The organism is Dactylosporangium sp. NPDC000555 (genome assembly GCF_040300025.1).
Lineage (GTDB): Bacteria > Actinomycetota > Actinomycetes > Mycobacteriales > Micromonosporaceae > Dactylosporangium.
Genome location: NZ_JBEPDB010000041.1, coordinates 1 through 56912, shown reverse-complemented (window position 1 = coordinate 56912; position 56912 = coordinate 1). Strand labels below are relative to the sequence as shown.

Genomic DNA, 56912 nt, shown 5'->3' with positions numbered 1-56912 from the left:
GACCGCTTCGCCGGCTCCGGTTACCGCTACGGCCCGGCCTTCCAAGGCGTCCGTGCCGCGTGGCGTCGCGACGGCGAGATCTTCACCGAGGTACGGCTGCCGGACCGCGAGGACCGTGCCGCCGCGTCGTTCGGCGTGCATCCCGCCCTGCTGGACGCCGCGCTGCACGGCCTGTGGCTCGTCCCGGAGAGCGACGACGAGGCCGGCGGCGCCCCCGGCACCGCGCGGCTGCCGTTCTCGTGGAGTCGCGTGACGTTGCACGCGACCGGTGCGAGCCACCTGCGGGTACGGCTGGCCTTCGGGGCCGGCGGCAGTGTGACGATCGACGCGGCCGACTCCCACGGGCGGCCGGTGGTCTCGGTCGGTGCCCTGGCGGTTCGGCCGGTCGAGGTGGACAGCCTGAGCAAGCCGGCCGCGGGCGCCCAGGACGCGCTGTTGCGGGTGGACTGGGTGCCGCTGCCCGAGTCTGACGCGAGCCTGCCGCCGGCCGGGCGGTGGGCGGCCATCGGGCCGGCCGGTCTGCTGCCCGACACGTATCCCGATCTCGCCGGCCTTACCGCCGCGATCGACCGGGGCGCACCGGTTCCGGACGTGGTACTCGCCGTGTGCCGGGCCCGCGAGGACGGCCCGGCGGGCGCCCGCCCGGCGACGGCCGAGGTCCTGGCGATGGTCCAGGGCTGGCTGGCCGACGACCGGTACGCGGACGCCCGGCTGGTGCTGGTGACGACCGGGGCCGTCGAGACCCGTCCGGGCGAAGGGGTGACCGATCTGGCGGGCGCGGCCGCGCGTGGCCTCGTCCGCTCGGCGCAGTCCGAGCACCCGGACCGGTTCGTGCTGCTCGACACGGCGGACCCGGCGGAGCTGCTCGCGCTGCTGCCCGCCGGCCTGGCCGCCGGTGAGCCCCAGCTCGCCGTCCGCGAGGGCGTGTTGTCGGCTCCCCGGCTGGCTCGGGTCCAGACGGCCGGCACGTCGGTGGAGGTGCGGTTCGACCCGGAGGGCACCGTGCTGATCACCGGCGCCGGCGGCGTGCTCGCCGGTCTGGTCGCGCGGCACCTGGCCGCGGAGCACGGGGTGCGCCGGTTGGTGCTGCTCAGCCGGCGGGGAGCGGACGCGCCGCAGGCCGCCGGGCTCCTCGCGGAGCTGGCCGGGCTGGGCGCCGAGGCGCGGTTCGCCGCCTGCGACGTCGCTGACCGGGACGCGCTCGCGGCGATCCTGGCTGAGGTGCCCGACGAGCACCCGTTGACGGCGGTCGTGCACACGGCCGGGGTGCTGGACGACGGCGTCGTGGAGTCCCTGACCGCCGAACGGCTCGACGCCGTGCTCCGGCCCAAGATCGACGGGGCGCTGAACCTGCATGAGCTGACCCGCGGGCTGCCGCTGTCGGCCTTCGTCCTGTTCTCCTCGGCCGCCGGCGTCATCGGCAACGCGGGGCAGTCCAACTACGCGGCCGGCAACGCGTTCCTCGACGCGCTGGCCGCCCACCGGCGTGCCCGGGGGTTGGCCGGGCAGTCGCTCGCCTGGGGGCTGTGGGAGCGGCGTAGCGACCTGACCGGAACCCTCGACGAGCGGCAGCGGCAGCGGATGACCCGTGGTGGGGTGATGCCGCTCACCGACGCCGAGGGCCTCGCGCTGTTCGACGCGGCGCTGCGGTCCGACGAGGCGCTGCTGGTGCCCGTACGCCTGACCCTGGGCCGGCAGCGGCCGGCGAGCATCGCCGACGTGCCCGCCCTCATGCGCGGCCTGGTGCGTGGCGTGACGCGGCGCACGGCGGGCTCCGCGGCCGTGGACGCGACCGAGGCGACCTCGCTGCGTCGGCGCCTGGCCGGGGCCGGCGCGGACGAGCGCAGGGAGCTGCTCGAGAGCCTGGTCCGCGGCAAGGTCGCGGAGGTGCTGCGGCACCGAGGAGCCGAGACGGTCGAGGTGGAGCTGGCCTTCAAGGACCTCGGGTTCGACTCGTTGACCTCCGTCGAGCTGCGCAACCAGCTCAACGCGGTCACCGGGCTGCGGCTGCCCGCCACGCTCGTCTTCGACCATCCGACGCCCGAGGCGGTCGCGGCGTACATCGCCGAGCGTCTGGTGCCGGTCGCGGCGCCGCCCGGGCCGGACACGGTCGTCGACGACGAGACGGTACGCCGCCTGCTGGCGACGATCTCGCCGCAGCGGCTGCGGACGGCGGGCCTCCTCGACGCGTTGCTGCGGCTGCGGGAGACCGGTGCTGCCGAACAACCTCTCGTGCCGGACGAGTCCGGGGCGGACGAGTCGGAACCGATCAAGGAGATGGATGTGGACGGTCTGGTGCGGATGGCGCTCGGTGGCGGCCGTGCCTGACCGGCCGGAGAAGGAGAGGACTGCCATGGCCGCAGACCAGGTTGTCGAGGCGCTTCGCGCGTCCCTGATGGACAACCAGCAATTGCGGCAGGAGAACCGCCGGCTCGTCGCCGTGACGCGGGAGCCCGTCGCCATCGTCGGCATGGCCTGCCGGTTCCCCGGCGGCGTGCGGACGCCCGAGGAACTCTGGGAACTGCTGATCGCCGAGCGTGACGGCGTTGTCCCCGTCCCGGCCGAGCGCGGCTGGGACACGCCGCCGCCGGACCCGGCGGACTCCGCCGCTCCCGGCACCGTGCCCGTCATCAAGGGCGGGTTCCTGCACGACGCGTTCGAGTTCGACGCGGGCTTCTTCGGTATCTCGCCGCGCGAGGCGCTGGCCATGGACCCGCAGCAACGGCTGCTGCTCGAGGTCTGCTGGGAGACCTTGGAACGTGCCGGAATCGATCCGCTGACCCTCCGCGGCGGCAACACCGCCGTCTACGCGGGCGTGATCAACAGCGAGTACGGCGCCCGGCTCGGCCACCCGCCCGAGGACCTGGCCGGTTTCCTCGGCACCGGCACCATCTCGAGCGTCGTATCGGGCCGCGTCTCGTACACCTTCGGGCTGGAGGGGCCCGCGGTCAGCCTGGACACCGCCTGCTCCTCCTCCCTGGTGGCGATCCACCTTGCCAGTCAGGCGCTGCGGGCCGGTGACGCCGCGCTGGCCCTGGCCGGCGGTGTGACCGTCATGTCCGCGCCGGGGGTGCTCAGCAATGCCCACCGCCAGGGCGGGCTCGCCGCCGACGGCCGCTGCAAGTCGTTCTCCGACAGCGCCGACGGCGCCGCCTTCGGTGAGGGCGTCGGGATGCTGCTGCTGGAGCGGCTCGGCGACGCGCGGCGCAACGGGCACCCGGTGCTGGCCGTCATCCGCGGCTCGGCCGTCAACCAGGACGGCGCGAGCAACGGGCTGACCGCGCCGAACGGCCCGGCGCAGCAGCGGGTCATCCGCAAGGCCCTGCAGAACGCGGGGCTGTCCCCGCACGACGTCGACGCCCTGGAGGCGCACGGCACCGGCACGGTGCTCGGCGACCCGATCGAGGCGCAGGCGGTCCTCGCCGTGTACGGCCAGGACCGTCCCGAGGGACAGCCGCTGCTGATGGGCTCGCTGAAGTCCAACCTCACCCACACGCAGGCGGCGGCCGGGGTCGGCGGCGTCATCAAGACGGTGCTGGCCATGCGGCACGGCGTGCTGCCCCGCTCCCTGCACATCGACCGGCCGAGCGCGCAGGTCGACTGGAGCCAGGGCGGCGTGTCGCTGCTGAGCGCCGCGACGCCCTGGCCGGCCACCGGCAAGTCCCGCCTTGCCGCGGTGTCGTCCTTCGGTGCCAGCGGTACCAACGCCCACCTCATTCTGCAGGCCGCGCCGGCCGAGGCCACGGACGAGGCGACGCGGCGCACGGCAGGCCCGGTCGCCTGGGTCCTGTCCGCCCGGACGCCCGCGGCCCTGCGCGACCAGGCAGCCCGGCTGCACGCGCACGTCACCGCCGACCCGGGCCTGCACCCGGCGGACGTCGGGCTGTCGCTCGCACGCGGCCGATCCCGGTTCGCCGAGCGGGCGGTCGTGGTCGGCGAGGGTCGCGACGAACTGCTCGACGCGCTCGGCTCGCTCGCCCGCGAGCAGAGCGCCCCGTCCGTCACGCTCGGCACCGCCCCCGCGAAGCCCGGCAAGGCCGTGTTCGTCTTCCCCGGCCTCGGCGCGGAGTGGCCGGGCATGGCGCGGGAGCTGTTGGACGGCTCACCGGTGTTCGCCGCGCGGATGGCGGACTGCGAGCGGGCGCTCGCCGCGAACCTCGACTGGTCACCCGCCGCGGTGCTGCGACAGGAGCCCGGTGCGCCCTCGATCGACGACGTGCGGGTACTGCAGCCGGTGCTGTTCTGCGTGCTCGTGTCGCTCGCGGCGGTCTGGCAGGCACACGGCGTCGAGCCCGCCGCGGTGGTCGGGCACAGCCAGGGCGAGGTCGCCGCGGCCTGCGTCGCCGGCCTGCTCAGCCTGGAGGACGCCGCCGCGATCGCGGTGCTGCGCAGCCGTGCGCTGGCGAGCGTGACCGGCGGCGGGGCGATGGCCACCGTACTGCTCTCCGCCGAGGACGCGGAGAAGCTGATCGACGGGTACGGGGGCCGGCTGTCGGTCGCCGCCGTCAACGGGCCGCGCGTGTCGGTCCTCGCCGGCGAGGCGCGGGCGATGGACACCCTCCTGGCCGAGGCGGACGGCGTGCTGGCCTTCCGAACCCCGATCGACTACGCCCCCCACTCCGCCGACGTCGACACCGTGCGCGAGACGCTCATCGCCACACTCGCCGGCATCGATCCCGCTCCGGGCTCCGTCCCGATGCTGTCCACTGTGGACGCCGCATGGGTCCGGCCGTCCGGGCTCGGGCCGGAGTACTGGTTCCGCAACCTTCGCCAGACCGTCCGTTTCCACGATGCGGTCAGGATCCTGTTCGAAGCCGGTCACCGCACCTTCGTCGAGGTCAGTCCCCATCCCACCCTGATCTTCAACATCCAGGACTGCGCGGCCGACGCCGGCCTCGACGGCCTCACCATCGTTGAGACGCTGCGCCGCGAGGACGGCGGAGCGCGGCGGCTGCTGACCTCGCTCGGCCAGGCGCATGTGGCCGGCCTGCCGGTCGACTGGAGCCCGGTGTTCGAGCCGTCCGGCGCTCACCCGGTCGACGTGCCCACATATGCCTTCCAGCGGCAGCGGTACCGGCTCGAGGCGACCAAGGCGGGCGGTGACCCCTCGTCCGTCGGGCAGGGCGACCCGGGGCATCCGCTGCTCGGCGCGGCGGTCGAACTGCCCGGCGCGGGCGGCACCGTCTTCACCGGCCGGCTGTCGGTGGCGACCCAGCCGTGGCTGGCCGACCACGCCGTCCGCGGCACCGTGCTGCTGCCCGGCGCGGCCTACCTCGAGATGGCGGCACACGTGGGCCGGCGGTTCGGCTGCGACCTGATCGAGGAGCTCACGCTCGCCGCGCCGATGGTGCTGCCCAGCGGTCCCGACGCCGACCTGGGCGTGCAACTGCGGCTGACCGTCGGGGCCGCGGACCAGGCCGGGCGCCGCGCCGTCGAGATGCATTCCCGGCCCGAGGACGCCGGCCCCGAGGCGGCGTGGACCGCGCACGGCAGCGGCGTGCTGACCGCCGATCCCGCCGCGCCGACGCCGGCACCGCAGGCGCAGTGGCCGCCCGCCGGCGCGCGGGAGATGACGATCGGAAGCCTCTACCGCGTCCTGGAGGGGCGCGGTGTGGAGTACGGCCCGGCCTTCCGGGGCCTGCGTGCCGCCTGGGCCCACGGTGCGGAGATCCTCGCCGAGGCCGCGCTGCCGGAGCTCGTGACCGAGCACTTCACGTTGCACCCCGCGCTGCTCGACGCCCTCCTGCACACCGTCACGCTGCGTAACGCCGACGCCGGCCAGAACCCGGACGAGCAGCCGGACGCGGACGGCGTGCCGCTGCCCTTCTCCTGGCACCGGGTACGCATCCTCGCGGGCGCCCCCGCCGGCCGGGTGCTGCGCGCCGCCCTGCGGCCGGACGGCCCGGACGCCGTGTCGCTGCAGGTGACGGACGCGGACGGGCACCCGATCGTCAGCATCGGCAGGCTGGTCATGCGGACGGCGTCCTTCGACTCGCTGCGCGCCCCCACCGACCTGCTGTTCCGGGTCGAGTGGGCCAACCTCGACGTCCCGGCCAGGACCGTCCCGGCGGCCGGCCGGTGGGCGCTGCTCGGCGACGGGAACGACCGGCTGCTGCCGGCCGGTGCCGTGCCCGCCGCCGGCGACGACGTGACCGGCCTCGACGCGGTGCTGCTGCCGTGTCCGTCCGCCGAGGGCGACACCGCGGACGCGGTGCACGCCGTCACCACGACGGTGCTGGCCCGGCTGCACACCTGGCTGGCCCGGCCGGCTTCGGGCTGCCCGCCGCTGGTCGTGGTGACCCGCGGCGCCACCGATCCCGGCGAGGGGCCCGTCGATGTCGCCGCAGCGGCCGTCTGGGGCCTGGTCCGCTCGGCCCAGCAGGAGAACCCCGACCGGTTCGTGCTGCTCGACACGGACGACGCCCGGGCCACGATCGATCTGCTGGGCGCCGTTCTCGACAGCGGTGAGCCGCAGGCCGCGCTGCGGGGCGGGGGCATCCACGTGCCCCGGCTGACGCGGGTCCGCGCGGGCGGGGCCCCGGACGGGGCGGAATGCTTCGGTGGTGACGGCACCGTGCTGGTGACCGGTGGGGGTGGCACGCTCGCCGGCATCCTGGCGCGGCACCTGGTCGCGCGGCACGGCGTACGCCACCTCCTGCTGCTCGGCCGCCGTGGGGCGGCCGCGGCGGGGGTCACCGAGCTGGTCGCCGACCTGACCGCGGCGGGAGCCCAGGTCACGGTCGAGTCCTGCGACGTCACGGACCGTGCGGCGCTCGACGCGGCGCTGTCGCGCATCCCGGTGCAGCGTCCGCTCACCGCGGTCGTGCATACGGCCGGCGTGCTCGACGACGGCGTGCTGACCGACGTCACCGCGCAGCGGCTGAGCGCGGTGCTGCGCCCGAAGGTCGACGGCACCTGGAATCTGCACGAGGCGACGCTCGGCACCCGGCTGCGCGCGTTCGTGGTGTACTCGTCGGTCGCCGGAATCTTCGGCGGTCCCGGACAGTCAGCCTATGCGGCCGCCAACCTCGCCGCGGACGCCCTGATGACCGCGCGGCATCGAGCCGGTCTGCCGGCCAAGTCGCTCGCCTGGGGCCTGTGGGAGACGCGCAGCGGCCTGACCGCGGACCTGTCCGGCGCCGACGTGAGCCGCATGGCCCGCAGCGGTGTCCGGGGGCTCTCCGCCGACACCGGTACGGCCCTGTTCGACGCCGCCCTCACCGTCCCCGACCCGGTGCTCGTCCCGGTGGCCATCGACGTCTCCGCGTTCCGCGACGGCCCGGTGCCTCACCTGCTGAGGTCGCTGGTACGGGCTCCCGTCCAGGTCAGGACCGCGACCGACGACCGGCTCCGGGAGCGGTTGGCCGCGGCGGACCCCGACGAGCGGCTCCGCCTGCTCGAGGAGACGGTACGGCTGCATGCCGCCCAGGTCCTCGGCCACGCCGACGCATCCCCGATCGGTGCCGACGACGCCTTCCTCTCGGTCGGCTTCGACTCGCTGACCGCGTTGGAACTGCGCAACCGCCTGGCCACGGCCCTCGGGCTGAACCTGCTGCCGACCGTCGTGTTCACCACCGGTACCTCCGCCAAGCTCGCCGAGGCGTTGCGTACGGAGTGGGCGGCCGCCGCGGCCCGTCCGCAGGCGGAGCCGGACGGTGCGCAGCGGCCGGCCCCTGAGCCACGGTCGGCCGAGTCCGATCCGGTCGCCACGCTGTTCCGCCGGCTGGTCCGGCGGGGGCAGCCCGACGAGGCCATCGGCCTGCTCAAGAACGCCTCCGCGCTGCGGCCGCTGTTCCGGACCGCGGCGGAGCTGCGCGCCGGTGGCGAACCGCCTGAGCTGCTGCGGCTGAGCGTCCATGACGAAGCCCCGGAGCTGGTGTGCTTCGGATCGATGGTCGCGCTCGGCGGGGGTCACCAGTACGCCCGGCTCGCCGCCCAGCTGCGGGGCACGTACGGCGCCAGCACGATCTCCGCACCCGGCTTCCTGCCCGGCCAACGGCTTCCGTCGACGCTGGCGACGATGTACGAGTACCAGGCCGAGGAGGTCCTCAACCGGATCGGTCGTGACCGGCGACTGGTGCTGCTCGGTTCCTCCTCGGGGGGCATCATCGCCCACGGCGTGGCGGCGGAGCTGGAGCGGCGCGGCGTCCACCCGGCCGCCGTGGTGCTGCTGGACACCTACCTAGCCAGCGACAAGGCGATGACGCAGTTCAACGACGTGCTGCTGCGGGGCATGTTCGACCGCGAGGACAAGGCCGTGCCGATGGACGGCACCCGGCTCACCGCGATGGGCCGCTACTTCCAGCTGCTCGATGACTACGAGCCGCCGGTGGTGCGGGCCCCGGTCCTGCTGGTGCGGGCGTCCGACCCGTTGGGCAAGGCGGCGCCGGGCTTCGGCGACTGGCGATCGAGCTGGCCGTCCGCGCAGGCGGTCGTCGACGTCCCCGGGGACCACTTCTCCATGTTGGAGCAGCACACGGCCACGACGAGCCGGGCGGTTTCCGACTGGCTCGAATCGGTCCTTTCCTAACTTCCAAGGAGCGATGTGCACTTGAAGACAGAAGCCCAGCCCGGCACGCCGGGCGGTCAACGCATCGCCGTGGTGGGTGCGGGCGTCATGGGCGTCGGGATCGCCACCCTGGCCCTCGTCCGCGGGCTGCCGGTCCTGCTGGTCGACGTCGACGAGGCCCGGCTGGACGACGCCCGCGCGCGGATCGCCGCGGAGCTGCGGATGGCCCAGCTGATGGGCCGGCATTCGGCCGACGCGGCGACCGGCGTGCTCGAGACCGCCACCACGGCCGGTGGTGTCGCCGAGCGCACCGTCGTCATCGAGGCGACCACGGAGGATCCGCGGATCAAGGCGAAGGTGATCGCGGAGCTGTCGGCCGCGGTGCGACCCGGCACGCCGCTGGTCTCCAACACCTCCTCGATCCCGATCGACGAGCTCGCCTCCTTCGCCGAGCGGCCGGAGGAGGTGGTGGGTACCCACTTCATGAACCCGCCGTACCTGATCCCGACGGTCGAGGTCATTCGCGGAGTCCGCACCGGCGAGGACACCATGGCGGCCCTGGGGCGTTCCCTGGCCGCGCTGGGGCAGCAGCCGATCGTCGTCAAGGACGCGCCGGGCTTCGTCACCAGCCGGGTCCTGCACCCGATGATCAACGACGCGGCGCGCATCGTGCAGGAGGGCACGGCGAGCGTCGAGGCCGTCGACACGCTCATGGAGAACTGCCTCGGCCACCGCACCGGCCCGCTGCGCACCGCCGACCTGATCGGCATCGACAACCTTGTCGATTCGCTGCGGGTTCTCTTCGAACGCACCGGTGACGAGGGTTGTCGCCCGTGCGAACTGCTGCTCGAGAAGGTGCGGCTGGGGCAGCACGGTCGCAAGTCCGGCCGGGGTTTCTACGAGTACACGAACTGATCAGGGAGATGGATGCGATGACCCAGCTGGGCGTTCACGACGCGACGGCGGACAGCGGCGAGGTGGAGAAGGACATTCTCCGTTTCCTGGAGGCACAGACCAAGCGGTCCTGGGATCCGCGGGTGGATCTCTTCGCGGCCGGCGGGCTCTCGTCGCTGTTCGCGATGCAGCTGGTGGTGCACCTGGAGCAGACCCACGGGATCTCCATCCGCGGTGCCGACCTGCGCCTCGACAACTTCCGTACCGTCGCCAGCATGGTGGCGCTGGTGTACCGCCTGCGCGGTGCCGCGGGGGCGAGCGGTGCCTGACGGTCTCGCCGCGGCTCGCGTGCTGCTCACAGATCTCGTCGGTGACCGGGCGGAGAGCTGGGACCGTACCGGCCTGCTTCCCCGGGAGCTGCTGGTGAGGCTCGGCGCGGCCGGGTACCTGTGCCCCCAGGTAGCCACCGCCCACGGCGGGCTCGGCTGGGACAGCGCGGAGGACGGTGAGTTCACCGCCCACGTCGGCAGCCTCTGCTCCTCCCTGCGCAGCATCATGACGTCGCAGGGTATGGCCGCCTGGACCATCGATCGGCTGGGCACCGAACAGCAGCGCTCCGGCCTGCTGACCCGCCTCACCGGCGGGGAGCTCGCCGCGGTCGCCTTCAGCGAGCCGCAGGCCGGCAGCGACCTGTCGGCGATCACGACCCGGATCGTCCGCGACGGCGACTCGGTCGTGGTCGACGGCATCAAGACCTGGTCGACCGCGGCCGCGTACGCCGACATCGTGGTGGTGGTCGGCATTCTCGGCGACGGTGGCGCCGGTGCCGTGGTGGTGCCCACCCGCGAGCCGGGCGTCCAGGTCGAGCGCATCGCCGATCCGCTGGGCTGCCGGGCGGCCGGCCATGCCGACATCCGGCTGACGCGGGTGCGGCTGCCGGCGACGAGCCTGCTCGGCGGTGGTGGCCAGTTCCTGCCGCTGCTGGTGACCACGGCACTCGCTTACGGCCGGATGTCGGTCGCCTGGGGCTGTGTCGGCATCCTCCGCGCCTGCCTGGCGGCGGCGGGCGCCCACGCCAGATCACGGGAGCAGTTCGGACGGCCGCTGGGCAGCCACCAGCTCGTCGCCCGGCACCTCGCAGACCTGCTGATGGCGGAGCAGGCCGCGACCCGCGCCTGCGAGCACGCCAGCCGGTGCTGGGACGAGGGCTCCGCGGACCAGGTGCTCGCCACCGTGCTCGCCAAGCACGTGAGCGCGACCCAGGCTGCGCGGGGCTCGGCCATCGCCGTCCAGGTCCTGGCCTCCGCCGCTACCCGGGACGGGCACATGGTGGCCCGCGCCTACCGGGACGCCAAATGTATGGAAATCATCGAGGGCAGCAACGAGATGTGCCAGCTGCTGCTGGCCGACCACGTGCTGGCCACCAAGTGACAGAGGGGTTGACCATGACGGCGAACCCGTCGTCCACGCCGCCGACCACTGTGAAGTGTCTCGTCTGGGACCTGGACAACACGTTGTGGCAGGGCACCCTGCTGGAGGACGGTGAGGTGGTGCTCGCCGACTCGATCCGGGACGCCGTCGTGGGTCTCGACGCGCGGGGCATCCTGCAGTCGGTGTCCAGCCGCAACGAGCACGACATGGCCTGGTCACGGCTGGAGGCGCTCGGCATCGCGGAGTACTTCGTGTTGCCCGAGATCGGCTGGGGACGCAAGTCGGACGCGGTCCGTCGCATCGCCGAGCAGCTGAACTTCGCGCCGAAGACCATGGCGTTCATCGACGACCAGCCGGCCGAGCGCGCCGAGGTCGCTCACCACCTTCCGGAGGTCCGCTGTTATCCGGCCGAGGTGGCCGACTCGCTCCTCGACCTGCCGGAGTTTAGCCCGGCGGCCGACACCGTGGACTCGCGCCGCCGCCGGCAGATGTACCAGGCCGGGTTTCGGCGTGACGCTGAGCGCGCCGAGTTCAACGGCCCGGACGACGAATTCCTGCGCTCGCTCGACCTCGTGCTGCGCATCGGGCGGGCGAGCGAGGAGGAGCTGTCCCGGGTCGAGGAGCTCACGCTGCGCACCAGCCAGATGAACGCCACCGGGGTGCACTACTCGGACGAGACCCTGCGCGGGTTGCTGCGGGACCCCCACCACGAGGTGCTGGTGGCAGCCCTCACCGATCGGTTCGGGCCGCACGGTGCCGTCGGCGTCGTCCTGATCGAGAGGCACCCGGCCGTCTGGCATCTTCGGCTGCTGGCCACCTCCTGCCGTGTCGTCTCCTTCGGGGCGGGATCGGCGATCCTGGGGTGGCTGGGAGACCAGGCGGCGCGGGCGTCGGTGCACCTCGTCGCCGATTTCCGGCCCACGGACCGCAACCGGATGATGGAGGTCGCCTACCGGTTCTCCGGGTTCGACGACGTGTCGTGCGGCTGCCGGGACACCCTGTGCGCGCCGGAGGCGGAGGGGGTGCAGCGACTCCATTTGCTTCCCGCCGAATGGAAGGGTTTGACGACGATGCGGCTCGACGCCGCGGATCTCGCCGGCGTATCGGCGGCCGGCCCGGGCGCCGCTCGCTGACGCCGCACGGGAGCCCTTGGCTCGATCGGCGGGTTTGCCAGCACATCGTCCGTTCCGCGACCCAGGGCTTCTTGCTTTTTTTGAGTATATGGATATTTACCTCGGTGACTTGCCCACCGCTCCCGCTCCGGTCATGCTTGTCGGCGTCACTGGTCCGCTTATTTCCGTCTACTTCCGATTACTGCCCCGTCCCGGATGGTTCAAGTTCACGGTTACGGTCTGAATAAATTTCGTTGTCGGAGTTCAGGCGTGCTCGGGGAACTGTGCATTTCGTGAGGAACAGGTCGTGGAATTTCTCGTTCTCGGTCCGTTGATGGTGCGATCGGGAGACACGGAGGTGGCCATTTCCGCCCCGCGGCAGCGTGTAGTGCTGGCCACATTGCTCCTCAATCCCAACAAGGTTGTCACCGTGGATCGGATCGCACGGTTCGTCTGGGACGACGCGCCTCCCCCGAGCGCGGCGGCAACGATCCGGACCTACGTCATGCGACTGCGTCAGGTGCTCAACAAGGCCGGTGCCGAGCGGATCGTGACGCAACCGCCCGGCTACCTGATCCGGGTTCGGGAGGAGGACACCGACCTGGGCCGGTTCCTGGCACACCGAAGGGTGGCGAAGGAGCTCGCCCAGGCCGACGACCTGCCGGGCGCGGTGGCGGAGATCGACCGAGGGCTCAGCCTGTGGCGACACGACCCGTTCCTGGACGTGCCATCCAGGCTGTTGCACGCGTCCGAGGGCGTCCACCTGGAGGAGCTGCGGCTGGAGGCGCTGGGATGCCGGTTGGACATGCAGCTGGCCCTGCGCCGGCATGCCGAGGTGCTGCCGGAGCTGCGGAGGATCGTCTGGGAGCAGCCGCTGAACGAGGCTTTCGTGGGCCGCCTCATGCTCGCCCTGTTCCGGTCGGGTCAGCAACTGGAGGCGCTCGAGCTCTTCCAGCACACCCGCGCCGAGCTGGGCAGTCAGTTCGGCATGGAGCCCGGCGCGGAGCTGCGGGAAATCCAGCGTCGCATCCTGCGCGGCGAGGACGAGACCGTGGTCGTCAATGTCCCTGCGCAGCGCGGTGAGCCGCAGCCCGGCGCGGAGGGCGAGAAGCCCGAGACGACCGTCCAGCTTCCGTCCGAGACACCCGCCCAACTCCTGCCCGAGACCTATGGTTTCACCGGGCGTGCCGCAGAGACCCGGAAGCTGCGCGACCTGCTCACTTCGCCCGGGCCGGCGGGGCAGGCGGTGATGGCGGCCGCGATCACCGGCGCCGCCGGGATCGGCAAGACCAGCCTGCTGCTACGGGTCGCCCACGCGGCCCGCGGCGATTTCCCCGACGGTCAGCTCTACGCCAGTTTCGCGGGCTCGCAACGCTCGAGCGCTGATCCCGACTACGTGGTCCAGCGATTCCTGATCAGTCTCGGGCTGCCGCCCGGGGCCATCCCGTCCGAGGCCACCGACCGGTTCTCGCTCTACCGGTCGATGATCGCGCAGCGCCGGGTCCTGATCGTGCTGGACGAGGTCTGCGACGCTTCCCAGGTGCGCCCGCTGCTCCCCGGCTCCGGCGACAGCCGGGTGCTGATCGGCAGCCGCAACGCCCTCGCCGACCTCAGCGGCTCCTGTGCCGTCCTGCTGGACCCGCTGGACGAGGACGACTCGATCGAGCTGCTCGCCGGCGTCATCGGCGGACCCCGGGTCGCCGCCGAGCCCGAAGCCGCCCGAGCCATCGTCCGGGCCTGCGAGGGCCTGCCCCTGGCGCTTCGCATCGCCGGCGTCCGTCTGCAGCGCCGGCCAGGCCGCAGCCTCGTCGACTTCGCCTGCCGGCTCTCGGACCCGCAGCGGATCCTGGACGAGCTGAAGGTGAACGACATGGCCGTACGAACGGCGCTGAGCCATGTGTACGACGCCCTTCCGCGCTGCTCCCGGGACGGGACGGACCTGCGTCCGGTGTTCCGGCGGCTCAGCATGATCACGGAGCAGCCCATCCGCCCCCGCGTGGTGGCCGTGCTGCTCGAATGCTCGCTGGGCCGGGCGGAGGAGCTGCTGGATGAGCTGGCCGATCTGCACCTGCTGCGCACGCATGGCGTCGGCCAGTACACGATGGACCGCCTGAGCTGGGTGTTCGCTCGCGAGCGGATGTATCGGGAAGAGCTGTCCGGATACTACGTCGAGGCGATGGGGCGGCTGAGCAGGTTCGGCGTGCGAAAGCAGTCGGCTTCGAGGGGAGTCGCACCCTGGCCCGAGCCGCCGCATGACTGGTCAAGCGAGCCGGCGGCGGGCGAGGGTGATGCCGTCCGCAACGGCCAGCATGCTCAGCTCCACCCGGTCGTCGTCGCGGAGGACGGCGTTGAGCTCGCGGACGCCTACGGTGTCCGGGTCCTGCAGGTCCGGATCCACCACCCGTCCGAAGAACAACGTGTTGTCCACGACGATCAGACCGCCGGGCCGGACGAGCGCGATGGAAAGCTCGTAGTAGCGCCGGTAGTTGGCCTTGTCGGCGTCAACGAACACGAGGTCGAAGACGCCCCGGCCGTCCTCGGCCAGAATCTTCTCCAGGGTCTCGGCAGCATCCGCGACCCTCAGGTCGATGCGATCCGCCACTCCTGCCCGGCGCCAGTACGGCGCGCCGATCGCCGGCCAGCGATCGGTGACGTCGCACGTGACCACACGCCCTTGCGGCGGGAGGGCGCGTGCCAGGCATAGCGTGCTGTAGCCCGTGAATGTTCCGATCTCCAGTACGGCACGGGCATTGACGAGGCCGGCGAGAAGCGCGAGCAGCTGACCCTCCTCGGCGAGCACCTGCATGGCCCGCCCGCCCGGCAGGCCGGAGGTCTCCTCGCGGAGCTCGCGCAGGAGGTCATCCTCCCGCAGGGACATCTCCCGCACGTATTCGGCGAGCCGCGGCGTGACGGCAATCTGATCAGCCACAACGATCCTTCGGGGAGTTGAGGGGGTCTACACCGCAAGATGGTCGCAGGTCCACATATCGTTCCCGTAGCGCGCTGTTGTCTTGTGGCGAGGCATCTGCGATATGCCGGCGACAGCACCGGGGACGGGCCTCGGAAATACAATCTTCGGAAACCGTTCCGACCGGCATTCCGTTACGAGGGAAACAGCGCCGCATGTCTGTGATCGAAACCTGTTCAGCGATTGACCGGGGTCGGGTCGTGCTGTCCCGGCTCGCCGCTGGAATTCGCGAATGACGGTGGGTGGCAAACTGTTCGCGATCAGCGATCTGCACGTCGGGTATGCGGAGAACCGCGAGATCGTGGCTCGGATGCGCCCGGAGTCGCCCGACGACTGGCTCCTGGTCCCCGGGGACGTCGCGGAGCGGTTCGCCGATGTGGAATGGGCGCTGGGCCGCCTCGCCGAGCGGTTCGCCAAGGTGGTGTGGGCACCCGGCAACCACGAGCTGTGGACCCCGCCCGACGACCCGGTGACGTCGCGTGGCGTCGCGCGGTACGACGCCCTGGTCCAGCTCTGCCGGAACCTGGGTGTGGTGACGCCGGAGGACCCGTATCCGGTGTGGCAGTCACCCGACGGGCCGGTCCGTGTCGCGCCCCTGTTCCTGCTGTACGACTACACGTTCCTGCCCCCGGACCTGCGCACCAAGGAGGAGGCGCTGGACCGGGCGCACGAGACCGGCGTGGTGTGCACCGACGAGATCCTGCTGCACCCCGATCCCTTCCCGACCCGGGAGGCGTGGTGCGAGTCCCGGGTGGCGGAAACGGAGCGACGCCTGGCGAGCTGCGATCCCGCGCTGCCCACCGTGCTCGTCAACCACTACCCCCTGGTGCGCACTCCGCTGCGGATCCTGCGCTACCCGATCTTCGCTCAGTGGTGCGGCACCGAGCGCACGGCCGACTGGCACACGCGCTTCGGCGCCGTGGTCACGGTCTACGGACACCTGCACATCCCCAGGACCACCTGGCACGACGGGGTCCGCTTCGAGGAGGTGTCGCTGGGCTACCCGCGGGAGTGGCGGCCGCGCCACAGCACGTCCGGTCAGCCCCGGCAGATCCTGCCGGACACCGGTCGCCCGGCCGAGACGTGGTTCGGGGCGGGGCGGTTATGACCGGCACGCCGGTGCGCCCGCGCCGATCGTGCCGGGGATGCGCCTGCCGCTCACCTCGATCGTCATCCTCCGGGTTCCCCGGCCGACCAGTTAGGACGACATGAACGACGAGTCGCTATGGTTCCGGCGGTTCGAGGCGGCGGCCACGGCTGCGAACCGCCTTGTCTGCTTCCCGCACGCGGGCGGTGCCGCCAGCTACTTCCTTCCCGTCGCACGGGCCCTGGCCCCGGACGTGGACGTCGTCTCGGTGCAGTATCCGGGCCGCCAGGACCGCCGCGGGGAACCCTGCATCGACGACATCAACGTGCTGGCCGACCGCGTCCACCAGGCCATGCGATCGTGGTCCCGGCAGACGCTGACCCTCTTCGGGCACAGCATGGGTGCTGTCATCGCGTTCGAGGTGGCCCGGCGGATCCGGCGGGACCGTCCGGACCAGTCCCTGCGCCTCATCGTCTCCGGGCGCCGGGCACCCCACGTGCACAAACCGGAGAGGGTGCACCTGGGCGACGACGCGAGGATCGCCGCCGAGATCCGTTCGCTCGGCGGTACCGAGGCCGCACTCCTGCGGGACCCGGAGGTGCTGGCCATGATCATGCCCACCTTGCGCAGCGACTACCGCGCGGTGGAGACCTACCGGTACGCGCCGGGCGGCCCGCGACCGTGCCCGATCACGGTCTTCACCGGGGATCGGGATCCGCATACCACCGTCGACGAGGCGCGGGAATGGGAGCAGTACTCGCAGGAGCCGTTCGGCCTCAAGGTCTTCGAGGGCGGTCACTTCTTCGTGAGCAGCCGCTCGGCCGAGGTCCTGGCAGCCCTCGCCGAGCACTTCGCCGGGGCGGCACGAGGAGCCCGGTGACCGGGCGGACGCCGGGGTGAGCGAACGCGGCCGCGACGCCGTAGATCGGGCCTTCGCCGCGCTGCTGCTGGACCGCGAGCCGCGGCTCGCCGCGATCGCCGAGCGGTTCGGCCGTGTCCGCCGCGACGGCGCGGCGCTCGTCATGCTCACCGGGACCGGCCGGAGCCGGCTCCTCGCCGAGGCCGCGCGCCGGGCCGGCCCGGATGTCACCGTGCTCGCCGCCGGCCCGTTCAGTGCAGGACAACCTTGAGCAAGATCATCATGACGCCGAACATTCCGGTGGCCGCGGCCGACGCCAGTCGCTCGGGGCCGGTGAGCTGACCGCGTCGACCCACGTCCCAGCCGGCCAGGCACAGTAGCAGCGTGCTGCACACCAACGCCCAGATCACCGCGAGGTACAGGTCGATGCCCATCAGGCGCAGCACGACGAGGACGGCCACGGGCAGAGCGGAGGCGGTCACGATCTCCCATCCGGTGGTCAGCTGTTGCCCAACTTGGCGCCAGGCCGGCCGATGGCCTTCGTGGATGCGCTCCGCCACCAGCCGGGCGTAGCGTTCGGCGCTCCAGTAGACGATCAGTGTGACCGCTACTGCCACGACGAGGGCCGTCGCCGAGCCGGCGTGGGAGGATGCCATGACGGCCGCGCTGACGATGACGCCGTAGATTCCGGCCGCCGTACTCTCCTCGGTGGCACCGGCCAAGCTGACGCGTCTTGCGATGGAATGCCGGCGACGTCCAGCGGATGCCATTGCGCGTATCTTCAGATGGGCCAAGGCTTCTGATCCTTCGTACGGAAGACATCGTTGCGTGGTAGTCGGCTACCTGCCCCGTCCGGCCGCCAGCCACCTCACCCGCGCAGGCTGGTGGACGGTTCGACATCTCTACGCGGGTGACTCGGCGAGATCCGGCGCGGGCCGCGGGGCCGGCTTCGGCGCGGTGGTGAGGCCGAAGACGGCCAGCAGCAGCGCGGCGACCGTGTAGCCGATGCCGACGAAGAACGCGACCCGGTAGCCGTGCGTGATGTCGGCCGGGTTGTGGCCGGATCCGGCCACGACGCTGCCGAAGACCGCCACCAGCACCGCGAGCCCGAACGACGCGCCGAGGCGCTGCGACACGTTGAGCACACCGGAGGTGGCGCCGGCGATCTGCGGCGGCACGTCGCTCAGCGCGATCCGGGTGATCAGCGCGAACTGCAGGCCGATGCCGATGCCGAAGAGGGCCATCGGCCCGAAGACGGCCGTCCAGTATCCACTGTGGTCGGTGATGCGGCTCAGCCAGATCGTGGCGATCGCGGTGCTCAGCGCGCCGGCGATCAGCACGGGCTTGACCCCGAAGCGGTCTGACAGCGGCTTGACCAGCTGCGAGAACGCGAAGATGCCGACGCCCCACGGCACGAACGCGAAGCCCGCCGCGAACGCGTCCATGCGCAGGATGTTCTGCAGGAACTGGGTGACGAAGAAGAAGGTGCCGAAGATGGTGCCGCCGAGCAGCAACAGCAGCAGGTTGGCGCTGACCCGGTTGCGGTGGGTGAACAGCCGCAGCGGCATGAGCGGGTCGCTGTGGCGGGCCTCGATCAGCACGAAGCCGACCAGCAACACCACCCCGACGGCGAGCGCCGCGAGCGCCTGCGGGTCACCCCAGCCGTGTCCGGGCGTGCGGATCAGCCCGTACGTGAGAGCGGTGACGCCCGCCGTGGACAGCAGCGCCCCGGCGACGTCGAACTGGCCGGTCGCCCGGCCGGACGGCTTGATGAAGCGTGTGGCGAGGATCGCGACGAATACCCCGATCGGGACGTTGACGAACATCGTCCACCGCCACGAGGTCCACTGCGTGAGCACGCCGCCGAGAATCATGCCGACCACGCCGCCGGCGCCTGAGACCGAGCCGTAGACGCCGATCGCCCTGGCCCGGGCCGGGCCGGCGAAGTTGGTGGCGATGAGCGCGAGCGCGGTCGGCGAGGCGATCGCGCCGCCGATGCCCTGCAGGGCGCGGGCGGTGACCAGCACCGAGGCGTTGGGCGCGAGCCCGGCCAACAGCGACGACAGGGTGAAGATGTGGATGCCGGCCAGGAACATCCGGCGCCGGCCGAGGATGTCGCCGGCTCGCCCGCCGAGCAGCAGCAGGCCGCCGAACGTGAGGGTGTATGCGTTGAGCACCCAGGACAGGCCGGTGGGCGAGAAGCCGAGGTCGGCCCGGATGGCCGGCAGCGCGATGTTCACCACGCTGGAGTCGAGGACCACCATCAGCTGGCTCACCGCGATCGCGGTGAGGACCGGCCCGGAGTGGTCCCGGGGCGTTGCGGAATCGGACGTGGACACGTGACCTCCGGCTGGCGTTGCCACGATTAGGAAACGGATTGGTATCCTGGAGCACGATAGCACCGGAGGGGCAAATAAGAAACGGATCGGTTTCTTGTGTGGGTGAGGGCCGGTGGCAGGGGAGGATGACGTCATGACCCGACGCCGCGGCAACGAGCTGCAACAGGCGATCTTCGACGCGGTCTTCGACCAGATCGGCGCGTTCGGCTACGCCCGACTCACCATGGACCGGGTCGCCGTCGCCGCCGGCACCAGCAAGCCCGTGCTGTACCGCCGCTGGGACAGCAAGGAGGCGCTCGTGCTTGACGCGCTGCGGGAGAGCCTGCCGGCGGTCCCGGAGACCCCGCTCGGTCTCGGCCTGCGGGCCGACCTGCTGGCTGTGCTCCACGCGCTGCGGGCCGCGTTCGCCGTCACCAAGGGCATCGCCTTCCACGCCGTCGCCGTCGAGGCCGGTCACGACTGCCGCCGCCTGGCCGACGAGCGGATCTTCGCCCCCGCCCGCCGCGCGATCACCGCGATCCTGCGCGCCGCAGCCGACCGCGGCGAGATCGACCCCGGGTCCGTCACCGAGCTGATCGCCGACGTCGGACCGGCCCTGCTGCGCAACCGCGCCATCGACGGCACGGTCCCCGACGAGGCGATGGTGACCGCCGTCGTCGACGAGATCCTGCTGCCGCTGCTGCACGCGCCGACCCTCGAGCGGCGGTAGCGCGACCGCGGGTCACTCGTCGAGCAGGGACAGCGATGTCGACAGCAAGGAGGGGCGGCCGCTGGTGACAACTCGATTGCGCCGTGCTGCTCCGTCGGGCAACATGTCCGGGCCAACCTGACGAAAGGCGATCATGACACGGGCATTTCTGCGACCGGATGATGTGCGCGACCTGGTGGCGGAACAACTGGGCAGTGACCGCAGCATCGCTGCCCTGGACCGGCTGACCGGCGGCAGCAAGAAGGGTGTCTACCGGCTCCGGCTGGACGACCAGACGACGGTAATGCTCTACGTGTGGGCGCCGGGCGAAAACTACTGGCCGCCGTCATCGGCTGTCCCGGACGATCCGTTCACCGACGCGTCCGGCGCCGAACTGTTCGCCGCCAACCACTCGGCCCTCACGGCTGCGGGCGTGCGGACACCGCGCCTGCTGATGCTCGACCGCGACGGCCGCTATCTCCCCGCCGACATCGCGCTGGTCGAGGATGTCGGTGCGGTGACGCTCGAAGCGCTGATGGAGCGAGACCCGGCGGCAGCCGCGGCACCGCTGTCCGCACTTGGTGACTCCTTGCGCCGCATGCACACCACGTTCGGCCCGCACTACGGCAAACTCGCCGCCATCGCCCGTGGCGAGGCGTCCCAGGCCCGGCGCGCCGAGGACGTCATCACGGACCGGGCGCTGGCTCACCTCGACGCGGCGGCTGTCCGCGACGCCCGGCTCGCCGACGCGCACGAACGGATCGCCGAGCATGTACGTCACCTGCGTCGCGCGATCACCGCGCGCGAGGAATACGGGCTGGTACACGGCGAACTCGGACCGGATCACGTGCTCGTCACGCCCTCCGGCGAACCCGCCATGGTCGATATCGAGGGGTTGACGTACTTCGACGTGGAGTGGGAGCACGCCTTCCTGCAACTGCGTTTCGGCGACGCGTACGCGGCTCTGCGTCCGGTCGATCTCGACCCCCGCAGGCTGGAGCTCTACCGGTATGCCCAGGTGCTGTCGCTGATCGAGGGTCCACTGCGTATCGCGGACACCGACTTCCCGAATCGGCAGTGGATGCTGGACCTGGCCGAGTGGAACATCACCAAGGCCCTCGCCGCGGTCTGAAACCTCATCGAGCTCAGCGGCGGGGCGAGCTCGACCTCGGTACCACGCCGGCCGAGGACTGGCGCACGGAGCTGGCTGAGCTGGCCCGGCGCACCCGGGCGCCGCACCACCGCCACCCGTGGGTGAGCCGGCTCGGCCCGCGCCCGACGCTGGGGCCGAACGCGTCGCGCATGACGGAGTACGCCATGGCGAGCGTCGCCGCGCTGGGCCTGCCCGCCGACCGGATGCTCGACCTGGTCTCCACCACGCTGCAGTTCACGCACGGCTTCGTGCGGGCGGAGCTGGCCGACCTGGCGGCCCGGCGCCGCATGGCGATGGACGAGGACGCCTGGCGGGACTGGATCGCGCCGTACCTCTCCCAGCTCTTCGGCGACGGCCAGCACCCGCATCTGCGGCGGGTGGCCGGTGTCGCCGAGGACGGCGCGGCCTTCGAGCGGCGCCTCGCCATGGTCCTGGACGGCCTTGCGGCGAGCCTGAGCGCGGCCTAGCGGGTCCAGGCCGAGACGGCCTCGGCCAGGGCCGGCTGGCACAAGCTCGGCCAGCAGATGATCTAGCTGGCCGCTGCCGACAGCAAGGCGAACGCGGCCCGCCGCGCGTGTTCGCCGGCGTTGGACCGATCGTAGTGAGCGGCGACGGTGGTCGCCCCCTCGGCGAGCATGAGCAGCTGGCGCGCCAAGAGGTGGGGATCGGCCGCGTTTGCCCGGCTGGCGATGCCGGTCAAGAGTTCGAGATAGCGGTCGAGGTGGCGTGCGGTGATCGCGCGTACGGCGTCGACGTGGTGCTGGGCGGCCGCGTTCAGCATCGCGCAGCCGCGGAAGGCCGGCTCGTCGTACCAGTGCTGCAGCGCGTCGAACACTGCCGAGAGCTGGTCCCGTGGGTCGCTCCCGGCGGCCGCTACGGCATCGGACAGCCATCGCATCACCCGGTCGCTGCGGGCCTCCAGCACCGCTTCGACGAGGCCGTCCTTGGTGCCGAAGTGCCGGTAGAGCGTCTCCTTCGACACCCCGATGCCGGCGCACAGTTCGGCGACGCCGATGCCGTCGAGCCCCCGCTCGTACAGCACCGGGGTGGCCGCCGCGAGGATCGCCGCGCGGGTGCGCTCCGGATCGATCGTCGATCCCTTGGGTACGGGCATGGCATAGATCGTACCGATCGGTTCGCCCTTCTGCTAGCATTCGAGTTCGTACCGATCGGTTCGATCTAGGGGGTTTACGTGTCAGCAACGCGGACGCTACCCGCGGCCGCGCCAAGGGTGACGTGGCGTGCCTGCCGCCTGGCCCTGGGCACCGCCTCGGCGCTCGGACTGGCCCGCTTCGCCTACGGACTGCTCCTGCCGGCCATGCGCGACGACCTGCACTGGACCCTTTCCGAGGCCGGCGCGATGAGCGCCGCCAACGGCCTGGGCTACCTGCTCGGCGCCCTCGCCACGCCCATGGCGGTCCGGCGTTGGGGCGCCGGCACCGCTTTCCGCGTCAGCATGGCCCTGGTGGCCGGCTTCCTGGCGGCCACCGCCGTCAGCGACAACTACCTGGCGCTGCTGGTCGCGCGAACATTGGCCGGCGCGGCCGGCGCGGTGGTGTTCATCGCGGGCGGCGTGATCGCCTCGCATATCGCCGCCGCCGCCGGATCGGCCGCGCCCATCACCGTGTACTTCGCCGGCACCGGGCTTGGCATCGCCGTCAGCGGCCTGAGCATCCCCGCGCTCGGCGAACACTGGCGCCTGGCGTGGGTCCTGCTGGCCGGCGCCGCCGCGTTGGCCGCGGCGGCGAGTTGGACCGCGGCGGACACGGGCGGCGACCAGCAGGCCGCGGCTGGGCGGGCCCGCGTGCGCCCGCTGTGGATACCGGCGGTGGCCTATCTGCTGTTCGCCGCCGGGTACATCACCTACATCACGTTTCTGTCCGCCTACCTCGCCGACCAGCACGTTTCCCGCACCCAGGTCATGCTCACCTGGACCGTGCTCGGCTCGGCCGTCGCGGCGGCGCCGGTGCTGTGGAGCCGCCCGATCGCCGGATGGCCCGGCACCCGCGCCCTCGCCACCCTGCTCGCGGTGCTGAGCGGTGGAGCGGCCCTGGCGCTGGCATCGCCCGCGCCCGCGGTCGTCCTCGTCTCCGGCCTGGTGTACGGGGCCACGTTCATGAGTGTCCCCGCCGCCGTCACCGCCCTGATCAAGGTCCGTACCGCACCGGGCGACTGGACCCCGACGCTCGCCGTCTTCACGACCGTGTTCGCGGCCGGCCAGACCGCCGGCCCGTGGCTCGCCGGTGCGCTCGCCGACCACACCTCGACCAGGGCCGCCCTGGCATGGACCGCGATCCTGTGCGCCACCGCCGCCGTGATCGCTGTCGCCGCCGGCCGTACGCCGGTCACCTCGCGGCGCCACACCGCCCGGCCCACCACAAGCGTCTGACAACGACAAGGAGAGGATCATGGCGAACTTCGTACTCGTTCCCGGGATGTGCCACGGCGGCTGGTGCTTCGAGGAGGCCACCCAAGACCTTCGCGCCCATGGGCACACCGTCCACCCGCTGACGTTGACCGGGCTCAGCGAACGCAGCCACCTCCTGCACGGTGGCGTCAACCTCGACACACACATCCAGGACGTCACCGCCGTGCTCGCCGCCGAGAACATCCGCGACGCCGTGCTGGTCGGCCACAGCTACGGCGGCATGGTGATCACCGGGGTCGCCGACCGCGCGGCCGAACGCGTCGACTCCCTGGTGTACGTGGACGCCATGGTCCCGAATGACGGCGACTCCTGCTGGAGCCTCGTGTCCGACCAGGAGCGGCAGTGGTACCTCGATGTGGTGGACAACGGCTACGGGGTGCGACCGCTGCCGTTCTTCGACGCGCGGGCCACACCCCACCCGATCGCCTCACTGCTCCAGCCGCTCCGGCTCACCGGAGACCTCGCACACCTCCGCCGCCGCGACTACCTGTACGCCGCGGGGTGGGAAGCTCAGTCCCCGTTCACCCCGGTCTACCAACGACTGCGCGACGATCCCTCCTGGACGACGCACGCGCTGGCCGGCGGCCACAACCTCATGCGCGACACGCCACAGGAGCTGCTGAAGATACTCCTCGACGTCGCGGCACCCCGCTGACCATGGCGGGGGCGGCATCGATCGATTCCGCCCCCGCGGCGCCATCCGGCCGGAACGAGATCAGCCGACGACCTTGTCGATGCCGCGGAGCTCGCCCCCGCGATGTGCTTGGACCGCTTCCGGCCGAGGACAGGCAGACCGCTGATCGGCGGCCGGCCGGCCTGGCCGGTGCCCGGTCGGCTCAGGACGAGTCTTCGTAGCGACGGGCAAAGGCTGCGGCGCGATCGCGCAGTGCGGCTCGCAACGACTGCGGCGCTAGGGCTTCGGCGCCGATGCCGAGCTGCCACAGTGCCCATTCGGCGTGGCGTGAGTCTTGGAAGGTCGCTTCCAGCCGTAGCCAGCCATCGGGTTCGGACTCCTCGGAGACGATGGCCAGGGTGGTTCCCACCAGTTCTTCCCGCCGCGCCGGGTGCATCCGCATCAGCACGGTGACCTGATCATCGCCCGCGCGGAATCGAGCGCTGCGTTCTTGCCAGAGCTGATCCAGGTCGACGTTGCTCGGTCGTTCGGCGGGTTCGGCAAGTTCCTCGGCGGTCAGAATCCGGGACAGCCGGTACGTGCGGTCCGCGCCGGAGACGGTGGCGAGCAAGTAGCCCTTGTCTCTCACGGTGACGAGGCCGATCGGGTCGACTGTGCGCCATGCCGGGTCCCGATTGGCGGCCGCGTAGCGGATGCGCAGCTTGTGCCCGGCCAGCACCGCATGTCGAACCTCGACCATGACGGCCTCGGGGATCTCTTCGGTGATCTGGCAGCGCGACAGGAGGTCGGTCTCGGGGTCGATGAGCAAGCGCTGGGCCGCGTCGCTTGCGGTGGTTCGGTGGCCCTCGGGGAGGGCATCGAGCACCTTGCGCATGGCCGAAGCGAGCGCGGAGCTGAGGCCGAAGATCTGCTCGCCGCGACTCGATCCGGCCGTCAGCAGAGCAAGCGCCTCGTTCTGGTTCAGGCCGGTGAGTTCGGTGCGGAAGCCCGGGAGCAGGGCGAAGCCGCCGTGACGGCCGCGCTCGGCGTAGACCGGGACACCAGCGGCGGAGAGTGCTTCGATGTCGCGCAGCACGGTGCGAGTGGACACTTCGAGCTCGCCGGCCAGCGTCTGGGCGGACATGCGCCCACGCTGGCGCAGCAGCAACACCAGCGAGACCAACCGATCCGCACGCACACGAAAATTCTACGCAAATACACGACACAGGGTGTCGTGATTGCGGGAGGAAGGCGACCTGTGTTGAGGAGTCCAACGCCGTCATCAGGGCGATCGACGCGGCCATCGCTGATGTCAGGCGCGGAGGCTTCGGCGTCGTACCGAGGCACTGCTGCCGGCGCAGTGGCAGCGCCGCCAGGAGCTGGGCCTGACGTTGACGGTCCGCAGCCGAGCGCCTCGGCAAGATCCGGAAGATCACCAGGGGCACATGAAAGCCTGCCAGGACCGCGGTTGCCGATGTCGTACGAGGACACAGGCCGGCACATCCGCGTCGGCGCTGATACCCGGTCAGCGTCGCGGCTGACGACGGCGGGGTCCGCGCGGGCCTACGGTCTTGGCTCGACGCAGGTTTGCTCAATCCGGAAGGTCGTCATGCCGCATAGATTCCGTCGGCTGTTCGCCGCGGTCTGCCTTCTCGCCGCTCCCTTCTTCTACGTCGCGGGGGTGCTCGTCGACCCGGCGCTGCGGGCCGGTGATGCCGCGGACGGGGCCTACGGGCGCCATCCCGGGCAAGTGTCGGTGAGCGCCGCGTTGCTGCACTGGAGCTGGGTGCTGCTCGTGCCCGGCATCATCGGGATGATCCACATGGTACGGCGGCGTGCTCTGGTTTTCGGGCATGTCGCCGGGGCGGCCGCGCTGCTCGGCATCGTCAACTTCTCGGCATTGATGCTCGGTGACTACTTCTATGCCAGGCTCGAACGGCAGTTCGGGCCCGAGCTCGGCAGCCGGCTGGCCGACGAGGCACTCGCGTTCGACGGCGCGCGGTGGGGCTTCCAGGTGCCCGGGTTCGTGGGGCTGCTCGGCGTACTGCTGCTCGGTCTTGCCCTCGCGGCCAACCGGCAGGCGCCGTGGTGGGCGTCGGCCGCGATGGTGATCGGCGCGCTCACCGCGCCGATCTACCCGATCGGCATGGTGCTGGGCAGTCTGCTGTACATCGCCGGCGCCGGCGCGATCGGCCTGCGGATGCTGCGGATGAGCGACGCCGAGTGGGCTCAGGAGCCGGCGGAGAACGGGAAGGTCGCGGTGACCGCGTAGCCGCCGCCCGGCCGATGCCCGGCCCGGAGCGTGCCGCCGTGCAGGGCGGCGCGCTCCCGCATGCCCACGAGCCCATGGCCCGCACCGCTGCCGCCGGACGCGTCGCCGGCCGAGCCGCTCGCCCGGCCCTCGTCGCTCACCTCGACGACCAGTGCGCCGGGCGCGAACTCGATCCTCACCTCGGCGCCCGGGGCCCGGGCGTGCTTGACCGTGTTGGTCAGCGCCTCCTGGACGACACGAAAGGCGGACAGGACGAGCGCCGGCGGCAGGGGCCGCGGCGGGCCGGTCGTGACGACCCGGACGTCGAGCCCGGCGGCGCGCAACGGTGCGGCCAGCGCGTCCAGCCGATCGAGCAAAGACGGCGCCGGTACGTCCCGCAGCACGCCGAGGAGCAGCCGCAACTCCTCGACGGTGTCCCGGCCGGCCCGCTCGACACCCCGCAGCAGGTCGCGTTCGCGTTCGCGGGCGGGGTCGGCACCCAGGAGCATCCGTACGCCTCCGGTCTGCAGCGTCATCAGGCTGACGTTGTGCGAGATGACGTCGTGCAGCTCGCGGGCGATGCGGGTGCGCTCGGCAGCGGCCGCGAGGGCCGCCTGCTCGGCCATCTGGACGGTCCGCGCGGTCTGGTGGCGCAGCAGGATGCCGCTGCCGTACGCGACGCCCATGAAGATGGCGCCGATGAGGCTCTCAGCCAGGTCCTGCCCGGGCAGCGTCTGCAGCAGGGCGTACGCGGCGAGGACGGCGAGGATGCCGCCGGCGCGTGCCCGCGGCCCGGCCGGTTGACTGCCGACGGTGTGCACCAGGATGAGGTTCGAGTAGAACTGCCAGGCGGCGAGCGGGTAGTCGTTGTCCATGACCGTGACGCGGAGCAGCGCCGACAGCCCGGTCAACGCCAGCAGCGTCCCGACCGGAAACCGGCGGCGCGGCAGGAGTATCAGGCCGGCACCGAGCGCGCCCGCGGCCACCAGGGCCGGCTGGTGCACCTGGCCCTGGCCGGGGCCGGCGCGCCCGTAGGCCTCGACGACACCCGCACCGGCGACCGCGAGGGCCAGCAGGGCGTCCAGCCATGACGGCCGCCAGCGGCCCATCACTCGCCGCGGCGGACGATGCCCGCCTCGTAGCCGTAGACCACCGCTTGGACCCGGTCGCGCAGCCCCAGCTTCTGGAAGATCCGGCTGACGTGGGTACGGACGGTCGCTTCCCCGAGATGCAACCGTCCACCGATCTCCGCGTTGGACAGCCCACGCACCAACAGCTCGAGCACCTCACGCTCCCGCGCGGTCAGCGTCTCGAGCTCGGGCGTCGGGTCCGGCACCGGATGGGCGGCGAACGACGCGATGACCCGGGTCGTCACCGCCGGGTCGATCAGCGCGTCGCCGGCCGCCACGATCCGGACCGCATCCACGAGCTGCTCCGGCGGCGAGACCTTCAGCAGAAACCCGCTGACCCCGAGCCGCAGCGCCGCGTGCAGGTGCTCGTCCGTGTCGAACATGGTCAGCAGCACAATTTTCGGCGGCTGCGGGTCCGCGAGCAGCTGACGTGCCGCGGACAGCCCGTCCAGCCGCGGCATGGCAATGTCCATGACCAGCACGTCCGGCCGCAGGCGACGGGCCGACGACACCGCCTCCTGACCGTCGCCGGCCTCGCCGACCACGGTAATCGTCCCGGCGGCCCCGGCCTCGACCACCAGCCGCAGCCCGGCCCGGATCATCGCCTGGTCGTCGGCGATCATCAGCTTGACCGGCCTCGACAACATATGCGCAGGATAACCGGCAAAGCGCCACCCACCGCGCGGGCGGGAGCCGGAGGGTAAAACCCCTCCGGCCACCCGACAAGGCTGACTATCCCTTCATCGCGCCTGAGGTGATCCCGTGGGCGAACGACCGTTGCAGCACGAGGTACACGGCAATGACGGGGAGGGCGGTCAGAATGGCGCCGGCGGACAGGTAGGTGTAGTCGGTCGTGTACTGGCCCTGGAAGGTGGCCAATGACATCGGTGCCGTCATTTCGCGACCGCCGGAGAGCATGACGAGCGGCACCAGAAGATCGTTCCAGGTCCAGACGAATGACAGGACGATCAGCGCCAGCAGTTGCGGCATTGCCATCGGCAGCAGCAGGCGTACCAGGATGACGAAGCTGTTGGCCCCGTCGACCCGTCCGGCGTCGGTGATTTCGTGTGGTGCGTCCCGGAAGAACGTGCGCATCCAGAAGCATCCGAAGGGGAGGCCGAGCGCCGTCTCCACCAGGACGACGCCGATCAGGTTGTCGGCCAGCCCCACCTCGCGGAAGTCGAAGAAGAGCGGGATGATCAGCGACTCGTTCGGCAGCATCAGTCCGGCCAGGAGGATGAAGAACAGCGCGTTGCGCAGCGGGAGCTTGAACCGGGCGAGGGCGTAGCCGGCGGGCACCGAAAGCAGCAGTGTCAGCAGCGTCGCTGTGATGCTCACCTTGAAGCTTGTCGCCAAGGCTGTTCCCATGTCGGCGAGGTCCCAGACGGCCTTGAAGTTGCCGAAGTGGAAGGAGTCGCTCAACCTGATGGTGCTGTCCTGGGTGTCGGGCTCCCCCAATGCCATGATCACGACTCCGATGAGGGGGACCACCGCGAGCGCGGCCGCGCAGGTGACGACCACCTGGCCGGTGAGGGCGTGTGCCCGGCTCGTTCTCATCCTTTTCTCCATGGCCGGAGGATCAACATTGTCAGCACGAGGATCACCATGGTCAGGAGCACACCCATGGCTGAGGCGAGGCCGAGGTCTCCGACGAAGAACGCCTTCTGATAGACGAGGAAGGATGGCACCTCGGTGGAACTTCCCGGTCCGCCCTGGGTAGTCACATAGATCAGGTCGAAGTTGCGCAGCGCGGCGGTGACCGCGAGCACCGTGACGACCGTGATCTCGTTGCGAATGCTGGGCAGCGTCACCGCGAAGAACTCGCGGACGGGGCCCGCACCGTCCATCCGGGCCGCCTCGTAGAGTTCCACGGGTATGCGCTGCACACCGGAGATGAGCAGCACGAGGGCCAGGCCGAGGAGCATCCAGGTGCCGATCAGCCCGACCGAGGGCAGCGCCCAGGTGAAGTCGCCCAGCCAGCCGCGGGCCCAGCCGCCGAGGCCGACCGCCCGCAGCAGCGAGTTGATCGGGCCTTCCGGGGCCAGCAGCCAGCGCCAGGCGACACCGGTCACCACCGGGGCGATGACGTACGGCAGGAACAGCGCCGCCCGGAAGACGGTCAGCCCTCGGATCCGTGTGCTGCCGATGACGCCCACCAGCACCAGGGCCAAGGCCGTGGTGAGGAGCGCGTAGAAGCCGATCAGCACGAACGCGTGCCCGAACGCGGCGCGGTTTTGCGAGCTCTCCAGGATGGTTCGGTAGTTCTCCAGACCGACCCAGCGTGCCGGGCTGATGCCGTCCCATGCACTGAACGACAGGTAGACGCTGTGCAGGAACGGCAGGATCAGGAACAGACCGTAGAAGATCAACGCGGGTGCCAGGTACCCGAAGCCGACAAGGGTCGTGGACCTGCGCTGCTTGCGAGCGGCGACTCCCGCCCCGTTCGGTTGAACGGGGCGGGAGGTCACCGTCAGTCTCGACGCCAAGAGCCTGCCGCCTTCGCGAGCGGGTGGAACATGCCGATCAGCCCTTCGCCAGCGATTCCACGAACGGGCCGTAGGACTTCTGCAGTTCCGCCAGCAGAGCGTCGACGCTGAGGGCGCCGGACATGAGTTGGTCGAATGTGCGGGAGATGGTTGGGTACAGCTCCGGCGCGCCCCAGTCGACGTACGGCACGGGTGTGCCCTCGCCCACCAGCTTGAGGCCGTTGCGCAGCGCGTCCTGCGACGGGACCGGCAGGTTTGCCGCGTTGATCCCGGTTTCGGCGTCCGCCGGCGGCTTCGATGGGATGGCGCCACCGGCCAGGAACTGCTCGGCTGCCTTCTGGCTGGTGACGAAGTCGATGTACTTGGCCGCCAGGTCCTTCTTCTTCGCCTTTGCCGGGATGGTCCATGGAATATCGCCAGCACCGACGGCCGCGATTCCCTGCCCGGACACCGACGGGAAGAACACCATCCGAAGCTTCTTGGTCTGCTCCGGCGTGCCCTTGAGCGGAGTGAAGCGGGAGCTGGTCAGGGAGAACAGGCCCTTGCCGGAGATGAAGTTGGCGAGAACCTGGTCGGTCTTGTACGCCGTCCAGTCCGGCGCGAAGTAGCCCTTGTCGCCCCAGGACTTCATGGTCTTGGCGGCCCAGGTCGCGCTCTCGGAGGTGAAGTTCGCGTTCGCGCGGTGGAAGACCAGGTCCTGCACGGCCTTCGGACCGCCGTGGGCCAGCAGCAACTCACTGAGCAGCCATGCGGCCAGCTCGCCGCTGGCCGATCCGAACTGCATCGGAATCTCCCCGGCCGCCTTGGCACGCTGCATCTGGTCTTCGAGCTCCGCGATGGTCTTCGGCGCCTCGGTGATGCCCAGCTTCCCGGCGATCTCCGTGTTCATGAGCAGGCCGATCCATGCCGTAGTGGCTGACATGCCCCACAGCGGGCCCTCGCCCATCAGCTTCCCGTCCGTGCTGAAACGGTTGAGCTGAAGCTGGGAGGCGGTCTGGCGGGTGTCCCAACCGTGCTTCTTGGCGTAGTCGTCCATGTTGGTCAGCAGGCCGCCCTTGACGAAGGCGCCCAAGGCCTGGTAACCGCGGTTGACCTGCGTAACATCCGGCGGGTTGCTGCCGGAGAGCTGAAGCTTGGCGATGGACGCCAGGTCGTCGAAGCTCTTCGCGACAAAGTCGACCTTGACGCCTGGATTTTCGTCCTCGAACTGCTTGTTCAGCTTCTGGTAGACGGCCAGGTTGCCCGGCGAATTGGCCAGGCCGCTCTGCACGACCAGAGTGCCGCCCTCGGATCCCTTGCCGTCCGATCCCTTGCCATCCGGCGAGGACGAGCAGGCGGAGGCGGTGACAGAGACTGCGACAGCAGTGGCCAGTAAGACGGTGGTGAACCGGGCGCGGCGCCCTTTGGGGTGTCTATTGGGCATTTGCGGGTTCCTTCTCTACTCGGCGCGGCCGGCTGGCCGTGCTCGCGAGTGCTGCAGAGCGGGGGTCGGAATCGCGGGACTCGGTGGTCTGGGGTGGGACGTCGGAGCGAGGGCGGAACGATCCTGCGCCGCCTCGGGTCGTCACCTCGAAGCAGCAACTGGTCTGTCCAGGCGACCAGATTGGTGTTCCATGATCGGGCTGTCAAGACTCGCCGGCGATCGCGGGGCCTTCGTTACCCACCCGTGATGCAGGTCATTGAGGTCGTCACGCGCGGCGTGGCGGAGACAAATCGTCGTGAAGGCCCTCGACTCCGCCGACTTCCTGCCCGGCTCGACACTTCCCGGCGAACGCGCGCTCGCCGCCCAGCTCGGGGGCAGTCGCGCGCCCCTGCGGCTGGTACTCAAGGCGCCGGCGGAGACCGGGCGGGGGTGGCGCGGTTTGGGGATACGCGGGCCGGAACCGGGCGCCTATCGTTCAGCACGAACATCCACCGCAACATTTCCGAGGGACGGACAGGATGAGCGACTACGACGACGGCGGCCAGCTCGACCCCGGCTACACCGGCAACGACCAGCCCGACGTCTTCGGCGGCCACGACGTCGACTTCGGCCACTATGAGGCGGGCCAGGAGCACGGCGCGCTGGACCGGCTGCACGCGGACCACGGCTCGGAGACGGACTTCGGCCAGCAGTTCGGCGTGTTCGAGCACAACCACGCGCAGGCTGAGACGAGCGTGCTCGAGCATGGCCAGCATGTCGAGTACAGCGCCGGCTACGACGAGGGCGAGCAGCCGTCGTTCACGGGTGGCAACATCGATGACCTGCACGACCGCCTGAGCCGCCTCGGCGGCGAGGGGAGCGGCGGCGAGGCCCACCTGGGCGTCGCGTCCAACTGACGCATGCCCCCGAACCCAGCCGTGGTCACCGACCCCGGCTGGGTTCGCGAAGCGGGGCGCAGGGTTCTGGCCCGCACCCGCCAGGCGTCCGACCGCCGCGTCCGACGACTCGTAGCCGGTTATCCGACCGCGCATGCACGTCGGTCGAGTCCCTCATCGCGGCAATGTTCATTCCGTCCCGCGGTCCCTGAGGAAACAAATCATTCGGACGGCGCTGACCATCATCGACCGCGACGGGGTGCGCGGGCCGTCAATGCGGAAACTGGGAGCCGAACTCGGCGTCGATGCGATGGCGGTCTATTACTACCTGCCCAACAAGATGGCTCTGTTCGACGGCTTGGTCGAAGCGGTCTACTCGGAGATCGAGGCTACCTTCGACACGATCTCCACCCTTTCGTGGCGCGAGCAGATCACGTTGATGCGGACAATGCGTGAGGTGCTCCGCCCTGCACCCGAATGTGCTCCCGGTCATCGCCACCCGTCCCGCGTATACGCCGCCTGTACTCGCCCTTCGCAGACCGGGCGATCGTGCTGGTGCAGAGCGCCGGGTTCACCGGCCGGGAGATCCTCCAGATGGTCAACTGCCTGCGCACCCCGAGGACGGCGAATCCGACCACAACGGCCGTACCCGCACCGGCCAGCAGCGCCACGGCCGCGACGAAGACGACACCGACCGCGCCGGCCACCGCGTCCACGCGCGCCCGGCCACCGCGATGCCGCACCGCCGCCGGGTCAGGATGGCGTGTGCGGCGTGCGGAGCCAGCAAATCCCTCTGGCATGCCACCGGTCGTCGCGACCCAGCCGCGCGGCGTCGTCCGCCTTCGTCGCCTCCGCCATGCCGGCGAGGTGGTGCTGACGCTGCTGGCCTACGGTCTGCTGACGTACGGGCTGTTCGTGCCGGTCGCGCTGTGGCTGGCCAGCATCTCGGCTGGCTAAGCAGTTGGTCGCGGCGTGCCGGCGCGGGCGAGCATGCCGGCCGCAGCGACCAGGCAGGTAGCGCCGATGACGGCCAGGACCGGGGTGTAGCCGCCGGTGGCGGTGTATAGCGCAGCGGCGCCGAGTGGGGCGCCGGCCTTGGCGAGGGTGACCGGTGTGCCTAGGGTGCTGGCGATGGTGGCGTAGCCGCTGGTGCCGTAACGGTCGGCGAGCAGCGCGGGGGAGGCGAGATTCGCGATACCGAACCCGATGCCGAAGGCGACCACGCCGATGACGGCACCGGTCCGGGTGCCGGCCAGCAGCGGCAGGGCGAAGGCTGCGACGGCCTGGGTGGCGAAGACGATCGCGACCACGGTAGTCAGCGGGATTCGTCGTTGTGCACCGGTGAGCACGAGCCGGCCGGTGACCGACAGTACGCCGAGGAGTCCGGCGACGGTGGCGGCGAACGTGGCCGGGTGGCCCTCGTCGGTGAGGAAGCCGACGAGGTGGACGGTCATCGCGGTCATGGCGGCGCTGTGCGCGACGAACGCGACGGCGAGGCACCAGAACCGGCTGTCGTGGACGGCGGCGCGGACGGCTGCAGCGCGCTGGGTGGCGGTTGGTTGTCCGGCAGCGCTATGTCCGGCCGGTGGGCGGCGGACGATGAGCGCGTGCAGGGGCACGGCGACGGTGCCGTTGACGGCAGCGAGGACCAGCAGGGTGGTGCGCCAACCGTACCGCTGCTCCAGAAGCCCGGTGAGGGGCATGAAGATCGTGCTGGCGAAACCCGCGACGATCATCATCCCCAGGAGTGCCCTGGATCGGCGGGCGGCATCGAACCAGGAGACGATGACGGCGGTCGCGGCCTCGTAGAGCGACATCGCCATGGCGACACCGAGGGCGGCGAAGACGAGGTACAGCTGCCACACCTCGTGGACGCGGGACCATGCGACGAGCAGGCCAGCGCCGGTGAGTGAACCGAGGGCCATCAGTGCCCGGCCGCCGTGGTGGTCCAGCCATCGGCCGACCGGGATGGCTGCGGCAGCTCCCGTGAGTACTGCGGTTGTGAGCGCGCCGGTGACCATTGGCGGGCTGGTGCGCAGGTCGGTGGCGATCGGGTGCAGCAGGACGGCGAAGGCGTAGTACAGCGTGCCGTAGCCGACGGTCTGGGTGACGGCGAAGACGGCGACGATCCACCAGCCGTGGAACACCGGCCGGTGGCCGCGAGCCTTGCGGTTCGCGGCCACCGGTGTCGTCGTGGGTGCCATAGGGGCGCGGTCAGCCGCAGCAGTTGCCGTCGGACTGCTCCCCGCCGGCGTCCGCCACGGGCTGCAACGTCAACGGCGCGGAAAGCAGGCCGCCGGAGAGGCCGGTCGCCAGCCCCCGTCCGGTCGCGGCGGCCGGCTGTGGGGTGGGGGCGCAGCATCCGCCGTCGCTGGCCGAGATCGTGGTCTCACCGACGACAGGGTTGCTGTTGCACACGCCGGTTTCGGGTAGGTCGAGCTGGACGTCGCGGGCGGCGTCCCAGTCGCCGGCGAGCGCGGCGATGACGGAGCGGGCCTGCTCGTAGCCGGTGGCGAGCAGGAACGTCGGTGCGCGGCCGTAGCTCTTGACGCCGACGGCGTAGTAGCCGGGTTCGGGGTGGGCCAGTTCGTCGATGCCGTGCGGCGGGACGGTGCCGCAGGAGTGGTCGTTCGGGTCGATGAGTGGGGCGAGGGCCCGGGTGGAGCCCAGGATCGGGTCCAGGTCCAGGCGTAGCTCGGAGGTGACGGCGTGGTTGGGTCGGAACCCGGTCGCGGACACGATCCGGTCCGCGGTGACTGACCGTGTCCCGTCGGAGACGATCACCTGGCCGTCGGCGGTCGGGGTCAGCGCCTGCACCGAGAAGCTGGGGACGAGTTCGATGTTCCCGGCCTCGACGTGTTCGCGCAGCCGGGTGCCGATCGCGCCGCGGGCCGGCAGCGCGTCGGCGGTCTCGCCGCCGTAGGTGCGCGCCGCGCTGGCCGCCCGGATCGCCCAGACGACGGACGTGCCCGGCGCCTGGCCGGCGAGTTCGGCCAGGAACAGCAGGGTGTTGGCGGCGGAGTGCCCGGCGCCGACGACGAGGGTGCGCCGGCCGGCGAACCGGTCCCGGTCGGCGCCGAGCACGTCCGGGAGCGCCTGTTCGATGAAGGCCGCCGTGGTGTTCTCGCCGTGGGCGGGGATGCCGGAGGCGCCGAGTACGTTCGGGGTGGTCCAGGTGCCGGAGGCGTCGATGACCGCCCGGGCGAGGATGTCGTCGCCGTCGGCGAGCCGGACGAGGAACGGTGCGGTGTCGCGCCCGGCGGTGCGCACTCGGTCGACGCCGAGGCGGGTCACGGCCTGGACCCGGGCGCCGTAGCGGACGTGCGGCTTGAGGGCCGGCAGGTCGGCGAGGGGCTGGAGGTATTCGTCGGCGAGTTGGGCGCCGGTCGGTAGTACCTCGGGGTCGGGCTCGACCCAGCCGGCGTCGGCCAGGAGCCGGCGGGCCGCGGCGTCGGTGTTGTACCGCCACGGGGAGAACAGCCGGACGTGGCCCCATTGCCGCACTGACGCGGCGGGCCGGTCGCCGGCCTCGAGGACGGTGAACGGCAGGCCGCGCTCGGTCAGGTGCGCGGCGGCGGCGAGGCCGACCGGGCCGGCGCCGATGACGACGACCGGCAGGCCGTCGAGCTGGGTGGTCATATCAAAGATCCCTTCGGTTGTCTTGACAAATGTCGAATCAGGAGAGCGGATTGCGCCCGCGCTGGGATGCCGTGGGCGGGACTGGTCTAGTTGATGTGTGGGCTGCGGCGTTCGATGAAGGTCACGTCGCGCCACCGGTTGCCCTGGGTGGCGTGCCGGGCGACCCGCTCGCGGACGCCGACGGTGCGGAACCCGACCGCGTGATGCAGGGCCAGGCTCGCCGTGTTCTCGGGAAAGACACCGGACTGGATGGTCCAGATCCCGGCCGCCTCGGTCGAGGCGATGAGCGCCTGCAGCAGTGCCCTGCCGATCCCGCGTCCCTGGGCGGCGGTGTTGACGTAGACGGAGTGCTCGACCACGCCCGCGTACACCGCCCGCGCCGACACCCGCGAGACCGCCACCCAGCCGAGCACCGCCCCGGCGTCGTCCACAGCGACCAGGCGGTGCTCGGGCAGCTTCGACGCGTCGAACGCCGCCCAATCCGGCGCGGTGTGCTCGAAGCTGGCGTTCCCGCCGTCCAGCCCCGCCTGATAGATCGCCAGGACCGCGTCCGCGTCGCCGGCGGTCATCGGCCGGACGGGGACGGTGGCGCGGGCCGGTGTGCTGCTCATTCGCAGCCTCCGGTCGGAGCCGGGGCGGGTCGGCCCATGACGACGTCGGCGGCGGACGGGAAGCAAGCGATGCACGCCTCGTTGATCCGGTAGTGCCGGGCCGTGCCGACCGCCTCCACCAGCACGAACCGGACTTCGGTGAGAATCTTCAGGTGCTGCGACACGGTCGACTGGGCCAGCCCCGCGGCGGTGACGAGCTCGCCGACGCTCATCGGCCTGGCTTGTCGCGCGAGGTACTCCACGATCTGTACCCGCGACGGGTCCGCCAGGGCCCGGAACCATGACGCGTAGGTCTCCGCCGTCACCCGGTCCAGCAGGTCGCCCATCATCCACCAACTTCATCGTCTATCGCCGATTAACGATGAAACTGTAGCCGGGGCGGCGCTGACGAGCAAACCCGTCGCGACGACGAGCCGCGTTACCGCGGTCAGCGTGGCCATCTCGACCCGGTCCGGGGTGTCGGCCGGGCTGTGGTAGCCGGCCATCCCGGCGCCGATGCCGATGGCGGCGAGACCGGCCGCGGCGTAGCGGCGGTTGTCGGAGGCGACGGGCCCGGCGACCAGCGGCAGGCCGGTGTGCCGGCCGGCCTGGTCGAGCGCGGCGAGCAGCGCGTGCGCCGGCCCGCCGGCCTCCACCGCGGCCGCCTCGTGCAGGTGGCCGGCCCCGTCGACGTTGACCACCAGCGGTGCCGCTCCGCTCGCGCGCAGCTGTCCGGCATGACGGGCGGAGCCGAGCGCTCCGGCCTCCTCGCCGTCCAGCAGCGCCACGCTCAGCCCGACGCTCTCGGGCAAGGTCCCGGCGAGGATGCGGGCGGCCTCCAGGACGACGGCGACGCCGCTGCCGTTGTCGGCGGCCGCGGGCTGGCGCAGCCCGGGGTGGTCGCCGACGCCGTCGTAGTGGGCGGTCAGCAGCAGCTCCGGCCCGCCCCCGGCGGTCCGCCACCGGCCGTGGATGTTGGCCGCGGGCGCGTCGAGCCGGCGGATCGGCGTGTTGCCGCTCAGCCATCCGGCACCGACCGTGGCCGCGTGATGCACGGCGGCGTGGGTGGCCGTGTCGAGGGTGAGGATCGGCAGCGGCCCCGGGTTCGGCCCCGCGAGCATCGTGTAGTGCCAGCCGTCCGCGTCGACGCCCCGGCCGATCAGCAGCCCGAGGGCGCCGTGGGCGTCGCCGTAGGCGTCGAACAGGGTCATCCCGGCCGGCACCACCAGCCACCGACCGGCCGGATCGCCGACCCCGGTGACGGCGAGCCCGCCGCGCCGAACGAGTGGCTGGTCGGCGGAGGCGAGGTGCACGGCGACGTCCCGGCCGAAGGTGAGCCGCTGCTCGGCGTCCCCGTCGGACCAGTGCACCACCGGTGGGGTGTAGACCTCGGGAACGTGCGGCACGGCGAACGCCTCGAACGTCACGGCGGCGCCGGCGTCGTCGAGCTGCTGGACCAGCCAGGCCCGGGCGGCGGCCCCGCCCGCGCTGCCGACCCGCCGCCCGGCGAATGCCTCCCCGGCCAGCGCGGCCACGGTCGCCGCCATCCGCGCCCCGGACACCTGCCGGAGCGCCGAGTGGAGCCGGTCCAGGGCGGGTCCCGTGGCAGGCCCGGCTGACGGCTGGGCGGGCGTGGTCATCCGCAGCAGCCCTGACCGGCGGCGTCGGCGTCGGCGTCGGCCTTCGCCGCGCTGCCGCAGCAGGAGGGTTCCGCGCTCGCCTCGGCCGTCGTGCCGCAGCACGGCGTGCCCGCGGCGGCCGGCTCGGGCAGGTTGAGGGTGGCGGTGGGCGGGCTGCCGCAACAGCCGCTGGTCCCGGCGACGGCCAATGCTGCGGCCGGGTCGCCCGCGAACCCGCCGGTCGTGGTGGTCCGGGTGTCGCTCATGATCGTGGTCCTTCGCAGTGGTGGGTGGTTGTCACGGTCAACGACGCGGAGGGCGGCCCAGCCCCGCGGTCGGCCCGGCGGCATCGGACGGTCAGCGCGGGCCGGTGATGGCCGTGCGGTGGATGCGGTGGCGCTCGATCCGGGCGCGGGTGCGCTTGTCGGGCGTGGACACCGTGGCGCAGCTGTCGCAGAACCGGACCCCGGTCTGCGGTCCGGCCCGGCGGAGCGTGCGGAACATGACTGCCTCCAGATGACGCCGAGGCTGTCTCGACATCTGTCAAATCAAACAGTTGCACGCTGATTTGAGATCTGTCAACCTAGAGACATGTCAAAGCAGCCGGCGGTGCTCACCCTCGCCGATCTCAACGGGGCCGAGCCTTGCTGCACGCCCCTCGCCGAACGGCGAATCCCCGCGGAGACCGCTGCCATGTTGGCGCCCGCGTTCAAGGCCCTCGGCGATCCGGTCCGGCTGCAGCTGATGTCGATGATCGCCTCGGCGCCAGACGGGGAGATCTGCGTGTGTGACCTCACCCCGGCGTTCGAGTTGTCCGGCCCGACCATTTCCCATCATCTACGCACCCTGCGCGAAGCCGGCCTGGTCGACGCCGACCGCCGCGGCACCTGGGTGTACTACCGCGCCCGCGCCGGCGTCTTGCGTCAGCTTGCCACGCTGCTCACGGTCGAGGCTTCCCCGACCAGCTGACGATCTGCCGCGCTGGGGTGGCATCGCCACACGGCGGACGTCAGTGCCGCGATCGCGAAGTGGGCGACGTCCACGAGCGCGTTGGAGCGGCGTGGTCGTTGGTTATGCCATGCCGCCAGATGGACGGCGACTCGCCGGCCGCGACCGCGGTCGCCGCCGAGCGGCCGTAGTGACGGGCGAGGGGCGGCCGGACATGGCGCCGCAGCCGTCCGCAAACGCGGTGCACCTGTCCCCGCGACAGCATCAGATCGTCTACCTGCTCGCCGAGGGCAAGTCCGGCAAGGAGATCGCCTCCGCGCTGGGCCTGTCCCCGGCGACGGTCCGGACTTACCTGCAGCGGCTCTACCGCCGGTACGGCCTGCAGGGTCGCACCCACGCCGTCGCCGTCACGCTCGGTGCGGTCTGAACGCCCCGCCGCGCGTCGGCGCGGGGCACAAGAGGAGGGAGGCCGGCAATGTTCGGTCGAGGTCATCGTCGACGAGGCCGCGTTTCCGCCGAGGATCGAGCCGGTCGCGCCGGGGCTCGACGCAGCGGCGTGGGCGGCAAAGCATCGCGGCGCGGTCGACGGGTTGCTGTACACCCGGGGGCCGTGCTGTTGCGAGGGTTCGGCGTCGCCGGTCCGGACGACTTCAAGCGGGTGTCGCGCTCGCTGACCGACAGTCCCTACGGCGAGTACGGCGACCTGCCACACGAAGCCGACACGGACGATCCCATCCACGGATCGAGGCTTAGACCAGTCCGGATGACTCTCGGTTGGGCAGGGCGAGGCGGAAGATGGTTTTCCAGACGCTGGCGGTCTGGTGGGTGAGGGAGCCGGTGTTGTACCGCAGCCCGAATCGTTCGCAGAGGTCGCGGACTTTCGGGGCGATCTCGGTGTAGCGGTTGCTGGGCAGGTCGGGGAAGAGGTGGTGTTCGATCTGGTGGCTGAGGTTGCCGGACATGAGGTGGAACAGCGGGCCGCCGTCGATGTTGGATGAGCCCAGCAGTTGCCGTATGTACCATTCGCCGCGGGTTTCGTCGTCGAGTTGGTCTTCGGTGAACACCTCGGTGCCTTCGGGGAAGTGGCCGCAGAAGATGATTGTGTGTGACCACACGTTGCGGGCCGCGTTGGCGAGGAGGTTGCCGAGCAGGGCCGGTATGAACGATGGGCCGGCCAGTAGCGGGAACGCCAGATAGTCCTTGATGACCTGGCGGCGGGCTTTGCGTAGCACTCCGCGTAGCTGGGTTAGTGCCTCACTCCAGGGTTTCTCGCCCCGCCAGGCACGTTCCAGTTCGACGTCGTAGATGGCGATGCCCCATTCGAAGGCGATGGCCAGTGCGGCGTTGTAGAGGGGTTGGGCGAGGTGGATGGGGTGCCAGGGCTGTTCGGGGCTGACGCGCATCGCGCTGTAGCCGATGTCGCGGTCCTTGCCCAGTACGTTGGTGTAGGTGTGGTGGACGACGTTGTGCGAGTGTTTCCACATGTCGGCCGGCGCGGCGTGGTCCCATTCCCAGGTGGTGGAGTGGATGTCGGGGTCGCGCATCCAGTCCCATTGGCCGTGCAGGACGTTGTGGCCGATCTCCATGTTCTCCAGGATTTTGGCGACGGCCAAGGCCGTGGTGCCGGCCAGCCAGGCCGGCGGCAGGATCGAGATCGCCAGTAGGGTGCGGCCGCCTGCTTCCAGGCCTCGCTGGGCGGCGATGACCTGGCGGATGTAGCGGGCGTCGTCGTCGCCGAGGCTGGCGGTGACCTCGTCGCGGATTCGGTCGAGTTCGTGGCCGATCTCCTTGATGTCGATCTCGGTGAGATGTTCGGGTATGGGCATAGGTGGGTCTCCTATACATCGAGCATCCCGGCCGGGCCGCACACCCACGTGCGGCGTTCACGCCAGTCGGGGCAGATGTCACGGACCTGCGCCATCGTGATCCGGCCGCCGGTGCGGGTGTGCCGCTCGTACAACCGCAGGCTCTTCCATTCTGCGGCGAGTGTCCGCAGGCCCGGGCCGAAGATGACCTCATCGGAGGTCGGTGCGGACAGCACCAGCACCACGTCCGGCATGCGATCCTGGGCGGCCAGGCTGTGTAACATCGCCGCCACCGGCGTGATCCCGCTACCCGCGGTCAGGAACAACAGCCGTTGGGGTGCCGGTTCGGGTAGCACGAAGTCACCCTCGGCCGGGGTGAGGCGCACGATCGTCCCGGGCGTCACGCGGCGCACCAGGTATGGCGACACCAGCCCGTCCGGGGTGGCCTTGACGGTGATCGTGAGGCGCCCGTCGGGGCGGTGCGGTGACGAGGACAGCGAGAAGGGGCGCCAGTGCCGGACACCGTCGATGTCGACCCCTACCCGTACGTGCTGACCGGCGCGGTGACCCGTCCAGCCGATCCCCGGACGGATCACCAGGCTCGCCGCGGAGGCGGTCTCCGGCCGCACCTGTTCGACCCGGCCTCGCAGTCCCCGCAACGACCACAGCGGATTGACCAGCCCGAGATAGTCATCGGGCAGCAGCGGCCGTGGTCAGCCAGGACGCCGCGTCCAGCACACGCCGGCGCGCGGTCGTCCCGCGGCCCCACCCGCCCGTAACAGCTGAACCGCCGGATGACGACAACGGCACACCCCTCAACGGCGCGACCTACCCGTGTGCACGGGCGCTAACCTCCGTAGCGCGATGCGACCGGCGGTGAAAGTTGTGTCTTTCGCGCGATGTCGGCGGGTGGAGCGGTTCAGGCCTGCCGGTGGGCGTGCTGGAGGGTTGACAGCAAGGCGAGCGTGGACTCTGCGCCCAGGTTCGCGTTGTACCCGTCGGCGGTGAGTCCGTCATAGCCGCCGCCGGTGCCGGGATCGCAGAGGCTGACGCCGCCGTCGTTGTCCCCCATGAACCAGTCCACCGCCGAGATGAGCCCGGCCTTCCACCGTTCGTCCCCCGTGACCTGGAGGGCGCGCACGCAAGCCTCGGCGATCGTGGCTGCCTCGATCGGCTGCTGGTCGAAGGCCGGCGGCCGGTCCCCGGGCTGCCGGCCGCCGACCGGCGTGCAGGACAGGTGCCCGTCGTACGTCTCCTCCTCCAGCAGCCAGCGGAGCAGGCGCAGCCCGTCGGCCAGCACGGCAGGGCGCCCGAGGTGCTGCCCGGCCGCGATCACGGCATCCGCGAGCAGCGCGTTGGCGTACGTCAACCGGGGCTCGGGCCACGGCCAGCGAGGATCGTCGCGGGCCGGGCCGACGGTCGCCGCCGCGTCGTTGAGCAGCCAGCGCGCGCCGGAGTGGTCCGGGCGTACAGACAGGATCTCGGCGGCGCCGAGCGCGGCGTACGCCATCGACCGGGGCCAGCGTGAACGGCACCGCGCGGCGAGTTCGAAACACCGCAGGGCGCATTCCCGGACGGAGCGCCGCGGGCTGCGTACGGCGGCGGTGCCGACCCCCCACACCGCGCGGCCCCACCAGTCGCCGGTGCCGGGCTTGTCCAGCCAGTGCCGGTCGTATCCGAGCCGGTTGTGGAATGTCCCGTCGGGCGACTGCGCGTGGACGATGAACGCGAGGTACACCTCCGCCTGTCGCAGCAGCGGCTCCGGCGGGTCCGGCTCCCGGCAGATCACCACGAGACCGCGCGCCACGTCGTCGACGCAGTAGCCGTGCCGTCGGAGGGGCACGGCGTGGTCGGCGTGCTCGAACAACCCGGTGTCGTCGCTGAGCCGCAGCAGGTGGTCGTAGGAGGGCTGCGGGTACCGCCCGGTCAACGCGCTACCGGCGTCCGGCTCAGCAGTGTCGCCGCGAGGGTGCGGTAGCGCTCGGCGACGACGGTCCAGCGGCTGCCCTGGGAAATGCGCCTGGCCTCGTCGTACATGCTGCTGACGAGGTCGGGTTCGGTGAGCACCCGTTTGAGGGCGGCGCCGATCGCCGGAGCGTCCTGGTGCGGCACGAGCAGACCGGCACCGCCGCCGAGCACCTCCACGGCGTGCGGAAAGGCGGTGGCGATGACGGGCTTGTGTGCTGCCAATGCCTCGACGAGCACGCCCGAGGTGGCCTGGTCCGGCGAGTCGTACGGCAGCAGCACGACATCCGCACGCCCGACCAGCCGGTTGAGGCGGTCCTGCTCGAGGTAGGCACGTTCGAACGTGACCAGGCCGGCGACGCCGAGGGCCCGGATCCGGGAGTAGAGCATGAGCCGGTATGCCTCGCCCTGCTCCGCGAGCACCTTGGGGTGCGTCTGGCCGGCGATCACGTACCGCGGTCGTGGCAGCAGGTGGCGGACCAGCCGCAGCCCGGCGATCGCCCACTCGATCCCTTTGCCGGGGCCGAGCAGCCCCCATGTCAGGATCAGGGGCTCACCAGACGGGTTGAGCAGCCGCAGCGGTGGTCCCCCGGGCGTGCCGTGGGGGATGACGGTGACCTTGTCCGGGTCCACGTCGTACTCCGCGACCAGCCGCGTCCGGGCCGCCTCGGTCATGGTGACGGCGGCGCCGGCGAGCGCGATGACCTGTTCGAGCACCTCCTTCTGGTGTGCGGAGGGCCGGCTCAGCACGGTGTGCAGCACCGCGATCGCGGGGGCGCGCAGCCGGCGCAGCACAGGCAGCAGGTCTTCGCCGTCGGTGCCGCCGAAGATCCCGTATTCGTGCTGGACGATCACGACGTCGTGGCGGTCGAGCGCGGCGGCGGCCGGCACGTCGCCGCCGGGGGAATGCGACACCAGGTGTCCGACAACCTCCGGGCGATCCGCGTAGGTGGTCGCCTCCACCACGCGCACCACGCCCGCGCGGTCCCCACCGGCCGGCGAGGTGAGTGCACGTAGCAGTGACGCCGTGAACGTCGCCAGGCCGCACTGGGTCGGCGGGTATGTGCTCAGGAATCCGTAGGAGATCGTCATCGCCGACGACCGTCCGGCCGGGGATCGGCATGGACGCAGCGGTTGCCATTCATTGCTGGCATGAGACCCACCTTTCAATGGCGGGTGCGGCGCCGGCCGGCGAGCGCAGAATGCTTACCCGGCGCTGGTCATTCGGTGCGAGCACCATAGTGGCGACGATTCGCCGCCGACGACCCGGGGCGTCGATCGAGACGGGCCAACGCTGTTCACCGTAGCACGCGGCCGAGCCGGTCAGAACGATCCGGTGCGCGTCTCGCTGTACGGGGCGAGCCGTGCGCCGACCACGTGCCGGAAGTTCAGCAGCAGCGTCGAGGTCTGTTCGTCGCCGAACCGTGACACTGTCAGCGGGTGCACGGTCTCCTCCGTCATCCACGCGTTGAGCTGCTCGATGGAGAGCTCGGTGCCGTGCACCCGCAGCACGAGTTCCTTGTCCCGGCCGACAGTGAGCAGGTACAGCAGACAGGTCGGATGCTCGATGGTCATGGCGTGTGTCCCCTTCGACGGGTCGCGACACCGGCCAATCGTCCACAATGGACAACCATTCGACACCGGCTCGGCCGCCGATGGGCGGCATCGCATCCAACCTACATCTTCGGCGCGGACCCGGGCGCGACGCGACTGGTCGTTGCGTGGAGGGCGCTGCCGATCGGATCAGCGGGCTGCCCGGCGGACCGGAGCTCAACCGGACAGAACGAGACAACGACGGGCTCTGCGACGAGACGGGGGCGCATCTCGCGGCGTACGTGAACAAACAGAAGGCCCGCATGTTGGCCCAGCTCGTCGACGGATGTGAGGAGCTTCGGGCGATCTCGCTGCGGGCAGCTCGCGCGGGCAAGCCGTTCGGGTGAGACGCCCCGAGCCGTCCGTCTTCGCCGCGGTCTTCGGACTGGGGCGTCGTGCTGTTCACGGTCGGCGCGACGGCTGCCGTGCTGCGGAAGGCGGCGACTCCGGTGGAGCCACCTGGCCGTCGCGCCGGCCCAGACCACATCTTCCCGAAACTGAAGGCGCGGGTGTGGCGAACGGCAACCTTTCCCGTACAGTGCGCAATCAGTCACCGTGCGCATCCGGGCGGCGTCCCCGGACGGGCGGGCGCCGGCGGGCAGGGAAACCCCCAGATTTCGCCCGCCGGCGCTTGTTGCCGAACTGCCTACAACTATCCCGTCCGCCGGGCGGCCCTTCACATCCCGCTCGGCCCGCCCCGGCTTCCACCTGCTACCCGCCGCGTGCAGTCCAAACCTGCACCCACCATCTGCCGCTTCGCCGATGACATTCCGGCTGCCGCGATTCAGGCCTTGGCGCAGGACCGGGCCACACCGGCGGGCCTAGTCCTGCGGAGGGGCGCTGCGATGGCGTCGCCGGCAGCGGCGGTCGCGGAGGGTCGGCATCAACCCGGCGGCTGCTGCGGCGGCGGGGCTTCGGGCTGTTCCTGACATCGAGAGCCATTTCTGTCATCGGCGACAGGCCGACCCTGGTGGGACTCCCGTTCGCCGTGTTCCGCCTTGGCGGGACGGCCGTCGACATCGGCAGCGTGCTCCCGGCACGGGCCATTCCGTCGATCCTGCTGCCGGTGTTCGGCGGCCTGGTTGCGGATCGGTTGCCCAAGGGCAGGCTACTGATCGGCGGCGACCGCGCTGCGGCAATCCGCATGTTCACCGTTGGCGCGCTGGTGGTGACCGGAGTCGGCTCGGTACGGCCGATTCCCGATCGCGGCTGGCATCCACCTGTGGACACCAGACGGGTCTCCGCCTGCAACCGGAGCGTAGCTGTTCCAGCAGCCGAACGCCGATCACCAGTTGATGGGTGCCAGCCGGCCCGGGTCATGGCACTGGTGTGTCGCCGTCGCGGACGCGAGGTCGGTCCGGTACACCTCGGTCGCACGGAATCCGGCGGTGACGCCCAGTTCCGCTGCGACCGTATTGATAGCGGCCAGGGAGGTCGGCCGGGTGGCACGTAGGAGCAGACTCGGTCCAGTGGTCACGGCGCTTGATCCCCGGAGTTGTCGTCGCGGTGGTTTTGGCTCACGGGCCAGGGGAAGAGGATGGGGCATGCGCCGGTACGGGACGCGGCCTGGCGCCGGGTGGTTGCTGAGGCGTGGCTGCAGGACCGGCGGGTTTCGATCACTGCGCCAGCGGCAGGGAAGGAACCAGCCCGGCACGCACGACCCGAGGTGAGGCCCTGCGGCGACAGGCCAGTCCTGTGTTCAGAGTGCCGCGGTGGGCGGACAGCGCATCGGGAGGCGTCGGCTCGCGGTCTGACAGTTACGTGCCTGGGGTCGCGTCAGAACGTGAACCCGTCCCAGAGGGGAACCTATGTGCAAGCCATCACCGTAGGAGACCGTGCCGCCGGCGCCGCCGGGCTCACGCTTTCCGACATCCCGCACCCCCACGGGGCCGAAAACGACGTGGTCGTGCGCGTCCACGCGGCTGGGTTCACCCCGGGGGAACTGGACTGGCCGGGCACGTGGACCGACCGTGCCGGCCGTGATCGAACCCCGAGCGTACCCGGACACGAGCTGTCGGGTGTTGTCACCGAGTTGGGTTACGGCACCACCGGCTTGACCGTGGGCCAGCGGGTGTTCGGAATCGCTGACTGGACCCGCGACGGATCGCTGGCTGAGTACACCGCAGTGGAAGCCCGCAACCTCGCCCCCCTCCCGGCGGACATCGACCACACCGTGGCCGCCGCCGTGCCCATCTCGGGGCTGACCGCCTGGCAGGGCCTGTTCGACCATGCAGAGCTCAAGACCGGCCAGACCCTCCTGATCCACGGCGCCGCGGGCGGCGTCGGCTCAATCGCGGTGCAACTGGCCCACGAACTGGGCGCCCACGTGATCGGCACCGGTCGTGCCGCTGACCGGGAGGCTGCACTTGGGCTGGGTGCGGACGCGTTCGTGGACCTGCGGGCCGACCGGCTGGAGGAGGTCGGCGAGGTCGACGTGGTGTTCGATGCGATCGGGGGCGAGGTCCTCGAACGCTCGGCCCCGCTGGTGCGCGCCGGCGGAACGCTGGTCACGATCGTCGGCCCGCCGAAGGTGTGGCCCGCTGACGGCCGGGCGATCTTCTTTCTGGTCGAGCCGGACCGGTTCCGGCTGGCGGACCTCGCCGAGCGGGTGCGGTCCGGGAGGCTGAAGCCGATCATCGGGGCCGTACAGCCGCTCGCAGAGGTGCCGTCCGCGTTCGCGCCCGACCGCCGGGTGCCCGGCAAGATCATCATCCGGGTCACGGAAGGCGGATAGCCGATCGGCCAGCGGGCTGGTTCGCAAGGATTCGCCCATCGGCGGTGACGACCAGGAATGGCCCGACGTTACGGCCATCAATGTCCAGGGCGCCAGGCGTCAGGAACGTCGGCCCTTGCCTCCCCAGGCGCACCGCGCGGGAACGTGTGCGCGGACGGCGACGCCCGGCGCGGCATCGCCCTGGCGCGAAGGTGTGCCCTCTGCGCTTGCTCGTTACACCGCCGGGCTATCGGCGGCGGCATGCTGCGGGTCCGCTATCGCTCAAGCCGCCACCGCAGTGTGTAGGCGGTCGGGCGCGGGGAAGGAAACACTGCGCGGCCGTCCGCAGACCGGCCGTGATCCCAGTACCACCCGCCGGATCGGCCAGCCAGCCCCGGACTGGCCGGACTGGTACGCCGAGCACATGGTCCGGGAGCAGGCCGGAGAGGAGCTACCCGAGCGATGAGCGATCACGACGTGATCGTCCTGGGCGGCGGCTCGCCGGGCGAGCACTGCGCCGGCGAGCTGGCCGACGGCGGCCTGCGCGTGGCCGTGGTCGAGCGGGATCTGGTCGGGGGCGAGTGTTCGTACTGGGCGTGTATCCCGTCCAAGACGCTGCTGCGGCCCGGCGAGGCGGTGCACGGCGCTCGCGAGGCGGCGGCCACGGCGCGCGTCGACGTGCAGGAGGCGCTGGCCTACCGCGACGTCATGGTCTCGGACTACTCCGACGCCGGGCAGCAGCAATTTCTGGCGGGCAAGGGCATCGACCTGATCCGCGGCACCGGCCGGCTGGCCGGGCCGGGTGTGGTCGAGGTCGACGGCGTGCCCCACACCGCCCGGCACGTGGTGGTGGCCACCGGCTCGGACCCGGTCGTACCGCCCGTCCCGGGCCTGCACGAGCTGGACGGCATCTGGACCAACCGCGAGGTGACCGGCATGAAGGCTGTCCCGCGCCGCCTGCTCATCCTCGGCGGCGGGCCGGTCGGCGCCGAGATGGCCCAGGCCGTCCGCCGCCTGGGCGGCGAGGTGGCTCTGGCCGAGGGCACCGGGCATGTGCTGGCCCGCGAGCCCGAGCCGCTGGGTCGGGCGCTCGGCGAGGTCCTGCGGGCCGACGGCGCCGAGCTATTCCTGGGCATGCGCGCGACCGCCGCGCGACGCGACGGCGCGGACTACGTCCTGACCCTCGATGACGGTCGCGAGCTGCGCGGCGACCACCTGCTCCTGGCCACGGGCAGGCGTCCGCGGATGCCCGCCGGCCTGGACTCGGTCGGCGTCACCGCTGGCCCGCACGGCATCGGAGTTGACGCGCACCTGCGCGCCGGCGAGCGGCTGTGGGCCATCGGGGATGTCACCGGCATACGGCTGCTCACCCATGTCGGCAAATACCAGGGCGAGGTCGTCGCCGCGAACATCCTGGGCGAGCCCCGCGAGGCCCACTACGAGGCCATACCGGACGTCGTCTACACCGACCCGCAAGCGGCCGCAGTCGGCGCCACCGAGGCCGCTTTCAGCGCCACCGTCCCGGTGTCCGAGGTGGCCAAGACGGCCACCTACACTCACGCCTACGCCACGTCCAACGGCTTCCTGACCTTGCTGTCCGACGGCGACCGGCTGACGGGCGCCTACGCGCTCGGACCCGAGGCCGGAGAGTGGCTGCAGCAGGCCACCCTGGCCATCCGCGCCCGTGTGCCGCTGCCAGTGCTGCGGGACGTCATCCAGCCCTTCCCCACCTTCTCAGAGATCTACGTCGCCGCGCTGAAGGCGCTCCGCGGCCAGATCACGGCCGCCCGCGAGCCGGCCACGCAGAGATCACTATGACATCCGCCGATTGCGCGGGGAACGCCAAGGACAGGGTCACATTCAGTTAGGAGCACGCCATGCGCGCGGGACATCGCACCCGGGCGGGACCTTTCCCGACTACGAGCCGACCGACCACACCAAAGACCAGGCGCCGCGCGTTCTGCCCGAAGAGCCACCAGCAGCATCTCCGGCGGGACGCCCATTACCCGGGAGGTCGCCGTCGCCTGCACCCCGCGCTGGCCCGGCTGGACGGTGCTGACCGCCGCCACCGCCGCCGCGACCGTCGCCTGGATCGCGGCCCGGACTGCGGTCGCCGCCGCCCGGGTGGGCCTGCGCCGGCCGGCCGCAAGCCGCGCACAGCGCGGCGGACTGGACGCAGGGGTGCCGGTGCCCGGTGACTTACGGCGGCCGCCACTCGGGCCCGGAGTGTGATGCCGGGTGAATGACTTGCGACTTCGATGAGCGCGCCATCGCTGAACCCCGATCACCGCAACATCGCCTGCAGACCCCGTCGTAAGCGGGTATGACTCCCAATCAGTGGAGGTGCTAGATGGCCGAGCTCACACCGCCTGTAGGGGGAATTGTGCTGGCCCATTTCATCGTCTCGGACGATGTCGAGCGCTCTCGGCGTTTCTACACCGAGGTACTCGGCGGCAGGGTGGTCTTCTCCGGAGAGCCGACCTATGTCGCGCTAGCCAACAGCTGGATCGTCATCAATGTTGGTGGAGGCCCGACCGACGACAAGCCCGCGGTCACCCTGGAGACGCCACGCGACCCCGACCGGGTCAGCAGCTTCCTCAATATTCGGGTCGCGGACATTCAGGCCGTGTACGCCGAATGGAGCGCTCGGGGTGCTCAATTCCTGACGCCGCCGAAGCAGCACCGATACGAGATGCGTTGCTACATCCGCGATCCCGATGGTTATCTGATCGAGGTGGGGCAAACCACCGACCCAGAGGGGGACTGGTCGCCATGGTTGCCGTCTCCCTCGGTGTCATGAAGACGGGCGATGGTCGACGCCTCGTCGTATGCGCGCCTCGCCGCCGTGCACCCGCTCGGACGGATGGGCGAGATCGCCGACGGAATCTAACCACGGCGGCCTCAGCCGCGGCGGCGCCCAGGCGACGGGACAGGCAACAGCCGCCGGCCTCGCCCTTGCCCATCTTGACGTGCCAGACGCGTCACCGTCGGGCGCGCCCTCGCCATCCTCATCGACCCCGGGGAACGCGAGGAACTGCCGGACTTCCCTGCCGGCTGGCGTCAGCGGGCGCAACGGGGGTACATCGCCCTGGCCCTGCAACGCCTCGGCTCGGGCTAACGGCTCGGCACGTCACCGCCCGCACGGCTGCGCCCCGAGGCGGGCTGGCGCTCGCTGAACCAGTCGGCGACGACGGACGGGTCGACCTGCAGGTCGAGCAGCAGCGGCCGGTCGAGGCCGTCGAGCAGATCCGCCACCGCCTCCACCTCGGCCACGGTACGGGCGGTCGCGGCGTGCAGGCCGAACGCGCGGGCGACGTCGGCGAACGGGACCGGCGGGAACTGCGCCAGCTCGGTCGGCATGTCGATGGCCCGCATGTGGTGGACCTCGGCGCCGTAGCCGTTGTCGTTCATGATGACCAGCACCATCGGGCGGCGCAGCCTGGCCACTGTCTCCAGCTCGCTCAGCGCCATGGTGAAGCCGCCGTCGCCCAGGACGGCGACGCACAGCGCGTCGGGGCGGCCGAGCGCGGCGCCGACGGCGGCGCCCAGGCCGAGGCCGATCGAGCCGAAGTTCTGCGTGAAGACCAGCGCGTGCGGGTCCGGCACGCGCAGGTAGGTGCCGGGGAAGCCGACGAAGTGGCCGCCGTCCATCACCAGCGTGCGGTTCGCCGGCAACAGGGCGTCGAGGGCGATGATCGCGGCCCGCGGGTCGACGCCGTCGGTGCCGGCCGGGAACTCGGAGGCCGGCTGGGCCAGCGCGTCGGTGATCTCGGCCGGGAGCACGCGGGCCGGGGCGGTCCCTGCGGCGGCCAGCAGCGCCTCGGCTGTGAGCCGGGCGTCGGCGGCGAGGCCCACCCGCGCGTCGGCGCGCAGCGCGCCGGGGTCGGCGTCGCACTGCACCAGCGCTGCGTGGTCGAACAGCGTGCCTTTCTTGGTGGTCCACATGTTGAGTCCGGCGCCGAAGGCGACGACCAGATCGGCCCGATCGACGATGGTGCGGGCGGCCGGGCGGGTGAACCCGCCGACGACGCCGACCTGGTGCGGATGGCCGGCGAACAGGTCCTTCGCGAGCAGGGTCGTGCCGAGCAGCGCGCCGGTCCGCTCGGCCAGGGCGGCCAGCAGGGCCGGCGTCTGCCCGTCCAGGGCGCCGCGCCCGGCCAGGATCAGCGGCAGCTCCGCCGTCCGCAACAGCTGCGCCGCGGCCGCGATCGCGGTCGGGTCGGGCGGCGGCGGGGCGCCGGCGGGCGCCGCGGGCGGGGGAGGGGAGGTCCGCACCGGCTTCTGCTGTACGTCGTTGGGCAGGCCGATGACCACCGGCACCCTCGTGCGCCGGACCTCGGCCAGGATCTCGGCGGTCGCCACGGTCCAGTCGTCGTCGGCGGTCAGCCGCGCGTAGCGGGCCCCCGTGGGCTCGACGAGCGCCGCCTGGTCGATCTCCTGTGACGAGCCCTTCGGGGTCGAGGCCGGCATCTCCCCGGTGATCACCACCAGGCGGGTGCCGAACCGGGCGGCGGCGGTCAGCGCCGTGATGGTGTTGCCGAGGCCCGGGCCCTGGGTCACGGTGCATACGCCGAGTCCGCCGCTGACCCGCGCGTAGGCGTCGGCGGCCATGACCGCCCCGGACTCGTGCCGGGCGGCGTGGTAGACCGCGCCGTGCACGGCGGTGAGCTCGTGCACCAGGTGCAGGTTGCCCACCCCGACCACGCCGAAGACATCGCGGACGCCGGCCCTTGCCAGTTCCGCGGCGACCGCCTCGTGTCCGCGCATCTCAGCCCACCACCTCGGGAAGAAGGGCGACGCCCTGTTCGGCGCCGTCTTCGACGTCGTGCACCCGCTCGGTGATCGCCAGGTTGACGGCGGCGTCGATGCCGAGCCGGTCGCAGCGGCGGGCCACCTCGCCGTTGAGAAAGTCCACCTCGGTACGGCGGCCCTTGTCGATGTCCTGCAGCATCGACGGGCGCACGTCCGGGGAGCGCAGGTACGCCCCGGTGAGCGCGGCGACGACCGCGTCGAAGCCGACGCGGCCGTCGCCGACGAGGCGCGCGGCCGGCACTCCGTAGAACACCTCCGCCGGCAGGTGCACGCCGGAGCGGGCCGCGGCGCCGGCCGCCTCCCGCGCGATGCCGGCCCAGCAGCGCGCGGCGTGGGGCTGCTCGGCCATCGAGCGCAGTCCCAGGCCGCTCACCGCGGCGACCGGGTTGAGCATGCAGTTGCGGATCAGCTTGGTCCACAGCTCGGTCGAGATGTCGTCGGTGACCTCGGTGCGGATGCCGTCGGCGAGGATCGCGGCGACCGCGCGGGTGCGGTCCGTCGCCGGGCCGCCGATCTCGCCGATGCTGAGCCATCCATCCGTTTTGTACTGCGTCACCGCGCCCGGCCCGGTGAGCGCCGCCTCGTACCGCACGACCGCCCCGACAGTCCGATCCGCGCCGACGCACTCGGCGATCGCGTCCTCGTTGAGCCCGTTCTGCAGCGACACGACGGGCGTTCGCGGCCCGAGCCGGCTCCGCACCTCGGCCAGTGCCGAGCGCGTGTGCGTGGACTTGACGGCGAGCAGCACCAGGTCGGGGTCGGGCACGTCGGCGCCGGCGGCGTCCTGTGCGAGCACGGCCCGCGGGCGGGTCAGGTGGTCCCCGAGCGGCTCGGTGAGCCGCAGTCCGGCCGCGTTGACGGCGTCCACGTGCGCGGCCCACGGGTCGACCACGACGACCTCGTGCCGGTCGGCGAGCCGGGCGGCGGCGACCGCCCCGATGGCCCCCGCCCCGACGACCCACACCGTCGACCGTGCCATCATCATCCCTCCCCTGGTTCTCGCATAAGAACGCAGTTCTGAGTCTGGGCGCGACGCTAGTTACCGCGGGGCGGGCCGTCAAGGTGTCGGGCGCATCGCCGGGTTCCCGCCGGTCGGAAGCGGAATGTCGCGGCGGGGCGAGCGGCCCGCAAGGACTATTGACCGGCCGGAAACGTGCCGTTAGCGTCAGTACACAGAACTGCGTTCGGCACTCAGAAACGAGGGGGTGGCTCGACTGCGCGGCCTGGCGTTCAAGCTCTTGCAGTTGCTGGCGGTGCTGATCATCGCCGGTACCGCCTCGTTCGGGGTGCTGCGCCTACTGCCCGGCGATCCCGCCGTGGCGCTGCTCGGCGAGAACGCCACCCCGGAGGCGGTCCAGGCACTGCACCAGCAACTCCTGCTCGACCGGCCGCTGCCGGTGCAGTACTACCACTGGGTCGTCAACGTGCTGCAAGGCGACCTCGGCGACTCGGCGCGCAACGGCCAGCCGGTGCTCGACGCCATTCTGAACCGGTTGCCCGTCTCCATCGAGCTCATGATCCTGGCGCAGGTGATCGCGCTGCTGATCGCGATCCCGCTCGGGGTCTACGGCGCCTACCGGGCCGGCGGCCCGGTCGACCGCACCACGAGCGTGGTGGCGTTCGGGTTCATCTCGATCCCCGACTTCGTGCTCGGCATCGTGCTCATCTTCGTCGTCGCGCTGAAATGGGGGCTGGCGCCGGCGACCGGCTGGGTCCCGCTGTCGGAGAGTCTCCTGGGCAACCTGCAGAGCGTCATTCTGCCCGCGGTCACCCTGGCCATCGGCCAGGTGGCGCTGTACCAGCGCATCCTGCGCAGCGACGTGATCGCCACGCTGCAGGAGGACTTCATCGGCCTGGCCCGCACGAAGGGCCTCGGCACCATGTACCTGTTGTTCCGCCACGCGCTGCGCCCCTCGTCGGTCTCGCTGGTGACCCTGGCCGGCGTCAACATCGGCCGGCTGATCGGCGGCGCGGTCGTCGTCGAGGTGCTCTTCGCGCTGCCCGGCGTCGGCCAGCTCATGGTGCAGTCCCTGTCCAGTCGCGACTACCTGATGGTGCAGGGCGTGGTCCTGTGCATCGCGGTCGCGTACGTCGTCGTCAACGCCGCGGTCGACCTGCTGTACCGCGTCATCGACCCGCGTGTCAGAACCGCGAGGTAGCCGAAGATGGCTGTGCAGACTGAGGTTGCCGCTCCGCGGCTGGGCTTTCGGGTGCCCGGCTTCGCGCGCCGGCACGGGTTTGTGTACGCGTTCGCGCTGGCCTGGCTCGTGATCGTGGTCGCCGCGGCGGCCCTCGCCGACCTGCTGCCGTTGCCGGATCCGACCGCGCAGGACTACGCCTACGTCCGGTCCGGGCCGAGCGGGGCACACTGGCTCGGCACCGACTCGCTCGGCCGCGACATCCTGTCCCGGATCGTCCACGGCGCGCGGGTCTCGCTGATCGTCGCCGCCCTGGCGCTGCTGCTCGGGCTCACCATCGGGCTCGTGCTCGGCCTGATCGCCGGGTACTTCCGGGGCTTCGTCGAGACCGCCATCGTCACGCTTGCCGACTCGATGCTCGCGTTCCCGGCCCTCGTCTTCCTCATGGTCCTCACCGGCGTCGCCGGGCAGTCTCTGACCAACGTGGTGGTCGGGCTGGGGGTGATCTACGTGCCGACGTTCGTCCGGCTGGCCCGGGCCAACACGCTCGTGTTCGCCCAGCGGGAGTTCGTCCTCGCGGCCCGAGCCGGCGGTGCGCGCAGCGGCCGCATCATCCGCCGCGACATCCTGCCCAACGTGGCGGTACCGGTGTTCTCGTACTCGTTCGTCATCGTGGCGCACCTGATCGTCGCCGAGGGCACGCTGAGCTTCCTCGGCCTGGGCATCCCGCCGCCGCGGCCGAGCTGGGGCGCGATGATCGCGGAGGGACGCCAGGACATGGCGGATTACCCGCACGTCGTACTCCTCCCCGCGGCGGTGCTGTTCCTGACCGTGCTGTGCATGAACATCGTGGGCGACCGGTTCCGCGAGCGGCTCGACATTCGGGAGAGTGCGGTATGACCGCTCCGCTGCTGGAGGTCGACGACCTGCGCACGTGGTTCCGGACCGACCGCGGCATCGTGCACGCGGTCGACGGGGTGTCGCTGACCGTGGGCCGCACCCAGTCGGTCGGGATCGTCGGCGAGTCCGGCTCCGGCAAGAGCGTGCTCGCCCGCAGCATCATGGGGCTGCTCCCGCCGCGGCGCACCCTGCACCCGAGCGGGCGGATCAGCTTCGAGGGCCAGGACCTCGCGCAGCTGCCGGCCCGCCGGCTGCGCCGCCTGTGGGGCGCCGAGATCGCCATGGTCTTCCAGAACCCGATGACCGCGCTGAACCCGGTGGTGCGCATCGGCCGCCAGCTCACCGAGTGCCTGCCCGGCCTGTCCGGGGCGGCGGCCCGCGCGAAGGCGGTCGAGCTGCTGCGCTCGGTCGGCATCCCGGCGCCGGAGCGGCGGCTGGCCGAGTACCCGCACTCGCTGTCGGGCGGCATGCGCCAGCGGGTCACCATCGCGATGGCCCTGGCGCGCGACCCGAAGCTGCTCATCGCCGACGAGCCGACCACCGCCCTCGACGTCACCGTGCAGGCACAGATCCTCGACCTCCTGGAGCGCAAGCGCAAGGAGCTGGAGATGTCGATGATCATCATCACGCACGACCTCGGCGTGGTGGCCGGGCGGACCGACTCGATCGTCGTGATGTACGCCGGCAAGGTCGTCGAGCGCGCGCCCACCCGCACGCTGTTCGCCAGGCCGCGGATGCCCTACACCGAGGCGCTGCTCAAGGCCATCCCGCGCATCGACGACCCGCCGCACACCCGCCTCGACGCGATCGGCGGCCGGCCGCCGGACCTGGTCGACCCCGGGCCGGGCTGCCGGTTCCGCGACCGGTGCCGCTACGCGCAGCCCCGCTGCGCGCTCGAGGAGCCCCCGCTGCGCCCGGCCGAGACGCCGGGGCACGAGTACGCCTGCTGGTTCCCGGTCGGCACCCCCGAGGGCGCCGCGGCGGCCGGCGCCGACGCCCGGACCGCCGGCCGGCCCGCAATCTCCGTGGAGGCCTGATGGCCGGCAGTGGTACGGCGCATCTTCGCGGCGACGACGACGCGATGCTCCTGGTCGAGCACCTGGTGGTCGAGTTCCCGGCCGGCCGGGGCAGGCGGGTGCGCGCGGTGTCCGACGTGAGCTTCGACGTCGCCCGCGGCGAGACCCTCGGCCTGGTCGGCGAGTCCGGCTGCGGCAAGACGACCACCGGCCGGGCGATCCTGCAGCTGCCGCCGCCGACCGGCGGCACGGTGAAGTTCGAGGGGCGCGACCTCACCCGGCTGCGGGCGGAGGAGCTGCGCCGGCTGCGGCCCCGGCTGCAGATGATCTTCCAGGACCCGGTCTCCTCGCTCAACCCGCGCCGGAAGGTCCGAGACATCGTGCGGGAGCCGCTGCGGGTGTGGCACCGCGACAGCGCCGGCGCCGCCGCGAAGGTCGACGCGATGCTGGAGGCGGTCGGGTTGGACCCGGCCCGGGTCGGGGACCGGCTGCCCTCGCAGCTCTCCGGTGGGCAATGCCAGCGCGTGTCCATCGCCCGTGCCCTCATGTACGGCGCCGAGCTGCTGGTCTGCGACGAGCCGGTGTCGGCGCTCGACGTGTCGGTGCAGGCCCAGATCCTCAACCTGCTCGAGGCGACGAAGGCCGACTTCGGGCTGACGCTGGTGTTCATCGCGCACGACCTGGCCGTGGTGAAGAACATCAGCGACCGGGTGGCGGTGATGTACCTCGGGAAACTGTGCGAGATCGGCCCGTCCGAGGCGATCTACGCCGAACCACGCCACCCCTACACGGCCGCGCTGATGGCGGCGGTGCCCGTGCCCGACCCCGAGGTCGCGCTGCCCCCGCTGCCGATCCGCGGCGAGCTGCCCTCGCCGCTCGACCCGCCGTCCGGCTGCCGCTTCCTGCGCCCGCGGGCAGCGGGTGCGGA

At 71.5% G+C, this 56912-nt stretch carries 52 protein-coding genes and 3 pseudogenes (1 of these 55 running past the window's edge); 30 read left to right on the top strand and 25 right to left on the bottom strand.

The genetic code is table 11. The features are described 5' to 3' along the window. From ABT297_RS23835 to ABT297_RS23805, 7 genes and pseudogenes are all read left to right on the top strand, one after another. Positions 1–2328 (top strand): annotated as a pseudogene (locus ABT297_RS23835) (type I polyketide synthase); its annotated part reaches 7842 nt to the left of the window's first position; the annotation flags it as partial. 25 nt (positions 2329–2353) lie between these two features. Next, positions 2354–8530, top strand: a pseudogene (locus tag ABT297_RS23830) (type I polyketide synthase); the annotation flags it as partial. Positions 8531–8551: 21 nt separating this feature from the next. Beyond that, positions 8552–9424, top strand: a complete 873-nt coding sequence (locus ABT297_RS23825) for a 3-hydroxyacyl-CoA dehydrogenase family protein (protein ID WP_350553319.1) — start codon at positions 8552–8554, stop codon at positions 9422–9424. 17 nt (positions 9425–9441) lie between these two features. Next, on the top strand, positions 9442–9732 hold the full coding sequence (locus ABT297_RS23820) for an acyl carrier protein (protein ID WP_350553317.1): 291 nt from the start codon (positions 9442–9444) through the stop codon (positions 9730–9732). Next, positions 9725–10834: an acyl-CoA dehydrogenase family protein gene (locus ABT297_RS23815; RefSeq protein ID WP_350553315.1), complete on the top strand. Its 1110-nt coding sequence runs from the start codon at positions 9725–9727 to the stop codon at positions 10832–10834. The genes ABT297_RS23820 and ABT297_RS23815 overlap by 8 nt, the downstream gene beginning before the upstream one ends. Before the next feature lie 14 nt (positions 10835–10848). Next, positions 10849–11967, top strand: coding sequence for an HAD-IIIC family phosphatase (locus ABT297_RS23810; protein WP_350553313.1), 1119 nt, complete (start codon positions 10849–10851; stop codon positions 11965–11967). 313 nt (positions 11968–12280) lie between these two features. Next, a pseudogene (locus tag ABT297_RS23805) lies at positions 12281–13474 on the top strand (AfsR/SARP family transcriptional regulator); the annotation flags it as partial. 732 nt (positions 13475–14206) lie between these two features. Here ABT297_RS23805 and ABT297_RS23800 read toward each other — a convergent pair. Continuing rightward, positions 14207–14824 carry an O-methyltransferase gene (locus ABT297_RS23800; RefSeq protein ID WP_350553329.1) on the bottom strand — a complete coding sequence of 206 codons (618 nt, stop codon included), beginning with the start codon at positions 14822–14824 and terminating at the stop codon, positions 14207–14209. Between the two features lie 322 nt (positions 14825–15146). On the opposite strand from ABT297_RS23800, the gene ABT297_RS23795 reads away from it, so the two are divergent. From ABT297_RS23795 to ABT297_RS23785, 3 genes are all read left to right on the top strand, one after another. Further along, positions 15147–16022: a metallophosphoesterase family protein gene (locus ABT297_RS23795; protein ID WP_350553311.1), complete on the top strand. Its 876-nt coding sequence runs from the start codon at positions 15147–15149 to the stop codon at positions 16020–16022. A 100-nt stretch (positions 16023–16122) separates the two neighbouring features. Beyond that, positions 16123–16881, top strand: coding sequence for a thioesterase II family protein (locus tag ABT297_RS23790; protein WP_350553309.1), 759 nt, complete (start codon positions 16123–16125; stop codon positions 16879–16881). Between the two features lie 16 nt (positions 16882–16897). Next, positions 16898–17131 (top strand): hypothetical protein, encoded by a 234-nt coding sequence (locus ABT297_RS23785; RefSeq protein ID WP_350553307.1) that lies wholly within the window; start codon positions 16898–16900, stop codon positions 17129–17131. Here ABT297_RS23785 and ABT297_RS23780 read toward each other — a convergent pair. Next, complete coding sequence (locus ABT297_RS23780; protein ID WP_350553305.1) at positions 17112–17582, bottom strand: hypothetical protein; 471 nt, start codon at positions 17580–17582, stop codon at positions 17112–17114. The genes ABT297_RS23785 and ABT297_RS23780 overlap by 20 nt on opposite strands. A gap of 180 nt (positions 17583–17762) precedes the next feature. Continuing rightward, complete coding sequence (locus tag ABT297_RS23775) at positions 17763–19199, bottom strand: MFS transporter (RefSeq protein WP_350553303.1); 1437 nt, start codon at positions 19197–19199, stop codon at positions 17763–17765. Between the two features lie 133 nt (positions 19200–19332). Between ABT297_RS23775 and ABT297_RS23770 the strand changes: the two genes are divergently transcribed. From ABT297_RS23770 to ABT297_RS23760, 3 genes are all read left to right on the top strand, one after another. Continuing rightward, a complete protein-coding gene (locus tag ABT297_RS23770) occupies positions 19333–19908 on the top strand; it encodes a TetR/AcrR family transcriptional regulator (protein WP_350553301.1) in 576 nt (191 codons plus the stop codon). A gap of 133 nt (positions 19909–20041) precedes the next feature. Beyond that, positions 20042–21019 carry a phosphotransferase family protein gene (locus ABT297_RS23765; RefSeq protein ID WP_350553299.1) on the top strand — a complete coding sequence of 326 codons (978 nt, stop codon included), beginning with the start codon at positions 20042–20044 and terminating at the stop codon, positions 21017–21019. Further along, on the top strand, positions 20986–21507 hold the full coding sequence (locus tag ABT297_RS23760) for a TetR/AcrR family transcriptional regulator C-terminal domain-containing protein (RefSeq protein ID WP_350553297.1): 522 nt from the start codon (positions 20986–20988) through the stop codon (positions 21505–21507). The genes ABT297_RS23765 and ABT297_RS23760 overlap by 34 nt, the downstream gene beginning before the upstream one ends. Positions 21508–21569: 62 nt before the next feature. On the opposite strand, the gene ABT297_RS23755 is transcribed toward ABT297_RS23760, so the two are convergent. Then, a complete protein-coding gene (locus ABT297_RS23755; RefSeq protein ID WP_350553295.1) occupies positions 21570–22154 on the bottom strand; it encodes a TetR/AcrR family transcriptional regulator in 585 nt (194 codons plus the stop codon). Positions 22155–22232: 78 nt separating this feature from the next. Here ABT297_RS23755 and ABT297_RS23750 point away from each other — a divergent pair, with 78 nt between their 5' ends. Both ABT297_RS23750 and ABT297_RS23745 read left to right on the top strand, forming a co-directional pair. After that, positions 22233–23429 (top strand): YbfB/YjiJ family MFS transporter, encoded by a 1197-nt coding sequence (locus tag ABT297_RS23750; RefSeq protein WP_350553293.1) that lies wholly within the window; start codon positions 22233–22235, stop codon positions 23427–23429. Between the two features lie 19 nt (positions 23430–23448). Continuing rightward, the gene (locus ABT297_RS23745) at positions 23449–24123 is read left to right on the top strand and encodes an alpha/beta fold hydrolase (RefSeq protein WP_350553291.1); all 675 of its coding nucleotides are present in this window, start codon (positions 23449–23451) and stop codon (positions 24121–24123) included. Between the two features lie 181 nt (positions 24124–24304). On the opposite strand, the gene ABT297_RS23740 is transcribed toward ABT297_RS23745, so the two are convergent. Continuing rightward, positions 24305–25279: a helix-turn-helix transcriptional regulator gene (locus ABT297_RS23740; protein ID WP_350553289.1), complete on the bottom strand. Its 975-nt coding sequence runs from the start codon at positions 25277–25279 to the stop codon at positions 24305–24307. A 411-nt stretch (positions 25280–25690) separates the two neighbouring features. Here ABT297_RS23740 and ABT297_RS23735 point away from each other — a divergent pair, with 411 nt between their 5' ends. Continuing rightward, complete coding sequence (locus tag ABT297_RS23735; protein WP_350553287.1) at positions 25691–26353, top strand: hypothetical protein; 663 nt, start codon at positions 25691–25693, stop codon at positions 26351–26353. On the opposite strand, the gene ABT297_RS23730 is transcribed toward ABT297_RS23735, so the two are convergent. From ABT297_RS23730 to ABT297_RS23710, 5 genes are all read right to left on the bottom strand, one after another. Next, the gene (locus tag ABT297_RS23730; RefSeq protein ID WP_350553285.1) at positions 26311–27441 is read right to left on the bottom strand and encodes a sensor histidine kinase; all 1131 of its coding nucleotides are present in this window, start codon (positions 27439–27441) and stop codon (positions 26311–26313) included. The genes ABT297_RS23735 and ABT297_RS23730 overlap by 43 nt on opposite strands. After that, a complete protein-coding gene (locus tag ABT297_RS23725; RefSeq protein WP_350553283.1) occupies positions 27441–28109 on the bottom strand; it encodes a response regulator in 669 nt (222 codons plus the stop codon). Before ABT297_RS23725 ends, ABT297_RS23730 begins: the two co-directional genes overlap by 1 nt. An 85-nt stretch (positions 28110–28194) precedes the next feature. Continuing rightward, the gene (locus ABT297_RS23720) at positions 28195–28983 is read right to left on the bottom strand and encodes a carbohydrate ABC transporter permease (protein ID WP_350553281.1); all 789 of its coding nucleotides are present in this window, start codon (positions 28981–28983) and stop codon (positions 28195–28197) included. Positions 28984–29015: 32 nt separating this feature from the next. Further along, positions 29016–29948, bottom strand: a complete 933-nt coding sequence (locus ABT297_RS23715; protein ID WP_350553279.1) for a carbohydrate ABC transporter permease — start codon at positions 29946–29948, stop codon at positions 29016–29018. A gap of 37 nt (positions 29949–29985) precedes the next feature. Next, positions 29986–31371: an ABC transporter substrate-binding protein gene (locus ABT297_RS23710; RefSeq protein ID WP_350553277.1), complete on the bottom strand. Its 1386-nt coding sequence runs from the start codon at positions 31369–31371 to the stop codon at positions 29986–29988. A 295-nt stretch (positions 31372–31666) separates the two neighbouring features. On the opposite strand from ABT297_RS23710, the gene ABT297_RS23705 reads away from it, so the two are divergent. After that, positions 31667–31990: a GntR family transcriptional regulator gene (locus ABT297_RS23705; RefSeq protein WP_350553275.1), complete on the top strand. Its 324-nt coding sequence runs from the start codon at positions 31667–31669 to the stop codon at positions 31988–31990. Next, positions 31890–32267 (top strand): hypothetical protein, encoded by a 378-nt coding sequence (locus ABT297_RS23700; protein ID WP_350553274.1) that lies wholly within the window; start codon positions 31890–31892, stop codon positions 32265–32267. Before ABT297_RS23705 ends, ABT297_RS23700 begins: the two co-directional genes overlap by 101 nt. A 410-nt stretch (positions 32268–32677) precedes the next feature. Here ABT297_RS23700 and ABT297_RS23695 read toward each other — a convergent pair whose 3' ends face one another. Beyond that, the gene (locus ABT297_RS23695) at positions 32678–32962 is read right to left on the bottom strand and encodes a hypothetical protein (protein WP_350553272.1); all 285 of its coding nucleotides are present in this window, start codon (positions 32960–32962) and stop codon (positions 32678–32680) included. Between the two features lie 82 nt (positions 32963–33044). Between ABT297_RS23695 and ABT297_RS23690 the strand changes: the two genes are divergently transcribed. Beyond that, the gene (locus ABT297_RS23690) at positions 33045–33203 is read left to right on the top strand and encodes a hypothetical protein (protein WP_350553270.1); all 159 of its coding nucleotides are present in this window, start codon (positions 33045–33047) and stop codon (positions 33201–33203) included. On the opposite strand, the gene ABT297_RS23685 is transcribed toward ABT297_RS23690, so the two are convergent. The 7 genes from ABT297_RS23685 to ABT297_RS23655 all read right to left on the bottom strand — a co-directional run bounded on the left by ABT297_RS23685 (position 33200) and on the right by ABT297_RS23655 (position 38598). Further along, positions 33200–34450: an MFS transporter gene (locus tag ABT297_RS23685; protein ID WP_350553268.1), complete on the bottom strand. Its 1251-nt coding sequence runs from the start codon at positions 34448–34450 to the stop codon at positions 33200–33202. The genes ABT297_RS23690 and ABT297_RS23685 overlap by 4 nt on opposite strands. A 10-nt stretch (positions 34451–34460) precedes the next feature. Further along, positions 34461–35885, bottom strand: coding sequence for an FAD-dependent oxidoreductase (locus ABT297_RS23680; protein ID WP_350553266.1), 1425 nt, complete (start codon positions 35883–35885; stop codon positions 34461–34463). A gap of 86 nt (positions 35886–35971) precedes the next feature. After that, positions 35972–36496, bottom strand: coding sequence for a GNAT family N-acetyltransferase (locus ABT297_RS23675; RefSeq protein WP_502885631.1), 525 nt, complete (start codon positions 36494–36496; stop codon positions 35972–35974). Further along, complete coding sequence (locus ABT297_RS23670; RefSeq protein ID WP_502885633.1) at positions 36493–36822, bottom strand: ArsR/SmtB family transcription factor; 330 nt, start codon at positions 36820–36822, stop codon at positions 36493–36495. The genes ABT297_RS23675 and ABT297_RS23670 overlap by 4 nt, the downstream gene beginning before the upstream one ends. A 12-nt stretch (positions 36823–36834) precedes the next feature. Further along, entirely contained in the window at positions 36835–38115 is a 1281-nt protein-coding gene (locus ABT297_RS23665; protein ID WP_350553262.1) for a M28 family metallopeptidase, read from the bottom strand. Beyond that, positions 38112–38360, bottom strand: coding sequence for a hypothetical protein (locus ABT297_RS23660; RefSeq protein ID WP_350553260.1), 249 nt, complete (start codon positions 38358–38360; stop codon positions 38112–38114). Before ABT297_RS23660 ends, ABT297_RS23665 begins: the two co-directional genes overlap by 4 nt. A gap of 91 nt (positions 38361–38451) precedes the next feature. Beyond that, positions 38452–38598, bottom strand: coding sequence for a hypothetical protein (locus ABT297_RS23655; protein ID WP_350553258.1), 147 nt, complete (start codon positions 38596–38598; stop codon positions 38452–38454). Between the two features lie 87 nt (positions 38599–38685). Here ABT297_RS23655 and ABT297_RS23650 point away from each other — a divergent pair, with 87 nt between their 5' ends. Further along, positions 38686–39063: an ArsR/SmtB family transcription factor gene (locus ABT297_RS23650; RefSeq protein ID WP_350553256.1), complete on the top strand. Its 378-nt coding sequence runs from the start codon at positions 38686–38688 to the stop codon at positions 39061–39063. A gap of 193 nt (positions 39064–39256) precedes the next feature. Next, positions 39257–39469 carry a response regulator transcription factor gene (locus ABT297_RS23645; protein WP_350553254.1) on the top strand — a complete coding sequence of 71 codons (213 nt, stop codon included), beginning with the start codon at positions 39257–39259 and terminating at the stop codon, positions 39467–39469. A gap of 322 nt (positions 39470–39791) precedes the next feature. Here ABT297_RS23645 and ABT297_RS23640 read toward each other — a convergent pair whose 3' ends face one another. The 5 genes from ABT297_RS23640 to ABT297_RS23620 form a co-directional block, all read right to left on the bottom strand. Next, positions 39792–40868, bottom strand: coding sequence for a fatty acid desaturase family protein (locus tag ABT297_RS23640; RefSeq protein ID WP_350553252.1), 1077 nt, complete (start codon positions 40866–40868; stop codon positions 39792–39794). 11 nt (positions 40869–40879) lie between these two features. Beyond that, positions 40880–41506 carry a ferredoxin reductase gene (locus ABT297_RS23635; protein ID WP_350553250.1) on the bottom strand — a complete coding sequence of 209 codons (627 nt, stop codon included), beginning with the start codon at positions 41504–41506 and terminating at the stop codon, positions 40880–40882. 260 nt (positions 41507–41766) lie between these two features. After that, positions 41767–42777, bottom strand: a complete 1011-nt coding sequence (locus ABT297_RS23630; protein ID WP_350553248.1) for a glycosyltransferase — start codon at positions 42775–42777, stop codon at positions 41767–41769. Continuing rightward, positions 42774–43904, bottom strand: a complete 1131-nt coding sequence (locus ABT297_RS23625) for a glycosyltransferase (protein WP_350553246.1) — start codon at positions 43902–43904, stop codon at positions 42774–42776. Before ABT297_RS23625 ends, ABT297_RS23630 begins: the two co-directional genes overlap by 4 nt. A 231-nt stretch (positions 43905–44135) precedes the next feature. Further along, a complete protein-coding gene (locus tag ABT297_RS23620; RefSeq protein ID WP_350553244.1) occupies positions 44136–44387 on the bottom strand; it encodes a hypothetical protein in 252 nt (83 codons plus the stop codon). Between the two features lie 146 nt (positions 44388–44533). Between ABT297_RS23620 and ABT297_RS23615 the strand changes: the two genes are divergently transcribed. From ABT297_RS23615 to ABT297_RS23595, 5 genes are all read left to right on the top strand, one after another. Then, positions 44534–44752 (top strand): hypothetical protein, encoded by a 219-nt coding sequence (locus tag ABT297_RS23615; RefSeq protein WP_350553243.1) that lies wholly within the window; start codon positions 44534–44536, stop codon positions 44750–44752. A gap of 623 nt (positions 44753–45375) precedes the next feature. Next, positions 45376–45858, top strand: a complete 483-nt coding sequence (locus ABT297_RS23610; protein WP_350553241.1) for a hypothetical protein — start codon at positions 45376–45378, stop codon at positions 45856–45858. 357 nt (positions 45859–46215) lie between these two features. Further along, positions 46216–47139, top strand: coding sequence for an NADP-dependent oxidoreductase (locus ABT297_RS23605; RefSeq protein ID WP_350553239.1), 924 nt, complete (start codon positions 46216–46218; stop codon positions 47137–47139). Positions 47140–47580: 441 nt separating this feature from the next. Beyond that, positions 47581–48936 (top strand): dihydrolipoyl dehydrogenase family protein, encoded by a 1356-nt coding sequence (locus tag ABT297_RS23600; protein WP_350553237.1) that lies wholly within the window; start codon positions 47581–47583, stop codon positions 48934–48936. Between the two features lie 532 nt (positions 48937–49468). Then, on the top strand, positions 49469–49918 hold the full coding sequence (locus tag ABT297_RS23595) for a VOC family protein (protein WP_350553235.1): 450 nt from the start codon (positions 49469–49471) through the stop codon (positions 49916–49918). Between the two features lie 314 nt (positions 49919–50232). Here the strand turns inward: ABT297_RS23595 and ABT297_RS23590 are convergent, their stop codons facing one another. Both ABT297_RS23590 and ABT297_RS23585 read right to left on the bottom strand, forming a co-directional pair. Beyond that, a complete protein-coding gene (locus ABT297_RS23590; RefSeq protein ID WP_350553233.1) occupies positions 50233–51885 on the bottom strand; it encodes a thiamine pyrophosphate-binding protein in 1653 nt (550 codons plus the stop codon). Position 51886: 1 nt separating this feature from the next. After that, complete coding sequence (locus ABT297_RS23585) at positions 51887–52912, bottom strand: ketopantoate reductase family protein (protein WP_350553231.1); 1026 nt, start codon at positions 52910–52912, stop codon at positions 51887–51889. Positions 52913–53135: 223 nt separating this feature from the next. Between ABT297_RS23585 and ABT297_RS23580 the strand changes: the two genes are divergently transcribed. The 4 genes from ABT297_RS23580 to ABT297_RS23565 all read left to right on the top strand — a co-directional run. After that, a complete protein-coding gene (locus ABT297_RS23580; protein WP_350553229.1) occupies positions 53136–54089 on the top strand; it encodes an ABC transporter permease in 954 nt (317 codons plus the stop codon). 6 nt (positions 54090–54095) lie between these two features. After that, the gene (locus ABT297_RS23575) at positions 54096–54968 is read left to right on the top strand and encodes an ABC transporter permease (RefSeq protein ID WP_350553227.1); all 873 of its coding nucleotides are present in this window, start codon (positions 54096–54098) and stop codon (positions 54966–54968) included. Beyond that, positions 54965–56005 carry an ABC transporter ATP-binding protein gene (locus ABT297_RS23570; protein WP_350553225.1) on the top strand — a complete coding sequence of 347 codons (1041 nt, stop codon included), beginning with the start codon at positions 54965–54967 and terminating at the stop codon, positions 56003–56005. The genes ABT297_RS23575 and ABT297_RS23570 overlap by 4 nt, the downstream gene beginning before the upstream one ends. Next, a partial coding sequence (locus ABT297_RS23565; protein ID WP_350553223.1) for an ABC transporter ATP-binding protein occupies positions 56005–56912 on the top strand: 908 nt, incomplete at its 3' end. The genes ABT297_RS23570 and ABT297_RS23565, both read left to right, overlap by 1 nt.

Bases quoted from the DNA above. Each gene is read 5' to 3' on its own strand.
- ABT297_RS23820 (WP_350553317.1), top strand. From the start codon at position 9,442: ATGACCCAGCTGGGCGTTCACGACGCGACGGCGGACAGCGGCGAGGTG.
- ABT297_RS23810 (WP_350553313.1), top strand. From the start codon at position 10,849: ATGACGGCGAACCCGTCGTCCACGCCGCCGACCACTGTGAAGTGTCTC.
- ABT297_RS23800 (WP_350553329.1), bottom strand. From the start codon at position 14,824: ATGTCCCTGCGGGAGGATGACCTCCTGCGCGAGCTCCGCGAGGAGACC.
- ABT297_RS23795 (WP_350553311.1), top strand. From the start codon at position 15,147: ATGACGGTGGGTGGCAAACTGTTCGCGATCAGCGATCTGCACGTCGGG.
- ABT297_RS23790 (WP_350553309.1), top strand. From the start codon at position 16,123: ATGAACGACGAGTCGCTATGGTTCCGGCGGTTCGAGGCGGCGGCCACG.
- ABT297_RS23770 (WP_350553301.1), top strand. From the start codon at position 19,333: ATGACCCGACGCCGCGGCAACGAGCTGCAACAGGCGATCTTCGACGCG.
- ABT297_RS23765 (WP_350553299.1), top strand. From the start codon at position 20,042: ATGACACGGGCATTTCTGCGACCGGATGATGTGCGCGACCTGGTGGCG.
- ABT297_RS23755 (WP_350553295.1), bottom strand. From the start codon at position 22,154: ATGCCCGTACCCAAGGGATCGACGATCGATCCGGAGCGCACCCGCGCG.
- ABT297_RS23745 (WP_350553291.1), top strand. From the start codon at position 23,449: ATGGCGAACTTCGTACTCGTTCCCGGGATGTGCCACGGCGGCTGGTGC.
- ABT297_RS23735 (WP_350553287.1), top strand. From the start codon at position 25,691: ATGCCGCATAGATTCCGTCGGCTGTTCGCCGCGGTCTGCCTTCTCGCC.
- ABT297_RS23730 (WP_350553285.1), bottom strand. From the start codon at position 27,441: ATGGGCCGCTGGCGGCCGTCATGGCTGGACGCCCTGCTGGCCCTCGCG.
- ABT297_RS23725 (WP_350553283.1), bottom strand. From the start codon at position 28,109: ATGTTGTCGAGGCCGGTCAAGCTGATGATCGCCGACGACCAGGCGATG.
- ABT297_RS23710 (WP_350553277.1), bottom strand. From the start codon at position 31,371: ATGCCCAATAGACACCCCAAAGGGCGCCGCGCCCGGTTCACCACCGTC.
- ABT297_RS23700 (WP_350553274.1), top strand. From the start codon at position 31,890: ATGAGCGACTACGACGACGGCGGCCAGCTCGACCCCGGCTACACCGGC.
- ABT297_RS23690 (WP_350553270.1), top strand. From the start codon at position 33,045: ATGCCACCGGTCGTCGCGACCCAGCCGCGCGGCGTCGTCCGCCTTCGT.
- ABT297_RS23685 (WP_350553268.1), bottom strand. From the start codon at position 34,450: ATGGCACCCACGACGACACCGGTGGCCGCGAACCGCAAGGCTCGCGGC.
- ABT297_RS23680 (WP_350553266.1), bottom strand. From the start codon at position 35,885: ATGACCACCCAGCTCGACGGCCTGCCGGTCGTCGTCATCGGCGCCGGC.
- ABT297_RS23675 (WP_502885631.1), bottom strand. From the start codon at position 36,496: ATGAGCAGCACACCGGCCCGCGCCACCGTCCCCGTCCGGCCGATGACC.
- ABT297_RS23670 (WP_502885633.1), bottom strand. From the start codon at position 36,822: ATGGGCGACCTGCTGGACCGGGTGACGGCGGAGACCTACGCGTCATGG.
- ABT297_RS23665 (WP_350553262.1), bottom strand. From the start codon at position 38,115: ATGACCACGCCCGCCCAGCCGTCAGCCGGGCCTGCCACGGGACCCGCC.
- ABT297_RS23660 (WP_350553260.1), bottom strand. From the start codon at position 38,360: ATGAGCGACACCCGGACCACCACGACCGGCGGGTTCGCGGGCGACCCG.
- ABT297_RS23655 (WP_350553258.1), bottom strand. From the start codon at position 38,598: ATGTTCCGCACGCTCCGCCGGGCCGGACCGCAGACCGGGGTCCGGTTC.
- ABT297_RS23650 (WP_350553256.1), top strand. From the start codon at position 38,686: ATGTCAAAGCAGCCGGCGGTGCTCACCCTCGCCGATCTCAACGGGGCC.
- ABT297_RS23645 (WP_350553254.1), top strand. From the start codon at position 39,257: ATGGCGCCGCAGCCGTCCGCAAACGCGGTGCACCTGTCCCCGCGACAG.
- ABT297_RS23640 (WP_350553252.1), bottom strand. From the start codon at position 40,868: ATGCCCATACCCGAACATCTCACCGAGATCGACATCAAGGAGATCGGC.
- ABT297_RS23625 (WP_350553246.1), bottom strand. From the start codon at position 43,904: ATGACGATCTCCTACGGATTCCTGAGCACATACCCGCCGACCCAGTGC.
- ABT297_RS23620 (WP_350553244.1), bottom strand. From the start codon at position 44,387: ATGACCATCGAGCATCCGACCTGTCTGCTGTACCTGCTCACTGTCGGC.
- ABT297_RS23600 (WP_350553237.1), top strand. From the start codon at position 47,581: ATGAGCGATCACGACGTGATCGTCCTGGGCGGCGGCTCGCCGGGCGAG.
- ABT297_RS23595 (WP_350553235.1), top strand. From the start codon at position 49,469: ATGGCCGAGCTCACACCGCCTGTAGGGGGAATTGTGCTGGCCCATTTC.
- ABT297_RS23590 (WP_350553233.1), bottom strand. From the start codon at position 51,885: ATGCGCGGACACGAGGCGGTCGCCGCGGAACTGGCAAGGGCCGGCGTC.
- ABT297_RS23585 (WP_350553231.1), bottom strand. From the start codon at position 52,912: ATGATGGCACGGTCGACGGTGTGGGTCGTCGGGGCGGGGGCCATCGGG.
- ABT297_RS23575 (WP_350553227.1), top strand. From the start codon at position 54,096: ATGGCTGTGCAGACTGAGGTTGCCGCTCCGCGGCTGGGCTTTCGGGTG.
- ABT297_RS23570 (WP_350553225.1), top strand. From the start codon at position 54,965: ATGACCGCTCCGCTGCTGGAGGTCGACGACCTGCGCACGTGGTTCCGG.